Raw genomic sequence first — 57,671 nt, forward strand, 5'->3', positions numbered from 1 at the left:
AAGCTGGGCCTAATGGAGGTCCAGGAGTAGCGCTTCCACCTTCGATAAGAACTTCGACTGTATCTTTAGCCATCAGTCAGCCTCCTTTTGAATTATTCTAATTTGATCAGCTTTAACAGTAACTGGAATAGGTACTGCTGCCTCTATTAACTCAAGGACGACTTCTTCACGTGATTCATCAATACGAACCACTTTCGCCCTTTCACCTTTGAACGGACCAGAAATAAGCTCAACAATACTTCCTTTTTGAATTGAGGAAATAATTGGCTCTGGTTTTAAGAATCTTTTTGCTTCTTCGAAGGTAATTCCGACACTACCTTCTACAACCCCTCTTAAATGTTGTACTTTTAAATCAGGGTTTCTCAGATCTATTTTTGTTGAAGATTCAACCAAAATATATCCTTTTAAAGATTCTGGGACAAGAATTGAGGAAATACCTATGCCATCAATAGTTCTGGCTTTACGAGCCAGAAGTCTAGCTACATTCCTTTCTTGACCTGCAGAGGTCTTAAGAGCATATATGGAACTATTAGATTCTTCCATGAAAAATTCACCTATTTTAATATTTGACTAAGTTAATGAAGTTCCACAAATGTGGTTCTTAGGTAATTCACAGATGTGAAAATTTACTAAGCTATCCCCCCACTTCAAGGGTTAATAAATCTATTTTGATTAATTCAGCTAAAAACTCAAATAAATCTTTAGTTTTTTTAATCCAAAAAGATAAATTCATACATTAAGTTAAAAGTTATTATAAAAGCCATAATTATTCAAGAAGATAAAAATTCTTGAAAATTAGAATTCTATAATATGAATATCTATAACTTTAATAGTATATAAATGTTATCGAAAAAATAGACTTTTGAAATAAAATAAAGTATTACAAAAAATTTTATTATAAAAATGGGATCAAAAAAATGAAAAATTGGTTTTTAGATACCAATCAAGGAACCTAATAATACAATAACAAAACCAATAACACCTATTATGAGAACCCCAATAGATACTACCTTAGCTAATTCTCTGTATTCCTTTGCGTCAGGTTTTCTAGATACTTTTAATACTCTTTTACTGTCTTTTATAAATTTATCAAAACTTTCTTGTACATTCATTTTAAATACCCAAAATAAAAAAATTATGAAGAATCATAATTTAATGAATTATAATAAAATAATAGTAATATAATAATTTATAATTTGAACATTAATAAATGTTTGCATTTATTAAAAAAAATAAGTAAATGGAATTAGAAAATTCCATCAATGAAATCATCTAATTGGTCATTTGCAGATTCTGTTTCAGCAGATTCCTCAGAGTAATCAACATCTGGTTCATTACCAGGTTCAGAATTAGCATCGATACCTGAAACAACCACAGTAGTCCTAACCATATTTTGGAGACTTTCATCAATTTGAGTACCCCAAATAATATTAGCTTCAGGATCTAATTTATCAGCAACAACTTGAACTATTTTTTCAGCTTCATGTAATGTTAAATCTGAACTACCAGATATGTTAACTAAAGCTCCAGTTGCATTTGATATATCAATATCTAATAATGGACTGCTTAATGCTTCATGTACGGACTCTAAAGCTCTGTCGCCAGAATCAGATTCACCCATACCAATCATAGCCATTCCGGAACCACTCATGATACTTCTAATATCTGCAAAGTCTAAACTTACAAGACCTTTCTTGGTAATCAGTTCTGTAATTCCTTTAACTGCTCTTCCTAAGATTTCGTCAGAAACCATGAATGCTTTATTTAAAGGCAAGTTTGGAGCAACTTCCAATAATTTATCATTAGGAATTACAATAACAGTGTCAGCAGCTTCTTGGAGTTTTTCTAAACCTTGTTCTGCATTTTCTCTTCTTTTAATTCCTTCAGCAGAAAATGGCATGGTAGCAACAGCAACAGTTAAAGCTCCTAATTTTTTAGCGATTTTTGCAATGATCGGAGCTGAACCAGTACCGGTTCCACCACCAAGACCGCAGGTGACAAATACCATGTCTGCGCCTTCTAATTCGTCTCTAATCTCATCTTCACTTTCTTCAGCGCATTCTTCACCAACGGATGGTTCTCCACCAGCACCTAATCCTTTAGAAGTTTGTCTTCCTAAAAGAATCTTTTTACTGGATTGACTGTAGAATAAATCTTGAGCATCAGTATTGACGGCAATGGTGGTTGCTCCTTCAATACCCATCTCGTTTAATCTTGAAATAGTGTTGTTTCCTGCTCCTCCAGCACCAACAACAAATATATTAGTTTTTACGCCTTGAATAATATTAATTAAATCTTCATCGATATCAGAAGAGATTTTTTCTGGTTGTTTCTCTTCCATTCTTTGTTCAGATTCTTTTATTGCATCATCTATAATTTTCACAACTTAACACCACAATTCTGCTATTAAAAATTAATTGTTAAATATTTATATAGTAAGTAATATTTAAATGCACCTACTATTTAAATTATTGGGAAAAGATACCAAAAAATTAAAAAAAATTTAATCTCTTGGCATTGCAATAATTTCATGGATTTTCATGTTAAACAGATTTTTAGAGTTGACCGGAGTTAAAATAACTGCAGTGTCCACTCCATGAGCTCTGCCCCCGATGGCCATTATTTCTTCACCTACAGGAACGAGACCTGCATCTGCAGCCATAAGAGAAATTTCTGCAGAAACTTTGACACCATGTGAAAACATTCTTAAAGTATCTGCCACAACATCCAATGGGGAAAATCCTCCGTATTTATTGGTAACGCCTCTTGCAGCACCGCTGAATGCATGCAAACCCTGATATGTTTTTATTCCAACATTTTCTAATTTTGCAATCATTTCATTGGAAATATCTGATTCATTATCTCCGCTGAATCCGACATTGTGGGAAACATTGATAATAGTAATATCGTCATTGTCAATTGCATTGTGCAGTTTCAATGCGGATTCGCCAGTAGTTGATGCTATCAAAATATATTTAATATTTTTAGCAACATCCAGTTTATCTTTAACAGCCAAAATCAATTCATCAGTGTAGTCTTCTCCTTGCTTATCAAAATATGTTATGAACCTTCTTGCCATAATCCCACATCCCAATAGATAATTATTATAATCCCTATTGTGTTATATACTATATAATTAATTTTTATTAAAGATTTTTATGAAAGATTTAGAAGATATCAAACATGTAATAAATGGAGACTACATTGTCATTCCAATCGAAACAGGCTACATCAAGCCCAATGAAGATTTAAATTCAATAATAAATCCTGCACGCGAGCTGATGGAAGATAATGATTATTTAGTTATAGCTGAAACCCCTATTTCAGTTTCACAAAACAGATTAGTTGATGAGTCCAAATACACCCCGTCACTGACTGCCAAATTTTTAACAACAGTCTGGAGCAAATACATATGGGGATATGTTTTAGGACCGCTTCTCGGAATTAAAAAAAGAACAATCAAAAATTTAAGAAGACTTCCTGAAGAAACTAAAGCTCACAAAGAAGTAGTTCTTCAGCTATATGGCCTTAAACATGCACTTAAACCGGCTTCCGAAGCGGGAATTGATTTAAGCAATGCTCCCGGAACATATGTGTCACTTCTTCCGGAAAATCCCGAAGGCGTTGCAAAAGAAATTAAAGATGAAATCGGAAAAGACGTCTGTGTAATGATCATTGATACTGATGCAACATATATGAAAAACGGGAAATACTTTACAGGCCTCCCTATTGCCATTGACGGAATTGAAGCAGACAAAGGATTTTTTGGCTACTTCAAAGGACAGCTTTCAGAGAATATGGGATCAACACCTCTTGGATGCAGCGAAAGCATTGATGTTGAAACTGCTTTAAAGATAGCAAACATTGCTGAAGACTATCAGAGGTCACTGTCAACTGAAATGAAAACCATTCACAGCGTAAAAGCAGTACTTGGCAGTGAAATTGATGAAGTTACTGTGGAAGCACTTGACTCAATAACCCACACCCCTGCAGTCATCATTCGTAAACAATAAATATTATAAAAAACAGAACTTAACATTAATATATTGTTTATTTTTCAAAAATAGGATATATAAACATAAGCACTTAGGGGAAATTAAATGATAGATGATCCATTAGTAAAGACATTATTAACAAACGTTGTTGAAGATGAAAGCAATTTACCTATTGTTGAAGCACTGGAAAGCGGTGTGGAAACTGATGAAGAAATAGCCAAAAAAACTGGAATCAAATTAAATATTGTTAGAAAAGTGCTTTACAAGCTTTACGATTTAGGATTAGCTAGTTATAAAAGAAGTAAAGACCCTGAAACTCAATGGTTTACATATTCATGGAAATTTGAAAAAGAAGAAGTTATCAATCATATCAAAAAAGATTCAGAACAGTATTTGAAAATGCTAAATGATGAACTTGAACATGAAGAAAACAACATGTTTTTCGTCTGCCCTCAGGGCCATGTCAGATTTGATTTTGATGCTGCTTCAGATTATGAATTCTTATGTCCTGTCTGTATGGAAGAGCTGGAATTTCAGGACAATAATGATCACATTAAACAACTCAAAGAAGACATAAAAATGGTAGAAAGTAATTTTAATTCATTTAATAAACAAAATAGTTAATCAGATAAAATGGAGATAGAATTACTTAAAAAAGAAAATACCCCTAAAAATGTTATCGAACATTGTATAGCAGTTTGCAGAAAAGCTATGAAAATAGCTTCTAATTTTGATAATGCGGATTTGGATTTAATCCGCAAAGGCGCTTTACTCCATGACATAGGAAGGTCCAGAACTCATGATTTAACCCATGCAATTGTTGGAGTTGAAATTGCACGTTCCCACGGATACGACGAAGATGTCCTCAACATTATTGAAAGACATATCGGCGCAGGAATTACCGCAAAAGAAGCTGAAGAGTTAGGACTTCCAGTTAAATCATATGTTCCGCAGACTTTAGAGGAAAAAATTGTAGCCCATGCTGACAATTTAGTAAGCGGAGATAAGGAAGTGGACGTGGATTATGTTATTGCGAAATGGAATCGCAGAATGGAAAATCCTGAAGATAACATTAAAAGACTTATTGAACTTGATAAAGAATTAATTAAAGCTTTTGAGGAATAACATGAAAGTAATATGCTCTAGTGAAGAATCTTTGTACCGTCCCGAAGCAGTCAGATGGAGACAGAGGATGGAAATGATGGAACCTCTCGGAGATACAGTTGTCCTATTGCCGTGCAGTATGAAAAAACCTTATTCAAATTCCAAATCACATCAGAAATTCAGAAAACTTACAAGGTCATTTCAGGAACTGATTGTAACTTCCCCATTTGGAATCTGTCCAAGGGAACTTGAAAACACATTTCCTATCCAGTCCTATGATGTAAGTACAACAGGCAAATGGTCTGAAGATGAAATTGAAGAGAGCGGAAGATTAATAGAAAAATACACAAAAGGAAAACGTATTGTTGCAAATCTTGCAGGAGGTTATCTCCAGTCACTTGAAGCTTACTGTGATGATTTTGTAAATGTCTGCGTTGACGAACGACCTACTTCCCCTGAATCCCTTTACAATTTAAGGATGGAGCTTAAAAATCACGAAAAGATTTCAAGAAGGCAAAAGACTCTGCATGAGCTTAGATCTATAGCAAAATATCAGTTCGGTGAAAATGGAGATAAATTTATACCGGACAACGTGAAAACCAAAGGAATGTATCACAAAAGAATATTATCAAACGGCAATCAGCTGGCATTGCTCAATAAAGATCACGGCCTTTACAGATTAAACCTTCCAGGAGGAGAAATCCTTAAGGATTTGGGCATCAATATAGTAAGCATTGATTTTAATCTTGAAACCAATACCGTTTTCGCTCCGGGAATTGAAAAGGCAGACCACAACATCATTCCGAACGATGAAGTGGTTGTTGTTCGCGATGATTCTGTTGTCGGAGTAGGTAAAGCTGTCATGACCGGTCGTGAGATGGAAGAATGTGACAATGGTATTGGCGTGAAAATCAAACATAGATTTAAATAACATTTTGTTAATATAACAACATATATAAATACTAGAAATATTTATACTAATAAATACAAAAAATAGGAGACTACTTATGTCAGAAGATTTAGTAAATGATATTAAAGACGCAGTTTCTGTAATTAATGACCCTCACATGGGCATAAGCATTGTAGAAATGGGCATTGTACAAAATATTACCGTAGACGGAGACCAAGCAGAAATTACCCTTAAACCAACAAATCCTGGTTGTATGAGTATCACACGTATTGCAGCTGATGCTAAGGTAAGAGCTGAACACGTCGAAGGTATTGAAAATGCAAAAATTATCGTTGAAGGACATGCTATGGCAGACTCCATTAACGAAATGATTAACAGATAAAATTTTAAAATTTAACTAAAATCTACAAATAACCGAAAGAGTTATATATAGTAACAAATATAAGTATAAGTGTTGACAGTTAACTGTCACACTAATTACATAGGCTAGTGGCACAGCTTGGTTAGCGCGCTCGGCTGATAACCGGGAGGTCATGGGTTCGAATCCCATCTAGCCTACTTCTAACTATTTTTAAGACATTTTTCAAAAAAGTGACAATTTTATCGAATTTTTTTAGAGCAATTTATTTATACCACTTCGAACATATTTTAACTTGAATGTACAAAAAGTTGGAATGATGATTAAAATGTGGGAAAAGATAAATGAAAAATTCAAAAAATACCCTGCAAGAATAAGAGTTGCAGAAAAAATGATTGAACTTGGACTGTCAATTAATGACGATGGAAAAATCTACTGCGGAAATTTAAAAATCAGCGATAAAGCATTGGCTACTGCTGCTGAAGTAGACAGAAGAGCAATAAAATCAACAATCGAAGTCATCAAAGAAGATGAAGAACTGAACAACTTATTTTCAAACATAATTCCTGCAGGAACACTGCTTAAAAACATTGCAAAAAATCTTGATTTAGGAGTAATTGAAATAGAAGTGGGATCTGAAAGCGAAGGAATACTCGCAGCTACAACAAATCTGATAACAAAAAAAGGAATGGGTATTAGACAAGCCTATGCCGAAGACACAGAGCTTCAAAAAACACCAATATTAACAATAATTACAGAAGAGCCTGTGAAAGGCGATCTGATAAATGAATTTTTAAAAATAAAAGGAGTAACAAGAGTGTCAATCTACTGATTGATTTGTTCCATTCTTGCTTTTTCCATTTCTCTATCCTCTTCTTCGAGGATATCCAATAACTCTTCCCAAGCTTCTAAAGATTCTTTAGCAGCTTCTTCAGTTAATTTTTCAATTGCAAAACCAGCATGGATTAAAACATAATCGCCAACTTCCACTTCAGGTAAAAGGTCTAATTTTGCTTGTTGTCTTGCTCCACCAAAGTCAGCAACCAACAAATTTTCTTCTCTATCTATCTCAATAACATGAGCGGGTGCTGCAATACACATATTTCCATCTCCAAAATTTTAATATATACATTATATAATAAATGATATTATATAAAATTATCTAATAAGGAGTTTAATAATGAATATTGTTATCGGTTCAGGCCCTGCGGGAAGATTAGGTTCCCTTGAGCTTGGAAAATTAGGAAAAGATGTTACTTTAATTGAAAAAAATCATATAGCTGGAACTTGTTTAAATGAAGGATGCATGGTTGTCTGTGCATTAACTGACATTACAAAATACATTGATTTGACTAACAGATTCAATGAACACGGATTTATTAAAAGCCAATTAGACATTTCCTACGATAAAATTGTAGAAAAAATCGTTGAAACCCAAGAAAAACTAAGACACCTGAACCAGCTGGAAAATGAAAGCTATGGAAATAAAATCATATATGGAGAAGCAAGCATTGACGGCGAGACCGTTAAAGTAAACGGTGAAAGCTTTGAATATGACAATCTCCTGATAGCTACCGGCGCACGTCCGTTTATTCCAGACATTAAAGGCAGCGAATACGGACTTACCAACAAGGACATTTTAAAGCTTGATGACGTTCCGGAAAAGTTAAACATTATCGGAGGAGGAATTATAGCCTGCGAAATAGCTAATATCTATTCCACACTCGGAAGTGAAGTCAACATTATTGCAAGAAGCAGAATCCTTAAAGAGATAAGCGAGACTTCAAAAAAATATGTTCTTGAAAACATCATGGGCGACATTAACGTGTTTGAAAACACAAACGTTGCAGAAGCATTTAAAGACAAAGTCATAACCGACAACGGCGATGAGCTGGAAGGAGTTCCTTTTTTTGCAACAGGAAGAGTTCCTAACAGTGAAATAGCTGAAGGCACGGTTGAGCTTGACAGTGACAGAAGCATTAAAGTTAATGAAATGATGAAAACTAATGTTGAAAATATATATGCTGCAGGAGATGTTACCGGAGGATATCAGCTGACACCAGTAGCTAGAAGAGAGGGTATCACCGCTGCAAGAAATATTGCAGGATACTCAAATAAAGTAAGCTACCATTGCATTCCTCAAACATTAAGTCTGAACACTGAAGTGAGTTTTGTTGAAAATGAAAAATCCGAGTGCAGTGAAGAGGACAAACAAATCATTGGAATTCCGGGAATTGCAGGACCTCATTCATTCTGGAACATTCTAAACGGTGATACAGGTTATACTGAAGTTGAATTTGACAAGAAAAACAATAAAATCAATAGAATCAATTCAATATCTCCATCATCTGTAAGTGATGTTGCATATCAGGCATATTTAATGAGAATGGATTATGACCTGGACAATTTCGATGAATTTTTGGAAATCCATCCGTCTACAGATTCAAACTATAAAATTATAAAAACAATGTGGTTGTAATTACCACTATTCTAATTTTTTTAACATTTTGTCTATAAGCTCATCACCGGCATTGAGACACTTATCTGCATAAATCAGATTGCATTTCTTCATTGAATCATAATTGGCGAATGCCTCTTCAATGCTTTTGCATACATCACCTATTTCAGATTCAATCATTGCTCCTTTATATACGCCGGCCATGTTCTGGTATCTTCCCCATTTTACTTTTGTCAGTGTGATGATAGGGATTTTGGACGCTACCGCCTCCTCAAGAGACACTCCGTCATCAGTCAGCACCGCTAAATCTGCATATTTAAACAGATGACTTATCCAGTCAATGTATCCTGCATAGATAATCTTTTCTTCATCAATCATGTCCATATATTCATCATGGAGAGGCAGACCGAGCAGAACAAGATTGTATTTGTCGCTGCATTTACAAGCAAGGTTTATCGCATCTATCATGCCCTTGAATATTGATGAGCCTGATGAAAACATGATTGTCTTTTTATTTTCATCAAAATTAGGAAATTCCTTAAGTTTTTGAAGTGCAATGTCAGCGTCACCTTTGCCGATATTGTCTGCTAAAGGATAAAAAGTCTTTTCGATATTTTTCGGCAGATTTTGCCATCTGAACTTATCGATTTCAGGGAATAAAAAGGAAGGGTTCATTTTAGGACAGACCTTTGAATCGAGAGGTGTTGATATTAAAGAAAAAACAGGTTTTCTGGCAAGTTTAGCACCTAATGAAGCAACAATAGCTCCACCTCCTAAAACACCAACTACAAAATCATAATTTTCTTTTCTTATTAATGATCTTGCCTTAAATGATGCAGGAATAAGTTTCAGAGCACCTTTCAATGCGGATGCTTTAGTGGCTACGTGACCTCCTGCCTGAGGAATTGATATTTTATGCCAGGAATATCCGTTCTTTTCAAACAATATTCCAGGTGCGGACTCATCCAGAGCTATTTCACATTCAACATTTCTCTTTTCCAATGCCTTTACAACATTGAGTGCAATAGATGCGTCTCCGCCTAATCCTCTTCCGGTAACTACCAACAAAGCTTTCATTATAACTGCCTACCTAACCTTACTTTTTGATTTTTCGGAACATATCTTTGAGGATGGTCTGCATGAGGATTATATAATAATCTTCTGAATCCTAAACTGATCAGTAACGGATTAGTGACATCGTACTGCTTGTCTTTAAGAATCCATTTTCTAAGTAAATCGCCTAAGCCCCCTCCGGTTAAGACATCCATGAAGTAATCCCCGAAGGTAGGGTCAAGAAGTCTGAGATTTTGTCTGAAGAATACTTTAAGAGTATTTCTTCTAACAAATGCAATCAGTGCTGTAGTAACTATAAACAGGAAAATAAGACTCCATAAACCTCCGACCATATAGAATGAAACTCCTAATGCAATTGCAAAAACATGGTTTCCGACTTCTCCCAGCATGATTTTTCCTGAAAAATCAAGCGGACAGTAACCTAAAACTACAATAAGAAGCAGTACAGGAGTATAGAATGCAGGAAGCTCAGCAACGTCAGGAGATGCAAACAGTACCATCATTATCATTGTTACAACAGACATTATCATTGTTACAATACATGCTGAACCCGGCTGCATATCCGAAATATTTAGCGGCTGTACGAGAAGCGCAATAAATAATGAAGATACACCAAGTCCCATAAGGTAACCTGCAACCACTACAAGAATCATTCCGATTCCTCTTGACAGCTGACCCCATTCGACTCCGAACGGAGATTTTTTTCTCCCTAAAATATCGTCAATTAATGCGAAAACACCGATAATCAATATTAGACTGTTATATCCGGGCAGGAAATAAAATGCCAAAATGACAAATGGAACTATACCAACTGCTCTTGGAATTCCACCACGGACATTTGGGAATAAATTGCCCAAATAGCCTCTTTTACCCAGAAATCGGAAAATGATATTTACAATACCAGTTCCGATTAAAGATAAAAGGAAAACAAAAATTAATGCTATAATTATCGATGTATACATAACAAATCACGATTCAATTTAACTATTAATAATTTATTGATTAAAATATATAAAATTAAGTTATTTGATATCTTAAAATAGCCGCCATACCACCAAGGCTTTCGAGCTGTTTTCCGCCTTCATGCTCGCTGCTTATAACCATCACATTACCTTTCATGTTTTCGACCATATCCATCAAATCGCCCATATTATCATCAGCAACCTTCACATCCAGGATTAAAAGTTCGCCGACAGCACCCATATTTATTGCATCTTTAACTTCTTTCATTCCGTATGCAATCTTTGATGAATTCCTGCCGATTTCTTCAAGAAGTCTGTTGATGGCACCCATTTCAATAGCCACCCTGTTTTCGGCTGTAAGTTTTTCAACAGTGCCTTTTTTTAGAACTTCAATGATTCCTACACGGCCCCCGGAACCTGTCGGTTCAATGACTGACATTTTTGCCAAGTCTTTATGTTTTTCCTTCAAATAATCATAGAAATCGCTTTTGACAAAACCGGGACCAGCAAGGACAATGTTTTGTATTGAATCAAATTTGACAACGGCCTCCACTACCTTTTCATAAAACTGGATAATGTTTTTCTGCCTGTTTTTATCGACTATTCTTTTTCCTGAAACGTTTCCCTTAATCGGACCGTAGTACTCTATTCCGAACTGCCTCATGAGTCCAAGTGTTGCGGTGTCATCTTCAAGAACGACAATTATCGCAGATAATTTTTTGGAAGCGTCAATTGCCTGGTTGAGGCGATTGATAGCCCATTTCGGCCACCTTTCCTTTTTGATGGTGATTGGAGTGTTAAGTTTAACTTCAAGAGTGTGGTGGGAACCAAGAGGTATCAAATCTTCAGGTCCTCTTGTAATTACCCCTGTCAGCCTCAGTTTACCAGTGAAAAGCTGAAAGCTTATGCTTTCTATATCCAGACCCAGGTAAAATGTTTTTTTAACTCCACGGTCACTTCTTAACTTATCTCCAGTGTTGTCCTGAATACGGCGTGTTGTCTTTGATGAGGCATTGTCTCCGACTTCCACAATGTGAGATAAATGCCATAAATCGTCCAGTGTTTCAGGAACTATTTCAATTAGTCCTTCCTTTGTATTTTGATTAATGATTTTCATACTTTCAAAAATAATATATTGTTACTCGTTAATGAAATTTACTCAACATATTAAAAATGTCCGAGACAATATTGCAATGATTCTTGAAAATTATACTCACTTAAAAATATTGTTTTCTTTTATAAAAATTGTATTCATCTCCAAATCAATTAAAACATTTTTAATGAAATTTAAATTTATAATTAAGTATTTATAGAAGGTTAAATATATATTCAAATGCGATTAGGGCATTTGAATTTTATGAAAAAATTCCATAAAATAAAGCCGTTACCATCAAAAAAAGTGATTTGAATGAGAATTTTAAAATACAATAAAAATTACAGACACAACAGCCGCCACAATATAAAAAAGATTAAAAATATAATTGAAAAAATCATGGCCGAAGATGCAGATCCGCAAACTCTCGATTTTCTGTTCAGATTCAATACAAGAAATTATCCGATAAGTGTTCATAAGGTATTGGAACTGCCGGGTGAGTTCAAAAATATAGAAGATACTGCCGTATTCATTTTTGACGAACCTGCCAAACAGGCAGATCATGTGGAAAAGATAATGCCTGATGGAAAGATGGTTAAAAGAGAATCCGTGTCTACAGTAGAGCAGCAGACCGGTAAGCTGTCCCCTTCTAAAGTCAATGACATTTACATATACTGCCTGTACTATACAATTCATCACAAAAGACCATGTTATGCAATAGTTGTAACTGATTATGACTATGGCAAAGATTATGAAGATTATGAAGTAGATGGATTTTCCTTTAGAATCTACTTTAGAACATTTAACCGAGAAAAAATATACGAAATGTTAAATAGATTAAAAAGAAAAGATTATAATAACGAGGAGTTATCTAATGAGGATTATTTTCGCTTAATATGCTGTTTAATTTTTGCAAAAAAAGAATTTGCGAAAGACATAATTGAGGAAATAGTCAAATTATTCGCAACAATTGAAAAAATAAGTTACAATCACCAAATCAATTTGCATCTGGCATTGAAAATGATGATTAAATTTAGGTTTGGTGATGATTTAAACAAAAAAGAGGAGTTGTTAATAATGATAACTAAAAGTGTACATGAGTCCCAGTACGAAAAAATCAATGGATACGAAGTTGAACAAAAAAGTTTAGAAGAACTAAAAAAAGATTTCGCACAACAGAAAATAGAACTGGAAACCAAATTAGAAAACATTAAAAATAAAAACATACAACAAGAAAACGAACTAAAAAACATTAAAAATAAAAACATACAACAAGAAAACGAAATTAAAAAATTAAAAAAAACACTAAAAAATAACGGCATTAAAATCTAAAACACACACCAACTAAACATAACCACATTAGAAAAAAAGACAATACAAAATCAAAGCATACAAAATCACAAAAGATGCGAAATCAAACATATAAAATGAATAAAATTTAAAGAACAACTTATAGAATCTTTTAAACTAACCCTTTCTCACCAATTGAATATCATTAACCAAAACCCTTGAAATTTAACCTATTGCCAAAAAAGATTGAATTAAATGTAACAATGCCTTGCTTAAATTAATCATTTCAATATATTTATACCTAAAAAAACAAATGTTATTCCATGAATGTTGGAATTATTGGAGGTAGTGACGGTTTAGGTAAAACCCTCATTTACTATTTTAGAGACGAATTTACAGTTTACATAAGTGGAAGAGATCATAAAAAGGGCAGATCAGTAGCTGACGAGTTAGGCGTCAATTATATTGAATCCAATGCAGGTCTGGCCAACATTAGCGACATATTGATAATATCAGTTCCAATCCAGCATACAAGCGATGTTATCCGTGAAGTTGCTCCTTTTATGAAAGACGGATCAGTGATGATTGATGTAACTTCCATCAAGGAGGAACCTTCCCGCACAATGAGAGAAGTTTTGCCTGAAACAATTGAATACATTCCAACACACCCTGTTTTCGGCCCAAGAACCACCGAACTTGACAATCAGGTTATTGTCATTACTGCAGATAAAAAAGGCAAATGGTATGACAGAGTTTACAAGTATCTGGCAAGCAAAAACATGAGGATTATTGAAACCACACCTGAAAAGCATGATTTCATGATGAGTATTGTCCAGGTTCTTACCCATTTCTCATTTATTTCTACAGCATATGCATTTGAAAAGCTGAAGGTAGACATCAGTGAAACCGAAGATTATGAAAGTCCAATTTATAATCTGATGATTGATGTGATTGCACGTATTGTTGCGCAGAATCCTTATCTGACATACAACATCCAGTCCATGAACAGCAATGGTCCGAATATAAGAAACACCTTTGCAGATGCAGTTCTGGAACTTAGGGACGTCATCAATAATGCGGATGAAGACGAATTTGTTAAAATAGCCATTAAAGCTACAAAGAATATGGGCGACATTAAAAATGCATTGGGTAGAAGTGACAAGGCAATTTCCGCTTTAAGTCATGAGTACAGCCTATTACATAAATCTGTCGGCAAGGAAGTTGGTTTAAAACATATTTACTCCGGAAGGATTCATGTCGGCATTCTTGAAAGTGTTGACGGCAAAACTGCAGTTTTAAAATCCGGAAACAAAACCAAAAACCTGCGCATTGCAAATATTGATGTTTTAAGTGAAGATGAACTGCATGAGTGGAAACTCAATAATGTTAAACATGAAATCCAATCAATCAGCTGCGTATTTTCTAAAAACGTGAATGTCAATGTTATTGAAAATACAGTATTGAATATGAGCAATATCATTGATATCCACCTGATTGACGCTTATAACGGTCCACAGATTGATGAAAATTCAATCAGTCTGACTTTTGAAGTTGAAGCATTGTCAAAAAGTGACATTGAAAATGTGAAAAAACTATTCACAGGTTTTGGCGGAAATATAAGATAAGTTGTTTCAATCAAAGCGAACAAATATTAAACTGTCTAAAAGTAACTAAATTTTCAATTGAGTTATAGCAGTTTAATTTTTACTTTTTTTAAAAATAGATAAATTTAATTCAAATTCAAAGTCATAATATAATTTATATTATTTTATAAGTAAAATAAATAATTCTAAACTTGTTTTTAAAAATCTTCCAAACCGAAACATTTATATAGTAAGACCTACACAGATATCTTTGTCAATAAAGTTACAAAAAGTAACAAAAAGATTTTGACGCATTACATTTATTTACATTACAGCCAAATTAAGGAGATGATAATATGGCAGAAAATGAAATCACACTAAAAGTTGCAGAAGCAATTTCGCAAAAAGACGTTGGTCAGGGAGTAGCCAGACTTGATCCAAACGTTATGGATGATTTAAACATCCGTGAAAGAGAATTGATCGAAATTGTTGGAGACAAGAAAACTGCAGCTATCGCTCTTCCTTCCCAAACCGATATCGGCCTTGGAGTAATAAGAATTGACGGATTAGTACGTAAAAATTCAGGAGCAACTATCGGTGGAGAAGTCACAATCAAAAAAACTAAAGCAACTGAAGCTAAAAAAGTTGTTTTAGCACCAATTGAACATAACATCCGTGTACAGGGAGATGTGCGCGGTTTATTTGCCGGAAAAGTAATGGTTCAGGGAGACATCATCGGATCACAGATTAGAGCACCAAGACCAAGAATGGGCTTTAACAGCATTTTCGATGACCTGATGGACTATACCCCGGCCATGAAAGAAATCAAATTTGCAGTAATATCAACAAATCCAAAAGACATTGTAATTGTCGGTCCGAATACTGAAGTGCAGCTGCATGAAGCTCCGGTGGACGTAAGCAAAGTCGAAGGTGTCGGAAACCTTGTTGATGTAAGCTATGAAGACATCGGCGGTTTAAAAGAAGAAGTTAAAAAAGTAAGGGAAATGATTGAAATTCCTTTAAAAAGACCTGAACTCTTCGAGAAATTAGGAATTGCACCACCAAAAGGAGTATTGATGCACGGACCTCCAGGTACCGGAAAAACATTACTTGCTAAAGCTGTAGCAAGTGAAAGTGATGCCCATTTCATTGCAATAAACGGGCCTGAAATCATGAGCAAATATGTCGGCGGATCTGAAGAGAACCTGAGAGAATACTTCGAAGAAGCTGAGGAAAACTCACCTTCAATCATATTTATCGATGAACTGGATGCAATTGCACCTAAAAGGGAAGAAACCAATGGTGAAGTTGAAAGAAGAACCGTTGCTCAACTTTTAACTTTAATGGATGGTTTAAAATCCCGTGGCCAAGTTGTAGTAATCGGTGCAACCAACAGACCGGATTCACTTGATCCCGCACTTAGAAGACCTGGAAGATTCGACCGTGAAATAGAAATCGGAGTTCCAGACACTGACGAGAGAAAAGAAGTGCTTGAAATTCACACAAGAAACATGCCTCTTGCAGATGACGTTGATTTGGATAAAATCGCAAATACCACCCACGGTTTTGTAGGAGCAGATCTTGAGTCATTATGTAAAGAAGCGGCAATGAGAGTAGTAAGAAGAATACTGCCTGAAATCCAAAACGACGAAGAGATTCCAAAAGAAGTAATGGAAAAAATCGTTGTAACAGGCGATGACTTTAAAAATGCACAAAAAGAAATTCAGCCTTCCGCACTAAGGGAAGTACTGGTACAGATTCCGGACATCAAATGGGATGACATCGGCGGTCTTGAAGACGTTAAACAGGAACTTAAAGAAGCTGTTGAATGGCCTTTAAAACATCCTGAAACCTTCCAACACATGGGAATCAGACCTCCAAAAGGAACCCTCCTTTACGGAATTCCAGGAACAGGTAAAACCCTTCTTGCAAAAGCAGTGGCAAGCGAAAGTGAAGCAAACTTCATTTCAGTAAAAGGTCCAGAACTTCTATCCAAATGGGTAGGAGAATCCGAAAAAGGTGTTCGTGAAGTATTCAGAAAAGCAAAACAGGCTGCACCTACAGTGATCTTTTTCGATGAAATAGATGCGATTGCCGGTGCCCGTAGCGGAAATGACACTGACAGTGGCGTTACAAAAAGAGTCGTTAACCAATTATTAACCGAAATGGACGGTCTTGAAGAACTTCAGGATGTTGCAATCATTGCAGCAACCAACAGACCTGACATTTTAGATGCAGGCCTTATGAGACCTGGAAGATTCGACAGACACATACAGGTTAAAGAACCTGATGAAGAAGCAAGACTTGCAATCTTTAAAGTACATACAAAAGACATGCCTTTAAAAGACGATGTAGACCTCGAAAAATTAGCTAAAAATACAGAGGGATATGTCGGAGCAGACATTGAATCAGTATGCAGAGAAGCCGCCATGTTAACTTTAAGAAATGATCTTGAAGCAAAAGAAATCCCATATAAATACTTTAAAGAAGCAATCGAAAAAGTGAAGCCAGGGCACAAAGGCGAAGATGAACAGCTAGTTCAATATATGTAAAGGGAAGATTAAAAACTTCCCTTCCCTCCCATTTATTGATTTCTAACCATATTTATTCGGGAAAGATACAGAAATCTTTCCCAAACCTCCATTATATTTACTAATTCTCTACCAATTGGGAAGATATGGAAATCTTCCCAAACCTCTTATTGATATCATTACCATAGAATTTAACGAAGCAAATATTGTCATGATTACATATAATTGTTCTAAGCGTGTAAAATTGTATTGTTTTGAATAAATTATCATTTTAACTAAAATGAAAAACTATATAAGCTTAGATTAATAATATGTATAATGTGGCAGGCTGAATGGATTTTTAATAGAAAATCCTAAAAGATTTTATACGAACTTAGTACATTATTGGTGAGAATATGATTGAATGTCTCCTAAATGGACCCATAATGCCTTCATCTGAAAGTGAAATTGTAAAAAATGATGAATTTCTATCAAAACTAGAAAAAAAACTTATTTCATTGAGTGAAAAATACGGTTTAGGTGAAGTGTTATTTATGGAAAAAAATCCTTTAAATATTGATTCATCAAGCTCTTTCTATATCCGGGCTCCTAAAGAATGGTCCAATAGAAAAATATTCGATATTTGGGATTTAATTTCAGACGAAGTGGATGATTTCGCAAGAAAAGAAGGTGTTGAAATATTAGATGAAATCTGCGGAGTCATTGTTACAGATCTATGCTGAGGTGGAAAAATGGTTCATGCATTTGTACCCCAGCATTTACTAGATTTCGCTGAATATCTTGAAAAATTGGAACTTTCAGATGAAAACTATGATTTGCAATGCAAACACAGAACAATTGTGAACCGTGCATATCTTTCAACATTTCTACATGCAAATGAATGGATAATTAACAATGGAAAATGCAATGATGTTCGGGATTATTCTAAAAACTCCGTCGGATATCATACTGCCATCCATATAGCATTAACAAAATTAAATAAAAGAAAAATTGCTAGGAAATACAAAGAATTCATTAATTTAAGAGTTAATGCAGATTACAATATTGTAACCATTATCACTCTCCAAGATGCTCAAAAAGCAATAGATTTAGCGAAAGAAATTTGCAGCGCATTGCAATGAAAACTATTTTTTTTAAAACACCGTTTCAAACTAAATACAATAATTATCACAACTAATTATTTTGCTATCTTCTCGGCAAAATCCTGCTTTCATGAACCATGAACTTGGTGAAATTTTGAGACTTATAGTCAATAAAGTCAAACCGATATCCGCTAACGCCCCATTTAGGATTATATCCAAAGACATTAATGTATTCGGCCAGATCATTTCTCTCATTTTTTAATGCCCTAGTTACCTGATACAGTGCTTTGGTATCATCAATAGCTCTGTGGAAATTTACCTTTTCAATACCGTAATGTTCTACAGCATCAATCAGCTTGTGAGGATATTCCTTTCTGTCCTTAACAACTGTCAGTGTATCAAGCCAGTCCATATTTTTTACAATACTGTCAGCTTCATCGGGAAAATGCCTTTTAAGCAGATAATAGATAAAAGACAAATCAAACTGACAGTTATGAGCAATCATCAGTGTTCCGGGAGTCAGATTATCCTTCAAATCCTGAGCAATAATGCCTTCATCATAACCGTATTGGGCCAAATCATCATCTGTAATGCCGGTTATTTCAGTTATCTTTTTGTCCAAAGGCTCGCCGATATCGACAAATTTATCGTACTCATCAATGAGATTGCCGTCTTCAAATATAAGCATTGCCAACTCAATTATCCTGCAGCTGGAACATTGTAAACCGGTTGTTTCTGTATCAAAATATATTACTTTAATCTTATCACCTTACAATAGTTTATTTGGAGCGTCATCCTTGTTTCTTGGATACTCATTAGTTGTTAAAGGCTTATTAATTTTTTTTAAACGATTGTCCAGAAATCTCCTTCCGTCTTCACTGGCGCAGAATATCGGCACTTTAAGTCCATAATAATAAGGCTTGTGCTCATCTGCATAATCGCTTACTTCTTTTGATGCGCATGCTGTAACGATATCTCCGTTTTCAAACATCATCTGAGCCTCTTGGGCTGTTGCGCCGGTAGTGTGCGCAATGAATATGTAGACGTTAACGTCATCATCTACAGGATACTGGCGAAGTTCTTCTATCATAGGTGAAGGTATGACTGTTATTGCAATGTTTTTATATCCTTTTTCAATTGCGATTTTAAGTCCTTCAAGCTGGTTGAGCTCAGCAGTTTGAGGATCTAATACAATGCTGTCTTTTTCTTCAAGTTTTTCAATGACTTCCCGAATCGGTGTTGTGCTTACAAGACCGGATACTCTTCCGCCAACTCCCTGCACTACACGGGGATTTGTCATGATTACGGTTCCGGCACCGTCGCATGCTCCGACAACACAGTCAATACTTCCGTTTTCCATGTTTGTTTTAAGGATTTCTGAAATTCCCACAGTCACCAGATCATCCATTTCAATAACCCTTTCAGGTGTGCACATTCCAAAATCCTTGATTCTGAAATTGATGTTTTTGCGGATGAATTCCTCGTTGAGCTCATCTACCTTATGCATTGCATGAAACATCGGACAGTATTTCATCTCAGATGATCCCACTTCTGTAATTTCTCCGTTTTCAATAACTACCCTAACTTTTCCTAAAGTTTCAATTACATGTTTATCTTCGACCATATAACCACCAGTATGTAATTGTATTGACCTGAAAATATAAAAAAATATTCACCTGATTGAATTTAAACAAATTCTATATATCAAGAAGATTAAAGTTATTAATGATTACATTATAATGAGGGATAAATTTGACTCAGAAAAGTGAAGCGCAAAAGGGCAACATCACTCCTGAAATGGAATATGTTGCAGAATATGAAAATATTGATGTTAATAAGCTGGTCAGACTGATTGACAAGGGACTGGTTGTAATACCTAAAAACGTTAACGGTCATTCAAAACCTTGCGGTATCGGAGAAGGCCTTAAGACCAAAATCAATGCAAACATAGGTTCATCCTCTAAAATCGATGATATCGACCTTGAAATCAACAAGGCGAAACTTGCACAGGAATACGGTGCAGATGCACTTATGGACCTTTCAACAGGTTCTGATTTGAAACTTTTCAGAAAGAAAATCATGGAAGCGGTGGACATATGCATAGGTACCGTACCTATTTATGAAGCGGGAGTCGTTACTCTTTCCAAAAACAAAGAAATTATTGATATGGACCCTGACGATATCTTTAAGGCCATAGAAAATCAGGCAAAAGAAGGAGTGGACTTCATGACACTTCACTGCGGAATTACCAAAGATCTTGTTCAAAAGCTTAAAAACGCAAACAGGATGATGGGAATTGTAAGCCGTGGAGGAACATTCATGGCCTCATGGATTAACCACAACGACATGGAAAACCCGTTGTATGAAAATTATGATTATCTTCTGGAATTATCCTACGAATACGACATTACCTTATCACTGGGTGATGGTTTAAGACCGGGATGCCTGGCAGATGCAAGCGATATCCCTCAAATTCAAGAACTTGTAAATCTGGGAACTCTGGTTAAAAGAGCCCAGGACGCTAATGTCCAGGTAATGGTTGAAGGTCCGGGACACATGCCGTTAAACCAGATTAAGGCAAATATGGAAATTCAAAAGACAATTTGTCACGGCGCTCCGTTTTATGTTTTAGGACCTCTCGTAACAGATATCGCACCGGGATATGACCACATTACAGGAGCTATCGGAGGAGCGATTGCAGCATCATCCGGAGCAAACTTCTTATGTTACGTAACACCTGCCGAACACCTGTCACTTCCAAGCCTTGAAGACGTCAAGGAAGGAGTAATTGCATCAAAGATTGCTGCTGAAGCGGCTGATGTTGCAAAAGGACTCGATTCAGCATGGGACCGTGAACGTGCAATGGCAAAAGCCAGAAAGGAATTTAACTGGGAAGAACAGTTCGACCTTGCACTAGACAAATCAAAGCCTAGAACCTACCGTGACAAATGCGAACTTGACGATGATGAAATGTGTGCAATGTGCGGAGAATACTGTGCAGTTAAAATAGCTAAAGGAGACTTCTAATGAAATATCAGGAACTGGTTGACGTCTACTCCGCACTTGAAGCCACTACAAAAAGACTTGAAAAAACCGACATTATTGCAGAGTATCTCAAAAAACTGGATTCAGACACTATAGAAAAGGTAGGCCTTCTGATTTTGGGAGTTGTCTTTCCTGCATGGAGCTCAGAAGAAATCGGAATAGGTGGAAAACTGGTTGAAAGGGCAGTTGCTGAAGCTGTCGGGACAACACAGGCCGCTGTGGAAGATGCAGTTCGTGATGAAGGAGACATAGGTCTTGCATGCATAAAATTATATGCCAAAAAATCCCAGATGACATTCTTTTCACAGCCTTTAACAATCGATTTTGTTTTCAACAGCCTCAGAAAACTCTCACAAATTAGCGGTTCAAGGTCAACCAACCGTAAAATTGCAGTTATTTTAGAATTGCTGAGCCAGGCTAGTGCTACTGAGGCCAAATACCTGACCCGTACAATTACAGAAGAGCTGAGAATCGGTGTGGGCGACGGTGTTGTTCGTGACGCAATAGCTCAGGCTTTCGATATTGACAAGGCAGTTGTTGAAAGAGCCCAGATGCTTACAAATGATTTTTCAGTTGTTGCACGTACCGCAAAAGAGGAAGGTGCAGCAGGACTTGAAAAACTTAACCTTACACCTGGAACACCTGTCAAACCTATGCTTGCCCAGCTTGCACCGCCACTGGATGAAATCATCCCGGAAATGGGCTGTGCAATTTGTGAGACAAAATATGACGGAATCAGGCTCCAGGTTCACAGAAACGGTGATGAAATCAAAATATTCACACGCAGGCTTGAAAACATTACCCATGCACTTCCCGAAATTGTTGAGCTTTTCAACGAGCACATGCCTCATGAAGACTTTATCGTGGAAGGAGAAGTGATAGCTACCCGCAACGGCAAGCCTCTGCCTTTCCAGAATGTTCTGCACCGTGTGAGAAGAAAGCACAATGTAGAGGAAGCTATGGAAAATGTGCCTCTTAAAGTCTTTTTGTTTGACGTGCTCTACTATAAGGTTCCGATGATTGACGAAGAGTTATTTAACAGAAGACAAACCCTTGAAGAGATTGTTGATACATCAGTTGATGAGATGAACCTCTCTACAATGAAAGTCGGAAAGCCTGACAATATCGAGGAGCTTCAGGAACTCTTTGAAAGTTCAATCGACGGTGGCCATGAAGGAATCATGATTAAGGACTGCAGTGCACCATACATTCCGGGTTTGAGAGGTAAAAAAATGCTCAAGTACAAGGCAGAACCTGAAACACTAGACATGGTTGTAATTGGTGGAACCTACGGAATCGGTAAAAGAGGAGATTTTGTCGGATCTTATCTTGTTGCACTCAGAGATGAAAATGATGACTTTAAAAGCGTTGCATATGCTGCAACAGGCCTTGACGATGCAACCCTGGAGTATCTCACCGGAAAAATGAAAGAGCTTGAAATTTCAACAAAAGGCCGTGAAATTAAAGTTGAACCGAAAATCGTTCTTGAAATTGCATTTTCAGAAATTGTTGAGTCTCCGGAATATGAAACTGGTTATTCCCTGAGATTCCCGGTCGTTAAAAATATCAGAAAAGATAAAAGTCCGATGGACGCTGACACAGTTGAAAGACTTCTTTCAATGTATAACACCGGAAACTAAATTTCAGGAAGGCCTTTAACTTTAACTATAACAAAACGGGTTAGAGGATAGACAATAATCTCGTAAACTGTCTTAAACAGTGCCTGTGCTATAATCATCACTATCAATGCTTCGCCAGGCATTGTTCCTAAAAACCCTATTGTAATGAATATAATAGCATCCAGCCCTTCACCGAATAGTGTTGAGACAATGCATCTTAAAAAGAGCTTATCATCATCCCATTTCTTTAATATAACCATTACTTTTGCATTTACAAGTGAACCTACAAGATATGCTGCAAAACTGGCTAAAAGAAGTCTTGGAGTATTTCCCAGAACTGCATTGAAAGCCTCGGAGTTTTCAAAAAATACAGGTGCAGGAAGCATTATTGTTACAGTATAACATATTACTGCAACAAGATTCATTAAAAAACCTAAAAGTATGACGTTTCTTGCCTTTTTATAGCCGTAGACTTCAGCCAGCACGTCATTTACAATATAAATTACCGGAAATATAATTACTCCACAGGGCAGCGTCAGAGAGAAAAAGTCAAAAGTTTTGCCTGCAATGATATTTGACACTATAAGTGATGCAGTAAAAACACCGGTTAAAAGCGCATACAATTCTGTTTTAGTAAGGTTAAGTTCCATAGTTATATTATATTGCTAAACATAGATAAATTTTACAAGTTGAAATCCTATCAGCTATTTTTAATATGAAAAACAATGAAAATGTATGGAAATTACGGACGACAAATTATTAAGAATAGCTTTGATAACTTCTCTTATCGGAATAATAGGCATGCTCATCTTTACTCCGAGCATTGAAGTTAAAAAAGTTAAAATAGAAGACATAAACCGTGGAATGATAGATGAAGAGGTAAGCATCGACTGCGTCGTTACAGATATCGGCCAGTCGGCTTCAAAAAGCAGTTACTTTCTAACAATCAATGACGGGACAGGGCAGATGCAGCTGATTATTTTTGAAAGTCAGGCATCAGAGCTTCAAACGAAAAGTCTCAGCATTGAGGACTTTAAAAATAAGAAGGTAACGGTTACAGGAAAAATTACAGAGTATAAGTCCAATCTGGAGCTGATTTTATCCAGCGGAGACAGTCTGAGAATAATTGCCTAACAATTACATATTTATTTATTAAAAACAAAAAAGTAATCATTAATAAAATGTATAGGAATTAAATAACATGTCTGATAAAAAACGATTATTTGGTACTTTTGGAGTTAGAAGAACTGCAAATGACGTATTAACTCCTGAATTTGCATCAAGGCTTGCAGCCTGTTACGGTACACAAATCAAAGGAACCGTAGCTGTTGGAGGAGACCCAAGAACATCAACTCCAATGCTTAAAGAAGCTGTAAAAGCCGGACTCTTGTCAAGCGGATGTGATGTCGTGGATTTAGGAATATTACCGACACCAGGAGTCCAGTATGCTGTGCGCAAATATTATGATGGTGGAGTAATGATTACCGCTTCACACAACCCTCCGCAATATAACGGTCTTAAATTTTTGGATGAATTCGGTATCGGAATACCTGACGAAATGGACATTGCAATCGAAAAGTTATACTTCGATGAAGAACCTGACAGAGTTCCATTCAACGAAATCGGACAAATCTACCACAATGACAAAATCATTGACGAATATGTGGATGAAGCAATTTCCAAAGTGGACGCTGAAGCCATCAGAAACGCCAAGCTGAAAGTTGTTGTGGACTGCGGATCCGGAGCAGGATGTCTGACTGCACCTTACCTGATTAGAAAACTCGGATGTGAAGTTACAACATTGAACGCACAGGTGGACGGATTTTTCCCTGGCCGTGATCCTGAACCAATTGAGGAAAACCTTCAGGAATTAATCAGCGTTGTAAAAGAGCTGGGTGCAGATATCGGTCTTGCACACGACGGAGATGCTGACAGGACAATCTGTATTGACGAGAAAGGTAATTTCGTTTTAGGAGACAAAACATTCAGCCTTGTTGAAAAACAGATGCTTAAGGAAAACAACGGAGGAACAATCGTAACTACAGTTGCAACTTCCCAGGCAATTTATGACATTGCAGATGAATATAACGGTAAAGTAATAGCTACTGCTGTTGGAGATTTGCTTGTTGCACGTAAACTCAAGGATGAAGATGGTTTATTCGGTGGAGAAGAAAACGGAGGTTTGATTTTCCCTGATTTCGTATACGGAAGAGATGCAGTAATGACTGTTGCCAAAATCCTTGAAACCGTTGCAAAAGAGAAAAAACCATTATCTGAGTTAGTAGCTGAACTTCCTGTTTATTATGCAAGCAAAATGAAAATCGAATGTCCGGACGATGAAAAAGAGTTTGTAATGAACAGTATTGCTGAAGAAATTAAAACCACTACAGATTTCGAACTGGACTTAACAGACGGTGTTAAAATTCTAAAAGAAGATGGTTGGGTAATTATCAGACCATCCGGAACAGAACCAATATTCAGATGCTTTGCCGAGTCCGACTCACAGGATAAAGCTGATGAAATGACTGACTGGGGAATCGGCCTTATCAAAAAATACAAAAAATAGAAATCTCCCCGCATTTTAGTTTTGATTATATTGATTTCAGATATAATTAAAACTAATCTTAACCTTAAAACTATCACTTAAATTAATACTATTTTTAAAATAAAAAAAGTTAATAAAAAAATAATTGGAATTGATGTGTGGCATCTACATGAACTTGACTAAAAGTTTTCCAAACACTCTTCTTTCAGGAAAAATGCATCCTCATTGTCAGGATTTCTTAAAAGCACCTTATTGAAACTGTCGACAGCCTCTTCGAATTTGCCAAGTTCCATTAAAACAACACCTTTGTTCAGCAAAAAGTCAATATTGTACTGTTCCAAAGATATTGCTTTATTAAAACATTCCAATGCTTCATCAAATTTACCTAAATCAATATATGCATTGCCCATCCTGTTTATTGCACTTGCATCCATTTCAGTATCATCCAGACAGACCTCAACTGCCTTGTCAAAAGACTGGATAGCTTCCTCCAGTTTGCCCATATCAGTCAGGAGGTTTCCTCTTGCATTCCACACTTCAGGATTTTCACCGTCAATGACAATCAGCTTGTCGTAAATTCTAAGGGCTGCATCATATCTTCCAAGCATTTCAAGTATAAATCCTCTCCAGTACAGGACAATAGGGCTGCTTGGACGGTAATTATAAGCAATTGTGCTTGCCTTGTATGCTTCTTCAATTCTGCCGGCATTTAAAAGTGCAATAGCTTTGTTGTTGAGGATGTATTCGTTGTCAGGCTCGAATTCCAATGCCTTATCATAACAGTTTATAGCTTCATCGAATTTGCCCAGCCTTGAAAGGTTATCCCCCTGTTTGTTTAAAAGATAAACATCATCAGGGTCCAGGCGCAGAGCAGCCTCATAACACATTGTAGACTTGTCGAACTTACCGCTGTCAAAAAGAATATCAGCCCTTTTGGTAATCATTGCCTTTTCATCTATCTTGTCACCCTTCCATTCATTTATGTCGAGTTTTTTAAAATAGATTATCTGGAACTTATCGGAATCGTCAATCTGGCCGCCATACATTTTCTTGAATTCCCTCAGCATGTCATAAGAGTCTTCAAAACCTTCTTTTCGGGCCAGCTCATCATTGTCTTTAATGTCTTCAAAAGAGATATCCTCAACATCAGTAACAAGAGCTTCAAATATCTTCATTTTTTCTTTTGAAACAAGATTCCAATAACAGTAAAGCCTGTCACCAACCTTAAGCGGAGTTTTCCATGCTTTACGAATAGTTCTGGTTTTCTTACCAGTGATTACATCAATATCATTACTTGAAAATGATAAAATAGGCATATAAACTCCTCCTTAAATTATTCAATGACCTGTTCTCCGAATTCTGCAGACTTGACTTTTACCTGACCTTTAAAATAGGGTTTGATTTCACGGGCCAAATCAGCCAGATCATGGGGATTTGGAACTTCAACTTTTTCCAAAGCAGGGTCAAGTACATTCTTATTTCTAAATTGCTGTATTGTATAAATATCCGCTTCGAGTTCATCAACTAAATTTATAATATCTTTTTTTGTATGTAATGTCGGGACATATGTTGTTCTAGCTTCAAGATGAACGTTTTTATCGGCATTGATAAGTTCCATTGATTTTTTAACCTGAAAACCAATATTCGAACCTGTAATTTTTCTATATTTTGAAAATGTAGTTTTTACGTCTAGTGAAACAAAATCCAAAAGATTTAAATCCAGAAGTTTTTTGATTTTTTCCGGATAGATGCCGCTTGTATCCAGTTTGGTTTTAAGACCAATTTTGCGGACATATGTGAAAATTTCTATAAGGGCATCAAGCTGAAGCAGCGGTTCGCCACCGGAGATGACAACAGCATCCAAAAAATCGGCTGAAGAATCAATTTCCTGTTTTACTTCTTCAAATGTTTTTTCAGTTGTATCCTCCAAAAGTTCCACATTGTGGCAGTATCTGCATGTTAAAGGGCATCCGGACATGAAAATAACCAGGGACATATTTCCATGAAACTCTACAGAAGATATTACAGATCCTCCTACATACATTAGTTTAAAACCTCTTTCATTATTTTTATGAATTTTTCATCCTCATCCAAAGTACAGATGCTTATTCTAATCCAATATTCGTCAAGACCCTTAAAGGAAGTGCAGTCCCTTACGATTATTCCTCTTTTCATAAGTTCCCTTGCCAGTTCGGCTGCTGTAAAGCCTGTGTCTTTTATGCCTATCAGCATGAAATTGGATTTGGATGGGAAAACATTAAGTGAATCTATTTTTGAAAGCTCATCATAGAGATATTGTCTGGATTCGATTCCCTTTTCAATTGAATCTTTAATGTAGTCCTTATCTCTGAAGGTATTTAGAGCTGCAACAAAGGAAAGTCTTGTAAGTGAAAATACAGGTTTTATCCTGTGCATATACTCTATAATTTCAGCGCATGCAAGACCGTAACCGATTCTCATTCCTGCAAGACCCAGCACTTTAGACATTGTACGGATAATGAATATGTTGTCAAATTCATTGATTAAATCCTTGTTTGTGGTCCCGGAGTATTCAAAGTAAGCCTCATCAACTACAATCAGTATTTCAGAATTTTTGGAAGCGATTTTTCTTAAAACTTCAGTAGGAATCAGTGTTCCTGTAGGATTGTTGGGGCTGCATAAAAAAATCATTTTTGTCTTTTCTGTTATGCAGTCAAATATTGAGTCAACGTCAAGTTCGTTTTTATCCAAATCCCACTTTGCATATACAGGATGTGCCCCGTACTGCTGAAGCAGGTATTCATAGTACATGTAAGACGGCAGAGGCACAATAAACTCGTCGCCTTCATCGATGAATGTCTTTGCCAAAACATCAATGATTTCATCAGCACCGTCCCCTCCTATGATGACCTGATTGTCTTCAACACCGCTGTAAAGAGCCATTTCATGAACAAGCTCCTTAAGCTGGGATTCAGGGTATCTGTTGATTGATTTTATTTCGTTTCTGATAGCTTCCATAGCTTTCGGGGAAGGACCCCACGGATTTTCATTGGAACCCAATTTAATAATTTCATCCTTATTCAGTCCGAATTCCTCAGCAATCTCATCCTGAGACCTTCCTGGAACATATGAATCCATTTCATCTACGATTTTTCTTGCTTTCATTAATAATCTTCCTTATATTGTTTGGAAAGTTTTACATAATTGTCAGCGTTGTTTTGAATTGATTGTATCTGCTCGTCTGAGAGCTCTTTAACCGCTCTTGCGGGAACCCCTAAAATCAGGGACCCCTCAGGAAATTCCTTTCCTTCACTTACAACCGCACCGGCGCCGACAATAGAATTTTTTGAAATGTGTGCACCGTTTAAAACTGTTGCGTTCATTCCAATCAGCACGTTATCATCCAGTTTGCATCCGTGTACAACTGCACCGTGGCCGACAGAAACATTTTCGCCAATTTCCACCGGAAATCCTTTAGTACAGTGAATAACACAGTTGTCCTGAACATTGGACCTGCTGCCGATTGTTATTGAATCGGTGTCTCCTCTTAAAACGGCTCCATGCCATATTGAGACATCACTACCTAATTCAACATCACCAATTACCTGTGCACCGGGGCATATTACAATAGAGTCTTTATTATTTTCCATAATATCGCCAATTTATTCTTTTTTCTTATTTTTGTCTTGAATTATATGATTTTGTTTTACCAATACTCTTGTATCGGAGGGTACATCATCATACAGCAAAACCCCAGAACCGATAGTGGAATTGTGGCCCACTTTAACACCCGGTGAAAAACTGGAGTTGATTCCTGTCTTTACGGAATCTCCAATAATTGATCCGAGCTTACGCCTTCCGCTATCAATCATAGCATCTTTGATTTTGGTTTTGACAGGTTTGTTGTCAAAACGAAGGTTTGCAATGTTAGTTCCTGCAGCTATATTGCAGTTTGAACCTATAACGGAGTCTCCAACATAACTTAGGTGACTGACATTAGTATTTTCCATGACAATTGAATTTTTGATTTCAACTGCATTTCCAACGTGAACGTGATCGCCGAAGTAGGAATTGCCCCTGATATAGGAATTAGGCCCTATATCACAGTTTTTACCAATATAAACGTTTCCTTCAATGTAAACTCCGGCCCTGATAATACTTCCTTCATCCAAAAAGACTTCTCCGTGAATATGGGCGCCTTCTTCAATTGTTCCTTTTATTTCTGTTTTAAGATTGCCAATGAGCTCTTCATTGACTTCAATAAGCTCCCATGGACGACCCACATCAATCCAGTCCTTGTTGGTTTTATGTCCGATTACCTTTTTGCCGTCTTCAATCTGGAGAGTTACTGAATCTGTGATTTCATATTCTCCACGTTCTGAAATTTCTGTTTTTGCGATTTTTTCGAAAATGTCCTTGTTGAATATGTAAATTCCCGCATTGACAAGATTGCTTGGAGCTTCCTCTTTTTTAGGCTTTTCCACAATTTTTTTGATGTTTCCTTCTTCGATTTCGACAACACCAAATGCTGAAGGGTCTTCCACTTCAGTTAAAACCATCAGAGTATCAGGTTTCATGTAATTGTATTTTTTTATAATCTCGTTTATGATTTCATTATCAAGAATAATATCTCCGTTGAGAACTACCAGACTGTCTTCAATGAAATTTTCACCATATGAAATAGCGTTTGCAGTTCCAAGGAAATCCTTTTGAGTTTCGTAAGTAATATTAACTCCGAATTCACTGCCGTCACCGAAATAATCCCTGACCATTTCCTCCTTATAACGTACAATTAACAGTATATCTTTAATTCCATTGTCCCTTAAGGATTCTATGTTATATTGAATAATCGGTTTTCCGGCAACAGGCAACATGGTTTTAGGCTTTGTCAGTGTTAGCGGCCTCATTCTGGAACCTTCGCCTGCACTTAATATAATCGCTTTCATTTTCTATCCCCATAAAAATTATATAATAATATTATATGTTTAACTCTTTACCTATAAATTAATTTTTCTAAATTAAATAACTAATTTTAAATAATAGTTGGTATATAGTAGAATTATATTAGCTATGCTAATAGCAAAACACAAAAAGGAGATAATAAAATGACTGTATATGTTTGTTTACACTGTGAATACAGATTTGATACTGAAAAAGGCGACCCTGCATACAACATTCCTGCTGGAAAAACTCCTGCAGACATGCCAGATGACTGGGTTTGCCCAGAATGCGCAGCTTTAGGTATTGACGCATTTATCGCAGAAGAAGAATAAAATCTCTTCTTCTAATTACTTTTTTTATTTTTAAATAATTATTTTGTTTATTTTTTCCTGTTTTCATTGAATTTCTAAACTCAGTTGATTCTTTCATATAGAAAAATTCAAATTTCATACATGAATATTAAATAAAATTAAACTAAATTTTGTAAAGTAAATATAATCTTCATATTTTTTATATAACAATTGACAAAAATATAATCATCAAAGATAGGAGATTATTATGAAATTTTATAAAAAAAGTATAATCCTTCTATGTTTATTGATGATTACAATGGGGGTTGTCTGTGCACAGGACATCACTGATACAGCACAGAACACTCTTGAAATAGATGACTCCCAGGCAGTACTTGCCAATTCAACATCTGCCACATACGATGATCTCTCAGAATTGGTTGAAAAGTCCGGCGATTCAATAAGCCTGGAAAGCGATTATAAGTACAATCAAGGAACAGATAAGGTAAAAAATATTTCAATTTACAAAAAGAACTTAACCATCAACGGTAATAACCATGCCATTGACGGGGACGGGAAAACAACTCTTTTTAAAATAGAAAAAGGTAATCTAGTTATAAAAAATACTGTTTTGAGAAACTTCAATGATACTGCAATCATACTTATAGACAGTACACTGACAACATTAAACGTTACTTTTGAAAACATTCAAGCTGCCGATTACGGTGCTGCAGTATACTGTACAGACGACAGTATGGTTACAAGTACCAATGACAGGTACATAGAAACCTACGCTCCAAACGGAGGTTCTGCAATATTCGGGTATGATTCCGTAATCAACATCAACAACGGAACTTTCCAAAACAAAAAGCCTATTTACTGGAGTCTGATTTATGGAGAAGACAGTGAAATAAATGTTTTTGAAACAGTATTTGCAAATATAAACTCAAAATATGCAACTACGATTTACAACACATACAATACCACAATCAAAAAGTCAAAATTCATAAATTTACATGCTGATGCAACTGCAGGTGCTATTGCCATTAAAAGTAACAATGCCCAGAACAAGACTTATATGAGAGTCTATGACTGTGAATTCGTAAACGTCAGCGCCGCCAAAAACGGTGGAGCAATATATTCCGACCTCAACGGAAACGGACTCAAACAATATATCGGTCTTTTGGACGTTATTAACTCCACATTCACCCAGTGCCGTGCTGATTTTGGAGGAGCAATTCTTCACCTTGGAAGAGCTGTAGAAATAATCAACTCCACTTTTACACAAAACATGGCAACTGAAGCTGGCGGAGCATTTTACAGTTCAAATGCAAATGTACTTATCAACGGAACCACATTTAAAGAAAATAAAGTCGACATCTACAACGGACTCGGCGGAGCATCATATTTTGACGCTGAAAAGATAGTCATCGACAAAACAACATTTGAAGACAATGTTGCAAGCAAAGGCGGAGGTATTTACAGCTTTTATACAGGACATACAATTGTCAATTCCGCATTTAAAAACAATGGAGAAGACATTCATACTTACTATGAGGACAATGGTTCCATAATAGAAGACTGCGGAGAGTTAAATTCCATTCTTAACGACAAAATGAACATTACAATAAGATACAACGGACTGCCAATCACATTGAATCCGCAACCAATCAAAGGATCTGCAAGCGATTCCTACTTCAATTTAAAAGACCAGGGATTAGTTACTCCAGTAAAAGATCAGGGTTCCATGGGTGCATGCTGGGCATTCGGTGCAGCAGGAGCATTTGAATCCGCATTTTTAATTGCAACCGGAAAAACCATTGATATTTCAGAAAATAATATTCAGGACTTAGGTTTAGTCTATTCACCTTACGGATGGATGGGCAATTATGAAGGTGGAAACTACCTCACTGCAACATCATACTTCGTAAGCTGGCTCGGTGCAGTAAACAGCGTTGACGACAGCTATGATGAACTTGGTAAAATCTCTTCAGTAAGCTACAGCGGAGATGCATATCGTGCAGTAGATGCTGTTTTTGTAAATATTAAAGATAGAGCTGCAGTTAAAGAAGCATTAACCAAATACGGAGCTTTAAACCTGTATGTATATGGTGCAAATTCAAAAGATAAATCATATAATCCTCAAACACATGCAGTCTACAATTCCAAATATAGCGGAAACCATTACGTGACACTGGTAGGATGGAACGATACATACTCAAAATATAATTTCGCAAATACCGCACCTGGCAACGGAGCATGGATTTGTAAAAACAGCTGGGGAACCAACTGGGGAGATGAAGGATACTTCTATATTTCCTATTATGACAAATCCCTGAATGCAGATGCAGTAGGATTCAAATTTGAAAATGTGAACTACTATGAAAAACTTTACCAAAACGAATTAGGCGGATACGACTCATTCAATAAAAAATTTGACACTTACGGACATGTCTTTACAAGCGAAGGAGGAGACATCCTTGCAGCTGTCGGAACATACTTCGAAAAGGCAAATACCCCATACAAAATATCAATTTACGTAAATGGTTTTATTAGCTACACCCAGGACGGCATTTCAAAACATGCCGGATATGAATGTATCAAACTGGATGATTATATTGCTGTAAACGACAATTCCACATTTGAAATTAGAATAAAATCCAGTTCAGCACCTATATTCCAATATTCAAGACTGCCTGCAGTCGAAGGTAAAAATTATGTAATAGACAGTGCTGGAAATTTCATTGACCCTGCAAAAGAAAATATAACCGTGCCTGTTAAAGCGTACACATTCAAAAACCCTCAAATCAGTGAAAACATCGTGAAATATTACACTACAAAAGAAACAATATTTACTGTGAACAATGTTTTAGAAACTGGCACTTTACCAATCAGTTTTGACGGTAAAAATATGACAATGGAAATTGTAAACAGCAGCGGAAGTGTTAACTTAGGTGTTTTAGATATAGGTCCGAATAAAGTGTATATAACATACAGAAACCAAACCTTTGCTAGCATAATCTATATCAAACCGACCATAGACTGTGAAGACATATACACCATAACAATTGCATACAATACCAAACTGACTCTGGATAACGTCAAATTCTATGACAGCAACGGAACTCCTCTTGAAAATGCAAGTGTTGTTGTCAAATTCAACAATGAGGTTATCCCGGATACCGTTACCGGCGTCAACGGAACAATGCCTATTGTTGTTAAAGCAGGAAACAAAATCGGAACCCACTATGTGGACTATCTTAACCCTACAAACAATGAGACTGCAAGAATAACCGTTAAAATCCTTTCAAGATTCAGCGGAAATTCCAATGTCAACATGTACTACTATGACGGACACAGTTATAAAGTCCGCATAAGAGGGGACAACGGTAACTTTGTTGGTAAAAATCAGCTTATAACCATCAAAATCGGCAGCAAGAAATTTAATGTCAAAACCGATGCAAACGGTTATGCGACTTTAAAAATACCTAAAACAATTACTCCTGGAAAATACACAGTTTCCGTTACAGTCATGAAACAGACCATTAAAAACACACTGACTGTAAAACAGGTCCTTAAAACCACAAAAACAGTTAAGGTTAAAAAATCAGCTAAAAAACTGACTTTAAAAGCAACTCTTAAAAAGGGCAGCACCGCTCTGAAATACAAAGTTGTAAAATTCAAAGTCAACGGTAAGACATACTCTGCAAAAACCAACAAAAAAGGTATTGCAACAGTTACCCTTAAAAAAGCTGCAATAAACAAGCTGAAAGTCAAAAAATACACCGTTAAAGTAAGTTACTTAAACGATGTTGTAAAATCAACACTTCAGGTTAGACGTTAGAGGATTAAATTCTCTAACAACCTTATTTTTTTTAAAAAAAAAGAGTTTTGAAGATAATTAATATCTTCATAAGTTTTCATTGATTATTTTTACGCACACATCCTTAATCTCTTCAGCCCTTTTACTGTCACGGGATTCCAGTGTGATTCTGATGTAGTCTTCTGTTCCGGAAGGTCTTACAAGCACCCAGCTGTCATCTTCAAATGTCATTCTTACCCCGTCGATTGAATTGATTTCTTTAATGTCATTGAATGCGTCTTTTAAAAGGTCTTCCATGTTTTCCATGACTTTAATTTTAGCTTCTTTTGAGCATGTTATCTTTTCACGGATGTTAGGATAAGATGGGATTTCTGAGAGAAGCTGTGAGAGTTTGCCTTTGTTTGATACAAGTTCAGCCATTCTAAGACCAGACAGTATTCCATCGGGACACATGCAAAAGTCAGGGTGCAGCCATGTTCCTGAAGGCTCTCCTCCGAATGCTGCGTTTTTCTCGATGATTACCTCAGCAACGTTAACATCTCCGACAGGAGTTCTGAATACTTCACCGTTAACTGATTCATCCATGCATAAACCTGCATCAACTGTTGTTACAACGTCACCGTCAAATTCTTTTGATATAAGTGCTAAAAGTGAGTCAAATGGAGATATATTACCATTTTCATCAACAGTAATCATTCTATCTGCGTCACCGTCATGAGCTATTCCGAGGTCTGCTCCAATAGCTACGACTGTTTTCATGAGTTTTTGAAGGTTGTCTGCATTCGGTTCAGGGTTTCTTCCCGGGAAAAATCCGTCAGGCTGTGAGTTTAGTGTGGTGACTTCACATCCTGCTTTTCTAAATACTAAAGGTGATATTTCACTTCCCGCTCCTGATGCGCAGTCGATTACAACTTTAAGGCCTTCTTTAATATCGACCATGTTTACCAGATCATCAATATACTGGCCTTTTATTTCCTCATTGACGCTTAGGGAACCTACTTTGTCCCAGGATACTGAAATGTATGATTTTTCAGCATATATTTTTTCTATTTCAGCTTCCTGAGCTGATGTATATGCCATTCCGTTCTTGTTCCATATTTTTATTCCGTTGTATGGGGACGGATTGTGTGAAGCGGTAAGCATTATTCCCGCATCGGCATCAAGTTTTTCGCAAGCGTAACCTACCAATGGTGTTGGAACCATTCCTATTTTAACTACATTGATTCCACTTTCCAAAAGTCCTGCGCAGATTGCCTGGTCAAGCATTTTGTTTGTAGTACGTGTATCATAACCTATTACGACAGTACCTTCATTTCCCAAATAAAATGCAAGGGATTTGCCTACGTTCAGTGCCAGTTCGCATGTTACTTCTGAGCCTACAAGTCCTCTGATTCCTGATGTACCGAATAGTTTTTTTGCTACCATAGCATCACCATTATGCCCCGAATTTGTGCGCATAATTCATTAAGTCCATCATGATGTTCATTACGTCTGATCCTCTGATTCTGTTAAGCCCTCCTTTTGCGCATGCTCTTTCTGAGAATTCTGTAACGTCATCAGTTCTTACTTCAGGACCTCTGATTAATACAGGCACAGGGTCTCCGGAGTGGTTTTTAACTGAAATAGGAGTTGAGTGGTCAGCTGTAAGGTAAATGTAAACGTCTTCAAGTTTGATAAGTTCACTCATGACAACTTCATCGACTTTTTCTATGAATTCCTTTTTCTCCATTGTCTGGCCGTCGTGGCCTGCTTCATCGGCTCCATCGATGTTTATAAGGAAAAAGTCATGGTCTGAGTTTTTGACCTGGTCGATGATTGTATCACGGATGTTGTCAAGGTTTGTGTCGATTCCGCCTGTAACGTCTTCCATTTCAATAATGTCCATTCCTGCGAATCTTCCGATACCCATAATAAGACCAGTTTCTGCAATACATGCTGAGTTGACTTCATATTTGTCGTTGAGTGATTCAACAACAGGCACTTCACCTGCTCCACGAGGAATGACAATGTTTGCAGGAGGAAGTCCTTCTTCAATTCTTTTCAAGTTGACAGGATGGTCTTTGGACATTTCATAGGTTTTTACAACAAGTTTGTTTAATATATCAGCAGTTTTTGCGGCTTCAGGTGTGTCGTCCAAAGCTTTGACTTGTTTAGGTTTGTTTCCTTCAACTTTAGGATCTGCATCACTTACTTTTCCTGAAAGGCCTTCGCCTCTTAAAACCAGAACTGCCCTGTGACCGGTGGATTCTTTAAAGATTATTTTAACGTCAGGATAGTCTTCAAGAACCATTGTGTTTAAAACGTCAACAATATCTTTGGTTCCTTCTTTGATTCTTCCAGCACGTCTGTCTGTAACAATTAAATCATCATCAACTGTTGAAAAATTGCATCTGAATGCAATGTCGCCCGGCAGAACCTCAACACCTACACCGTTTGCTTCAAAAGGACCTCTTCCTGTGTATACTTCATAGGGGTTGTAGCCTAAAATTGAGAGGTGTGCTGTGTCACTTCCAGGAATTATTCCAGGAGCGATTGAATCCATAATTCCAGTAATTCCTTCTGCTGCCATCTTATCCATATTTGGAGTGTTTGCAGCTTCAAGAGGAGTTTTATTTCCTAATTCTTTAATAGGACGGTCACCCATACCATCCATAATTAAAATAAGACCTTTCATAAATATCACCTAATAAATTATAATAATATGATTTTTGTTTTTAATAGTTAAAATAATTATTTAAAAAAAGAGTTTTTAGAATACAAATGTCATCAGTAAAATTCCGACAATAGCTCCCACGATAGTGGCTGAGAGATTTACATGCTCATTTGTCATCCACCCATGATTTTCGAAAAGTGCACCTAAAATACTGTCTGCAAAGCATCCCACAGTTCCAGATACAACAGCAACTATAATTGAAGGCAGGAAATCAGGAAGAACGCCTAATATAAATGCGGCTAAACCTATAACAGCTGCTCCGATTATTGATATTGCTGTTCCCAAAGGAGAGATTGCACCGTTTGTGCCGGGATCGACTTTTTGAAAAGTAGTAATAAGACGAGGCTGCTGGTCTAAAACACCGATTTCAGAAGCCAGTGTGTCTGCAGTTGCAGTTGCAATAGCTCCTATAAAACCTCCGACGAATGTGAGGTAATATCCTCCGAATGCTGCCATAAAGCATGCGACAACACCATTGGATATAACATTTTTGGAAGTCCTTCTTCCTTCAAATTCACCCAGTGACATCTTATACTTTTTGGAAAATTTTGTGGCCAGAAGTGACATTATTAAAAAGAGAACAATTAATAAAAGCCAATGAACCCCCGCCGAGAAGATAATTATAATTCCCATTACAATCATAACTGCTGAGCCAAACAAATCCAGAGACTTTCTCCTGTATGTGATAAATCCTAAAACAAATAATAGAATCACATACGCCCAATTAATCATTAACTGTTCAACCATAAATTCACTACTACTCACTTTTTAGATAATATTTGTTTAAAATTATATAAAAAGATTTACATGGGAAGTGATTTTTTAAAATTGAATACGTCACAAATCTCTGAAATTTTTCATCTGAAAAATCAGAGAAAAAATTCTATTGATATAATAGGAATTGCGATTAATTATTTTAAAATAAAAATAGCATGTTATAATTTAATTAAGTATTAATTCAATTAAAATAAATATGTGATTATAAAATATTGAAAAGAAATAGGGATACCTACATCAACTCATAATTTTTTAAAAAAAATAAGAAGTAGTGAGAAAAATCTCACTTATTTAATTGTTATTTTAACTTTTTTGCTTGCAGCTTTGTATGTGTTATCCCCTGCATATTTGAGAGTTGCAGTGAATTTACCTTTTTTAGTTAATTTGGTAATCTTGAATGTTGCTTTACCTTTAGAATTGATTTTAGCAGTGTAAGTTTTACCGTTAACTTTCAAGGTAACTTTTTTGCCCGCTTTCAAGTAAGCCTTACCATTGGAGGATGAACCTTTAATGGATTTAAGGGTAACTGTGTACTTTTTGGTTTTTACAGTTGACTTGAAAGATTTTGCACTGGCTGAAAAGCTGAGAGATTTCTTGTTGACTTTAAGGGTGTATACGGCCATTGATGCATTATAATCCTTATCGCCAAGGAAAACTACTGCAAATGTGTATGAACCTGCATTTGCAAGGTTAATCTGAACGCTAGCTTTACCGTTAGCGTCAGTTGTTCTGTTTAAAGTAATACCGTTGTAACCGATATTGATAGTTTTGTTTGCAACAGGATTGCCGTTTTCGTCTACAAGACTAACAGTGAATTCTTTTCCTCTCTCACCTGCATAATAGTCTATAGCATACTGTGTGTAGTCCTTACCCACGATTTGAGTAGCGAGCTTTGCAGATTTAAAGCTGATTGAAAATGTTGATGCCTGATAGGAATCATCTCCTGCAAAGTTAAGCACAAGAACGCTTCCTCTTGCACCCTGAACATTGAAGTGACCTTCGCCATCAGTAGAAACAGTGCCGTTTACATCATCATAGCTATAGTCAATGCTTTTGTTTGCAACAGGATCGCTTTCAATTGTTTTGAGATATGCAGAAACTGTATAGTTTTCACCTACAACGACATCTTCAAATGAGGTTACTACAGGACTTGAAGAATCTGCATCCTGAAGAACATCACCTTCAAAAGTGGCGTTGTCACCGGCACTGACCATACCTACTGAAAGGACAAACACAAACAGCAATGATAAAAACATCAATTTTTTATTATTAAACATAATTTTAATCTCCTTTTAATAATTAAAAAGGGATAAGAGATTGAATCTCTTAAATTCCCCTTATCTAATAGTTATTTTCACCTTCTTGCTTGCTGGCTTGTATGAGTTGTCACCTGCAAATTTGATTGTAGCAGTGTACTTACCTTTCTTGGTTAATTTGGTAATCTTGAAGGTAGCCTTACCTTTGGCATTAATCTTAGCTGTGTAAGTCTTGCCGTTAACGGTAAGAGTTACTTTCTTACCAGCTTTGAGGTAGGTTTTGCCGTCTACAGATGAACCTCTAATTGTTTTCAGGGAAACTGTGTATTTTTTGGTTTTGACAGATGCCTTGAATTTCTTAGCACTAGCGGAAATTGTAATCGGTTTTTTGTTGATGTATACTGAATATACGGACATGCTTGCCTTGTAGTCTTCATCACCTAAGAACACAACAGCAAATGTGTATCTGCCTGCGTTTGCAAGGTTGATTTGTACAATAGCATTTCCGTTTTCATCAGTAGTTCTAACCAATGTAACACCATTATAACCTATTTTGATAGTCTTGTTGGCAAGTGGATTGCCGTTGACATCTTTAAGTTGTACGGTGAAGTTTCCACCTCTTTCACCAGCATAGTAGTCCATAGAGTATTGTGTGAAGTCACTGCCTGTGATTTGTGTTGCAGTTTCATTAGCTGCAACATTGTTGAAGGTAATTGATTTTTCGGATTCAGCAAGTTCATATAAGCCGTTGAAAGCAAATGTGTACTTGTTGTTGTCTGCACCCTGAGCTGTGAATTTACCTTCACTGTCAGTTACAACAGTAATGTTTTCGCCGTTAGCTGTGTATGTAATTTCCATATTAGCAAGTACATTGCCATTTTCGTCTTTAAGAACACCGGTAATTAGGAAGTTCTCATCGACTGAGATAATGGAAATAACAGTTTTTACAGGAGTAATGCTCATCATATCAATACCGTAAGCAACAGCGTGAGTATCGTCACCGAAGTATTTTACGTTTAAAATATGCAATCCGTAGGTTAACGGATCAACAGTAATTGTAGCTTTACCGTCAACTACTTCAGCAGTGTAGTCTTTACCATCAACTGTGACAGTAATGTTACCTGTGACATTGCCGGATTTGGCAGTTAAATCAACAGTTACATTGAGTCCGTCAACAGAAATACTCATGTCAGTGAATTCCATAATATCAGATTTACCATCCATATTTGTGTTGTTTTCAGCTGTAACATTGTTTGTATCGACAGTAGCATTTTCACCAACAACCATTACACTACCGGATTCAGCAGTGTTATTGGTAAATGTTGTGTCGGATACAGTTGTGTTTTCACCGTTTGCTACAATACCTGCACCAGTAGTAGCGTTGTTGCCTGTGAATGTAGCATTTTCAACAGTAGCTCCATTACCGTTAAGTACAGCACCTGCACCAGTCTCAGCAGTGTTGTTTTCGAAAGTAGTATCAGCAATAGTAGTACCATTACCATTTGATACAACACCTGCACCGGTTTCCGCATGATTGTCTTTGAATGTTGAGTTTTCAACGGTTGCATTGTTACCGTTTAATACAGCACCTGCACCTTCGGAAGCCAGGTTATCTTTAAATTCTGAGTTTTCAACAGTAGCATCGTCACCGTTAAGTACAGCACCTGCACCAGTATTAGCGTTGTTTCCAGTGAATTCGGAATCACTGATTGTGGTTCCTTCACCGTCGGATACAACACCTGCACCAGTCATAGCAGTGTTGTTAGCAAATGTTGAACCAGCAATTGTAGTATCATTACCTGAAGTTACGACACCCGCACCGGTATCAGCAGTGTTGTTTGCAAATACTGAGTCTTCAATGGTTGCGTTATTGCCTTTGATTACAACACCTGCACCGATATCAGCAGTGTTGTTAGCAAATGTTGAACCTTCGATGTTTGCGTTGTCACCTTCAATTACTACACCTGCACCTTCACTAGCGTTGTTGTTTTCAAATGTTGAGTTTACAATGTTTGCATTATCTCCAGTCCAGAGGATTGCACCGCCTTTATCAGCAGTGTTGTTTGCAAGAACTGCATTTTCTAATGTACCGTTGTCACCAGACCAGATGACTGCTCCGCCTTCTTCACCTTTAGCATTAGTCAGAGTAATGTTTTTAAGTACAACATTGTCTCCGGTAATGTTGAATATGGTTGAAGCGTCAGCACCGCTTACAAAGTGTCCTTGACCGTCAATTGTAACTCCGCTTGGAACAACGACAGGAACAGTGTCGTTTCCGATGTCGAATTCGAAGTCATGGTCAAGTACTATTGTAGTATTGCCTGCTGCAACAGCATCGTCGATTAATTTTTGCAGGTCTTGGAAGCTCATGTATTTTACAACAAGGTCTCCTTCTTTATATCCTGGAGCATATTCATCGCCGACTTCAACTCTTAAGAGTTCGGAAGCACCTACAACAGGTTTAGTTGAAGAACCACCATTATAAACTGCTTTGACTTCGTGGACACCTTTTGTAAGGCCTGTTGCCACATATGTTGCAGTATGGTCATCAGCTAAATCTTTGGTTGCGATTTCTTTGCCGTCAATGTATAATGTTACATTACCGTATGCATTTTTTACAGTTACGACAATTGAATATCAATTTTGAAATTTAGATAACTTAATATTCGTTAAAAAAAAGTAAAAAAATTAGGAAAATTATTTCCTAAATCTTCTTCTAATTTCATTTGATCCAATTGCCAATAGGACTAATAACAATATCCATAGAGGATTACCTGTAGGATAATCGGACAAGCTTACACCTTCACCTGCGTCCAGTGCAATTTCGTGTTTACCGCCGTTGTCAGGTGTACCGTTATTATTTCCGTCAACAACTACTTCCACCATAGTGGTAGTTGAGTTGTATTTTGCATCACCGGAGTATACAACTATTGCATTATATTTACCAGCAGGCAGACCGTGGACTTTGATTACTGCTTTTCCGTTAACAACCTCAGTTGTGTATTTTTTACCGTCAATTGTAACAGTTACAGTACCTGTTGCGTCACTTGGAAGGTTAATTGTTATAGTTGAATCCTCACCGACTTTAACTTCATCAGCAGTAGCGGACATTGATGATTTTGCCTTTTCGACTGTGAATTTCACCACATCAGTGAATCCTTCGTATTTGGCGTCACCGACATAGGTTACTTTTGCAGTGTATTTGCCTGCATCAAGTTTTGGTATTACGACTTTTGCCTTACCGTTTACAATATCAGCATAATATCCTACACCGTTGATTTCAACAAGAACCTGTCCGGTTGCATCGGAAGGTACACTTACTGTGATTACTTCATCTTTTCCGACTGTAATGTCTTTTGGAGCTACCTTTTTAGTAGGTTCAACTTTGGTAACTTCGAATTTAACAGCAGTTGAATTTGATTTGAAGTAATCATCACCTTCATATGTGACAATAGCAGTCTTGTTTCCGGCTGTCAGATCAGGGATTGAAATTTGTGCTTTTCCGTCTTTGATTTCACCGGTGTATGTTTTACCGTCGATTTCGACAGTTACAGTTCCGGTGGTTTTTCCAGGAAGGTCGATAGTTATAACTTCATTGTCTCCAACTTCAATGTCTTCGGAGGAGATTGTCATAGGAGCATCTGACTTAGGTATGTCGACTGTGGATTCTGCATTTTTGCTTGCATAATTATTATCACCGGAGTATGAAACATCAATTTTATGGACTCCAGGTTTTGTTTCATCCAACTTGATTACTGCAGTACCGTTTTCAACTTTAACAGTATAGGTGTCGCCATCAACTTTTACTGTTACGTTACCGGTAGCGTCACTTGGAAGCACTACAAGTACGGTTCCGTTGCCCTGATCGATTACATCCATTGTTGTGTCGATTTTTGATACTGTAAAGATTGTTGTGTTTGTTGCAGGCAGGTATTTTTCATCACCGTTGTATCTTACACTTACGTAGTATTCGCCTTTTGGAAGACCTGAAATTACAAGTTCACCGTTTCCTCCGCTGATTGCAACAGTGTATTTGCCTGCGCCTTCAACTGCAGTTAATTTTCCGTCGTCAAGGTTGAAGTTGTATTCTTCACCATCAATGATTACAGTCACATTTCCTGTAGCGTCACTTGGAACTATCAGTTTGATGTTTTCGTTTTCACCGACCATGATGTTTGAAGCTGTTGGAATTACAAATGATTCAACTTTTTCGACATTGAATGTTTTTGTAGTTGAGCTTCCTGCATATTTGTCATCACCGGTGTATGTTACGTTTACGCTGTAGTTTCCGCTGCCTAAGCGTGGGATTTCAGCAACGCCTGTACCGTTTGTAATGTTTACATAGTATCCTACACCATCGATGTCAATTAATACCTGTCCGGTAGCGTCATCCGGAAGTTTTACAGTAACTTTAAGGTTATCTCCAACTTCAATGTCTTCGATTGTTGCCTGTACTTCGGTTGTGACTTTATCCACATTGAACTGTGCAGTAGTTGTATTTGCTTTGTATTTGTCGTCACCGTCGTATTTTACGAATACTGATTTTTTACCTTCTTTAAGGCCGTCAACAGTGAATGTTGCTTTGCCGTTTTCAATTGGAGAGGTGTATTTTTCTCCATCGATTTCGATAGTGATTGAACCTGTTGCTTTTTCAGGAACGTTTACTACAATTACTTCACTGTCGCCGACTTTGATGTTTTCAACAGTAACATCCAGTGGAGTGTCTCCCATCGGACCTGTTACTGTAGTGTTTATTGAAGCAGGATCATGAGTGTCATCACCGGAGTAGATGATTTCAACGTCATGTTCACCTGGTTCTACATTATCATCAAGGTTGATTATAGCTGTACCGTTTTCAACAGGAACAGTGTATTGTTTGTCTCCGACTTTAACAGTTACATTACCTGTTGCATTGTCTCCGACAACAACTGCTATGGTACCGTTTCCGGAGTCAATTATCTTCATGTCAGGAGTCTGTTTAGCTTTCTCGACAGTTAAGTTATCTATAGTATAGTTAGCAGCGTAGTTGTCATCACCAATGTATTCTACAGCAATAGTATGGTCGCCCGGAGTTAAACCGTCAACACTTACTACAGCTTTACCGTCTTTAACTGGTGCTGTGTAGTTTTTACCTCCGACACTTACAACAACATCACCGGTAGCATCGCCAGGAACAGTTACAGTAATTTCAACAGGTTCACCTTCTTTAGCTTCACCAACATCGATTTCTATTGGAGTTTCATACTTAGGACCTGTTATGTTTGTAGTAGTTGAAGTTGCATTGTGAGTATCATCACCAGAGTAAACAATTTCAACTTCATGAGTTCCAGGAGTTACATTATTATCAATAGTTACAACAGCTGTACCGTTAACAACAGTAGCGTTATACTCTTTACCGTCAACTTTAACAGTCACATTACCAGTAGCATTATCACCAACAACAGTAGCATTATCACCAACAACAACCACAACAGTACCATTGCCCTGATCAATGACTTTAACATCCGGTTTGATTGGAGCTTTTTCAACTGTGAAATTGCCAACAGTACTATTGGCAGCGTAGTTGTCATCACCACCATAACCAACAGCAATAGTCTTATCACCATCAGTTAATTCAGGAACAGTGAATGTTGCTTTACCGTCTTTAATTGGAGCAGTGTAATCTTTACCATCAACTGAAATAGTTACATTACCAGTAGCATTTTCAGGAACAGTTACAGTGATTTCAACCGGTTCACCTTCTTTAGCTTCACCGACTTCAATCTCAATTGGAGTTTCATACTTAGGACCAGTTATGTTTGTAGTGGTTGAAGTTGCATTGTGAGTATCATCACCAGAGTAAACGATTTCAACTTCGTGAGTTCCAGGAGTTACATTGCCATCAATAGTTACAACAGCTGTACCGTTAACAACAGTAGCGTTATACTCTTTACCGTCAACTTTAACAGTCACATTACCAGTAGCATTATCACCAACAACCCGTAATCCACAACTTTCATGTCAGGTTCAACAGGAGCTTTTTCAACTGTGAAATTGCCAACAGTATTATTGGCAGCGTAGTTGTCATCACCTTCATATCCAACAGCAATAGTCTTATCACCATCAGTTAATTCAGGAACTGTGAATGTTGCTTTACCATCTTTAATTGGAGCAGTGTAATCTTTACCCTCAACTGAAATAGTTACATTACCAGTAGCATTTTCAGGAACAGTCACAGTAATTTCAACCGGTTCGCCTTCTTTAGCTTCACCGACTTCAATTTCGATTGGAGCGTCACGTTTAGGAGCGGTTACGTTAGCTTTTACGCCAACACCGTCATGGTTATCATCACCGGAATAGATTACTTCAACTTCGTGAGTTCCAGGAGTTGAATTGTCTAAAGTAATTACAGCTGTTCCGTTTACAACTGTAGCATTGTACTCTTTATCTCCGACTTTAACTGTTACGTTACCTGTTGCGTTTTCAGGAACTACCACAACAACAGTGCCGTTACCTTGATCAATCACTTTAACATCTTCAGGAGTTAGAATTTCTTTTGCAACTTCTAAAGCAGTAGAGTAAGTGCTTGATTCATATTTGTCATCACCGTTGTATTTAGCTTCAACTGTGTAGTTGCCTGCATCTAAATCTGGTACGACAAGTACACCTTTACCGCCGGATACCGGAACAGTGTATGTTTTATTGCCGATTGTGACTGTTACATTACCTGTTGCGTCTGTTGGTACAGTGACTTCAACTACTGCTTTATCACCGTAAGTGATGTTGTCCACTTTAACTGAAACAGTTGAAGGAACGCTTTCAACTTCAAATGATTTAGTTGCTTTTTGTGAAGGATTGTATTTATCATCACCGAGATATCTTGCAGTCACAGTATGGTTTCCGCCGGAAATACCCGGAATTACAAGTTGTCCTTTACCATCAGTAATATTTACATAGTAACCGGTTCCGTCAACATCAACAAGTACTGGTCTTGTCACATCACTTGGAGCATTTACATTGATTATGGCAGTGTCACCGTCTAAAGTTACATCAAATGTTACTTCACTGTCATGTTTGGATACTGTAATGTTTGCTGTTGTGTGATTTGAAGCATAGTCACTGTCACCGGCATAGTCAACAGCAATTGTTTTAGTGCCGGCAGTCAGGTTTTCGATTTCAAATCTTGCAACACCGTCAGTTATATTATCAGTAGTGTATTTTACACCGTCAATTTCAACAGTTACATTTCCTGTTGCATTTTCAGGTACAGTTACTACTACAACAGCTTTATCGCCGACTTTGATGTCTTCAACACTTACATCTATCGGTGAAGTGTATGTTGGGATATGTACTGTTGCTTTTTGAGTCTGTCCGTCATGATCATCGTCACCGGAGTATGTTACATTAATTTCGTGAGTTCCAGGAGTTGCGTTGGTCAGTGTGATTACTGCAACACCGTTTTCAATTGTAGCGTTATATGTTTCATCGCCGAGTTTGATTGTTACGTTACCTTTAGCGTCTTCAGGCAGTACTACAACAACAGTCTTGTTGCCTTTGTCAATTACTTCCATTTCAACTGTGTCTTTTGCAACTTCAAATGTTGCTGTGCTGTTGCTTGGCATGTATTTGTCATCACCGTTGTATTTAGCTTCAACAGTGTAGTTTCCTTTATGTAATCCTGAAACAGTAAGGTTGCCTTTTCCGCCGCTTACAGCAACAGTGTAAGTTTTGCCTGCAACTTTAACTGTGATGTTTCCTGTAGCGTCTTCAGGTACATTGAATATAATTACTTCATTGTCACCGTAAGTAATGTTCTGGGCTTCAACAGTTACAGTTGAGTTGTTTCTGTTTACTTTAAATGCAGCTGAATCAGCGGATTTAGCAGTGTAGTTTTCATCACCTAAGTAAGTTGCAACTACAGTGTATGAATCTGAAGGCAAGTTGTTGAGTTCTAATACAGCTTTACCGTCGGTTACATTAGCATAGTAATGCTGATCGTTAATGTCAATCAGTACTTGACCTGTAGCGTTTTGAGGAACTGTTACAGTAATTGTCTGTTTGCCACCGACAGTGCTGTTCTGGATTTCAACTGATACAGGAGCGTCAAGTTTGGTTACTTCAAATGTTTTTGAAGTCCAGTTGCCAGTTAAGTTCTTATCACCATCATAGATTACATTTACACTATGATTTCCTGCAGCAAGTTTTGGAGTTGTGAAGTTAGCTCTGCCGTTTGCAAGCTCAGCAGTGTAGTTGACACCACCAATGTTAATTGTAACATTGCCTGTTGCATTAACGTTGCCTACAGTAATGTTGATTACCTGAGTTTCACCTACTTTAATGGAAGGTTCTACTTCAACGTCAACAGTAGTGTTCTGTTTGCCTACATTGAATACAGCAGTTTCAGTTGCTTTGTTGTAGTTTTCATTTCCGTTGTAAGTTACTTCAACAGGATATGTTCCTGCATCAAGACCTCTTACTTCCAGAGTTGCTTTACCTTCAAAGTCAGGAACGTCCCAGGTGGATGCTCTTAGAAGCACTACAGTCGGACCGTTTATAATAACCAATCTTTCTTCACCGTCGACTTTGATTGTGACGTTACCTTCAGCATTTACATGTACAACAATGTATTCGACACCGCCGTAGACAATGTTTTCAACATCTATTGTAATTTCAGGATCTGCCTTTTCAACTTCAAATTCGGATTCTATTTCTTTTGTAGTTACGTTTGCGTTTCCGTTGTAGGTTGCTTTGACTGTGTAGTTGCCAGCACCGAGTCCACTTACAGGAAGTGTTGCAACACCATTAATAATATCTACAGTCTCAGATGCCATTCCTTCAACTTCAAATGTTACTGTTCCTGTTGCGTTTACATATGCATTGATAGTTGTAACTTCTCCGTAGGTTACATTTGCAATTTCAATGCTTAAATCAGCACTGCCCTGGCTTACTGTGAAGTTGGCTTTGGCAGTTGCAGCTGTGTATTTCTCGGTTTGCGGAACATAAAGTGTAATGTTGTGTTTGCCTGCAGCCAATCCTCTGACTGTGAGGTTTCCTTTACCTTCTGATATGAATGCTGTGTAGTTTACACCGTCAATTTCGACTTTGACCGCTGAAGTTATGTTTTGAGCAGTTTCGAATTTGATCAGTTCATCATCACCGTATGTGATGTTAGTGCCTTTTACACTAGCCTCTGTATCAGTTCTGGTTATTTTAAGAACCGCTGTGGTACTGTTTGCAAGGTACTTGTAGTCACCGAGGTATGTTGCATTGATTTGATATTCACCTGCTTTAAGACCTGTGATATTGAATCTTGCAACATGGCTGCTTACATTTGCATACAGGTGTTTGCCGTCAACATCAAGCAGAATTATACCTGTTGCATCGATTTCATTGAGTGTTACTGTAATATGTTCGATTTCACCTACTTTGGATTCAGGCACTTCAATGACGAATGAAATTGGGTTTTTCTCTACAGTGAAGTGTGAATGTACGGATGATTCATCGTACCAGTGGTTTCCATGGTAGGTTACTTCAAGTTCATATTCTGTTGCGTTAAGGTTAGGAATGTGGACTTCGAGATTGTCAACTGTAGTGTTGTATTCATGTCCGTTTACCAAGAGTGTAATGTTTCCGAATCTTGCATGTTCGTCAAGGTCAATTCCAAGATAGATTATTACATCTCTGCCCACTGTAGAGTTGTCAATTTGAACAATTCTGATTTGTGAAGCGATTTTTGATACAGCAAATGAAGTTGAACCTTCATGATATGTTGTTTTTGTACCATTGACTTCAGCAAATACTGCCTCTACATCATATGTGCCCGCTTCAAGCAATGGAAGAGTAAGGATTGCTCTGCTTACTTCACTACCTGGTATAATAGTTACGTTTTTCCTTACAAGTTCTCCTGTAGCGTTTCTTACAATGATTGTAACTTCGCCTTCATGGTTTCCGACAATTGTTACGGTAACTGTACCGTTTTTATCGACATCAACGTTTTTAGCAGATACTGTGAGTTTTCCACCTGTAGAGTAGACTTCAAATGAAGTTCTGTTTTCGCTTGCAAGATATTTGTCATCGCCGAGGTATCTTGCAGTCACGTTGTATACTCCGACTTCAGGAGTGTATATGTGCAGGATTCCTTCGCCGTCATTTACATATATTGTGTATGTTTTGACGACTTTAGTTCCGTTCAGGAGAGTTAGCTCAACTTTACCTGTTGCATCTACAGGTACTTTGACTGTTATGTTCATGTTGGTTCCGTTAGGAATTATTCCATTTCTAGCTACAGTTAAATTAATAGTTGATGCAACTTTATTGGCTTTAATTACAGCAGTATTGTTAATGCTTGAAAGGTATTGGTCATCTCCAAGGTAAGTTGCAGTTACTTTGTAGGTTGTGTTTTTAAGACCTGCAATTTCAACTGATCCTTCACCATCAGTTAAGTTGACTGTGTAGTTATTGCCGTTTACATTTACAACCACATATCCTGTAGCATTTACAGGAACTTTTACAGTTACTTTAGTGCTGTCTCCAACATTGATTGGTGAGACGACAGTTACGTTTACCTGTGAAGCACGTTTGGTTACTGTGAAGTCTTTTGTAGTTGAGTTGGATTCATATTTAGCATCACCAGCATAACTTGCAACAACAGTTCTGGTACCGTTGGACTTGATTTGCACTTCAAATACAGCTTTACCAGTAGTAGGGTCTACTGATTTATTGTATTTGATACCGTCAATTTCAATAGTCACATTACCGGATACTGCATTAGGAACAGTTACAGTAATGACTGCTTTGTCTCCAACTTTAATAGGATCAACACTAATTGAAATCGGAGTAGCGTGTCTTGTAATGTAGAATACACCGGTTGCAGTCTTATTAGCATATTTGTCATTGCCGAAGTAAGCAGTAATATTATACTTACCAATTCCTAAACCTGTTTCGTTATTGAATACTGCTTTACCCTCTTTAATTGTAGCAGTGTAGTTTACACCATCAATTTCAATAATAACTTTACCTTTAGCATCAGATGGAACGTTTACTGTAATATTGGTTAACTCATCAACTTCAATATCACCGGCAGTAATGTTCAATTCATAATCTGAAGTCTTATTGGCAGTGAATTCTGATGAATTTGTATCAGCTGTGAAGTTCTTATCACCAGCATAACTTGCAACAGCAGTGTAAGTGCCGTTTTCTAAAACATCAGTAGTGAATACTGCAATACCATTTTCATTAGCTTTGATGCTGTAAGGTTTGTTGTTTACAGTTAAAGTCACATTTTCTGTTGTTCTTGGGTCAACTTTCACGATTACAGTTGCGGTTTTACCAGATTCAGAAATCACTTTGATAATTTCAACATCAGGTGAAATCTGTTTGACTTCAAATCCTTTGTTAACTTTATCAGTATTATTTACATTGTATTTACCGTCACCAGAGTAGTTAGCATAAACTGTGTATTTATCAGCAGCTAAACCTTCTACGATCCAGTTGACTTTACCTTTAACAATAGGTAAAGTAATAGATTTTGTTTCATTAATTCTGATTGTGATAAATCCAGTAGCATCAGATGTGATTGTTACAGTAATGTTTGCAGCCTGACCGTAATTAATATCTTTAACATCAATGACCATTGTAGTATTGATTCTATTTACTCCAAATTCTTTTTGAGCGGATACTTTAGAGTTATACTTATCATTACCTGCGAATGTTGCAACGACTTTAATTGTAGCATTGTTAACAGGAATGTATTCATAAGTAGCTTTATCAGCATTTGAAACATGTACAGTGTAGTTTGCACCGTTGATTGTAAATATCACATCACCAGTTACACTTGCATTTAAGTTAGCTGTGAATGTTACAGGGCTGCCTACCACAATGGTTGCAGGATTAGTAGTGTCATTAACGCTAATTGTTAAATTATTTTTAACAACTTTGAATGAAACAGATGTAGTGAAACCAGTGTAATTTTCATCACCATCTAAAACGGCAGTTATAGTGTAGTTGCCTTCACCTAAACTACGTCTAAAGTCATGGATAGTCGGATTAGAATTGTATGTTGTGACATAATTACCGTTAATGTAAATATCAAGTTTTCCAGTAGAGTTAATCACATTAAATTTAATGTCTATGTCTTCACCAACCACATAGATTGCTTTTGCACCATCAATAGAGATAAGTGAATTGTTTGGAAGGACAAGGAATTTAACAAAAGTGGAAGTTACATTATTGTTATAATCATCACCTGTGAAGAATTCGACTGTAGCGTTATGAATGCCTCCAGACAATTTGGATAAATTGACAGTGGCAACACCATTCTCTACGGTTCCAATGAATGTCTTTTTACCGACAGTGATATTTACTGTACCATTTGCATTATTTCCAATGACAATGTTGGCAACGGCATCTTTAGGATAAGTTACATCATCAATAGTTACATTAATGGAAGGAGTAACTCTAGTTACATTGAAGTTTACAGTTACTGATTTAGTGTTATAGTTATTATCACCATAGAATGTTACGTTTGCAGCGTATGTGCCTGTTTTGAATTGACCGATGTTGATTAATGAGATTACAGTATCATTGTATCTGATATCACCAGATACGTTAACTGATACATTACCTGTGAAGTCACCAGGAACAGTTATAACAATGCCAACATTCTCTTTGACAGTTACATTCAATCCAATAGCACTTGCATCCAAATCAGCTGCAACAACATCTAATGAAACAGTATCATTGCTGCTTGGCAAGTATTTATAATCACCAGTATAAGTTACATTTACCAAGTAGTTTCCAACATTTAGGCCAGTAGCATTGAATTTACCTTTACCATTCACAATGGCAACAGTGTAGTTCTTACCTGCAACATTGAGAACAACATAATCATTTATGGAAGGATTCATAGTAACCGTAATAGTTGCAACACCACCATAAGTCACAGGACCAACAACACCTACATCAATTGAAGTAACAATCTTATTGACTTTCAAGGTTACCGGATTGGAGATGCTTTGAACGTATCTTCCATCACCTGCAAATACTGCATTGATAATGTAAGTACCATTTGCCAAACCACTTAAAGTGAAGTTGCCTTTACCGTTGACAAGACCGACAGTATGGTTTGATCCGTTGACTTTAACTGTAACAATGGCATTAATACTCTGATTTAAAATAATTCCGATAGTAGCATTATCACCGACATATATTGAATCATTATCTATAGTAATGGATAATGAAGTAACTATTTTATTCACTAATAATGTTTTATGTTCAGAAGTGTTGGACTCATATTTATCATTACCCTCAAATTTCGCATAAATATCATAAGTAGCATTGGCTAAATTAGTAACGTAGATTTTTCCTTTACCATCAACAATAGCAACCTCATACTTTTTAGTATCGCCAGGAGCACCAACCATTAAGAACACAACTCCATTAATGTCTGACTCCATAGTAACTTCAACATAAACATCATCACCATCAATAATAGGGGACTTAAAGTCAATAGTCACAGGGGTTGTGAGTTTATTTACTTTAATTGTTTGAGTGTCGTTAATGCTTGAAAGGTATTGATCATCACCAATGTAAGTAGCATGGACATAGTAAGTTCCGTTACCAAGACCAGTAATGTTGATTGAACCAGCACCAGTACTGTTTAATTTAATAGTGTAATCTGTACCGTTTACATTAACAGTCACATATCCTGTAGCATTAGCAGGAACTTTTACACTAACAGTAGCATTATCACCAACATTAATTGTTGGAGTAACAGTCACATTAACTTGTGAAGCACGTTTGTTGACTGTGAAGTTAGCAGTTGTAGCATTGTTTACATATTTATTGTTTCCAACATAGATTGCGGTAACTGTTTTATTTCCATAAGTTACAGATGGAACAGTGAATGTAGCAATTCCATCAGCTGCAGTCACTTGTTCATAAGGTTTGCCGTTAATTTCAATAGTTACTTTTTCACCGACAATATCATCAGGTAAGTCTACAGTAATTGTTACAGTGTCTCCAACTTTAATGTTATCCTTATTCACAACAGTTATTGTAATTGGAGTTTCAACTTTGGATACAAGGTATGATGTGAATACAGTCTGATTAGCATATTTATCATCACTTAAGGTTGCGTTAACCACGTATCTGCCAGCAACTGTTTTATTCAATGTTAATGTAGCAACACCGTTAACGATAGTTGAGTTGGTTACTTTAGTACCGTTTACCCAAACTGTTACAGTTCCTGTAGCGTCTTTAGGAACATTTACAGTTATGGTAGTGTTTTGACCAACAACAACATCTACCGCAGTGACATTCATTTCATAATCTTGAACTTTAATTACTTCTAAACCTTGGACAAGAGTTTCAACTCTAGCAGTGTAGTTAGCATCACCAGTGTAGTTAGCAACAATGTCATATTTACCTACAGGTAATTTATCAACAGTAAATACAGCCACTCCACCAATAATAGGAGCAGTGTAATTCTTATTATTGACTGTAATGTTTAAACTACCAGAAGCGTCAACATTGATTGTGACTCTAACACTAGCATTGGTATTAGCATCAACAGTAATTCCTTCAATTGTAATAGTAGGAGTTGCTTTGGTTACATTGAAGTCTTTTTGAGCTTCTTTAATAGCGTATTTATCATCACCTAAGTATTTTACATATACTGTGTAATTTTCGACTCCTAAAATACCTGCATCGAAAGTGACTTTACCGTTGACTAAAGTGAACTCGCCTTTATCTGTTTCATTAATTCTAATAGTTATATTTCCAGTTGCACCAGGAACGGTCACAACAATAATTGTGCTTTCTCCATAAGTTACATTTTCAACATCAATAACAACTTCAGGAGCAACTTTAACCATTTCAAAGGTTTCAGTCACATTAGTGCTTGGCAAGTACTGATCATCACCAAGGTAAGTTGCATGTACATAATAAGTACCGTTTCCTAATCCTTTAATTTCAACTGAACCTTCACCACTAGTTAAATTAATAGTGTAATTAGTACCGTTAACATTGACAATTACATAACCGGTAGCGTTAGCAGGAACTTTAACACTGATAGTAGCATTATTGCCAACACTATCACCGGTAGCAGTCACATTAATTTGTGAGTTGCGTTTATTGACTGTGAAGTTAGCAGTAGTTGAGTTGTAATAGTATTTATCATCACCGACATATGCTGCAACAACTGTCTTATTACCATAAGTTATGGATGGAACATAGAATGTTGCATTGCCGTTTACAGTTACATTAGTTAATCTGATATTATTAATTTCAATAGTTACATTTTCAGTTACATCTTTAGGAACACTTACAACAACTTTTACAGTGTCACCAACATAGATGCTTGCATTGTTGAATATTGTAATGTTCATTGGAACTGAAGTTTTATTTACTGTGAATATTGAAGTGAAGTTCTTATGTTTAAATTCAGTGTCATTTACAGTAGCAGTAACTGTGTAAATTCCTTGTTTAAGGTTAAGATGAGTAATGTTGAATGTAGCTTTGTTGCCTGAGAAGGAAGTATTTCTAAAGCTTTCTCCGTTTACCCAAATAACCACATCATCCACATGGACTGGAACTTCAACAGTGATTATCTCATCATCGCCGACTGTAATGTTCATTCCTGTAACGTTAATTCCATATGTGGTAATTTTAGTAGTATGATATGCTGATTTGAATGTAGCATTAGTGAAGTTTGCATTACCAGCATATTTCACAGTAACATTATAATCTTTAAATTCATTGAGAGCATCAGGAATATTGAATGCCAATTTTCCATCAGCAGGAATCACAATATCTTTGTATTCGAAATCGCCAACAGTAATGTTTAATTTTTCACCAGCAGTTTCATTGTTAATGGAAATTTCTATTTTACCGTTTTCATAAACAACACAGTTGAATGAAACTATGTCTAATTTAGGATCTGCTTTTCTGACTTCAAATGATTCATTTACTTTGTTTGTATTGTTGATAATGTATTTGCCATCACCGGAGTAGTTAGCATAAACTGTGTAATTATCAGCACCTAAACCTTCAACAACCCAGTTGACTTTACCTTCAACAATAGGTAAAGTAATAGATTTAGTTTCATTAATTCTGATTGTAATGTATCCTGTAGCACCAGGAGTAATTGTTACAGTAATATTAGCAGCTTGACCGTAATTAATATCTTTAACATCAATGACCATAGTAGTATTCAATTTAGTCATTTCAAATGTTACAGTGTTATTTATGCTTGCTAAGTACTGATTATCACCAATGTAAGTAGCATGGACATAATAAGTACCGTTTCCAAGACCGGTAATGTTGATTGAACCTGCACCGGTACTGTTTAATTTAATAGTGTAATTTGTACCATTTACATTAACAGTCACATATCCGGTAGCATTACTCTGAACTTGAACAGTAATAGTAGCATTATTACCAACAGCATTACCAGTAGCAGTTACGTTAATTTGTGAGATGCGTTTGTTTACAGTAAATACAGTTGAGTTGAATCCTGCATTATATTTTACAGTTTCAGCAGATTCTACAGTAATTGTGTATTTGCCTTCAAGGTTTGGAGTGAATGCATCACCATTATTGATCACAACATCGTCAACTTTAATTGTTATAGCCCCATCAGTAGTAGGAGTAACAGTAATTATGACTTTGTCTCCAACATATACTATATTAATATCAGAGATGAGTAATGTAGCATTGTTTTTGACAGCTTCAAATACTACAGTCTTATTAGCGCTGTAATGTGTAGCGTTTTCAGTTGTGTTTGCAAATATTGTATGGATTCCGGCGGAAGGAACAGTGTATGTGATATTTCCATTTACAATTGTTTGTTTTACACCGTCAATCCAGACAGTTAAATTGTATCCATTTGATGTAACTGTTATATTTACAACATCGCCAACTTTAAGGTCACTTGGAACAGTTATTGTAATTTCAGGAGTGATTTTATCAATTACTTCGAATGCATTTCCGGTTTTATTTGATGCAGCATGTTCAACATCACCAAGGTAATATGCTTTAGGAGTGTAAGTTCCAACAGGTAAAGCAAGTTCTAATGTAGCAATACCATTACTGTTAATATCAACAGTGTAATTATAATTATTAACTTCAATTAAAACTTTACCTGCAGTTACATTAACCATAGTCACTGTGATTAGTACATTATTTCCAAGTATAATGCTTGTAGGAGTTGCAACAACAGTTAAATCAGTTCCTGTTTTAACTATTTCAAAGGTTGTCATGTTGAATTCTTTAGTGTAATTCTTATCTCCAGGATATGATGCAGTGACATAGTTAAATCCAATGTGCAATACATCTTTAAATGTAGCAACACCATTAACTGTTTTGTTTTCGTATGTTTTTCCGTTAATGAAAACTGAAATGTTTCCTGTAGCATTTTCAGGGATAGTAACAATAACATCTCCATTTACTCTGGTTATGATGAGAGTAGGATCTGCTTGAGGAATGTCAGGGAAGAAATTCTTGTGTTTAGCTGAATAGTTTGCATCTCCAACATAACTTACATTTGCCACATGACGGCCTGCAGAAAGATTATTCAATCTTAATGTAGCAATACCCTCATCACCAATAGTAACATTATGCTTAATGCCATCAATAGTTATAGTTAAATATCTGTGTGTTAAATTATAAGGAGCAGTTTTAACAGTAATTACTGAAGTTTCACCATATGGTTTATACTCACCAATAATAGACATGTCCCAATCATTAGTAGGACTTACTTTGAGTTTTGTTCCGTTTTTATCTTTAGGGGAATATGATGAATCACCATTGTAAGTTACATTTACAACATGTTCACCACCAGATAATTTATCGACTATTAATTCTGCTGAACCTTCTGTAATATTTACAGTTCCTTTAGGAATGCCATCTACATATATTGTTACATTTCCGGTAGCATCAGTAGGTACTTTTACCCTTATTGTAGCATTTTGACCATATGTGATATTGTCAACTTTTACATCCAATACATAATCGGTTGTTGGATCAACTCTGAATGTAATGTTAGTAACATTTCCATTGAAGAACGGTGAATCAGGATAATATGTTACTCTAACATTACTGTAAGTTCCAGGAGCCAATCCTGTAATATTGAATTTTGCAACACCCTGATGGACATATGCAATACCAATATTACCATCAATATTTACTGCTACAAAACCAGTTGCTGTTTCATTGACAGTTACATTAATAAATAAAGTCTCACCATACTTAATTGGTGTTGTTACA

41 protein-coding genes, 1 tRNA gene and 1 pseudogene (1 of these 43 running past the window's edge) are annotated in these 57,671 nt (G+C 36.6%); 19 read left to right on the forward strand and 24 right to left on the reverse strand.

Annotated elements, in window-relative coordinates:
• The 5 genes and pseudogenes from rpl11p to QZN33_RS02235 form a co-directional block, all read right to left on the reverse strand.
• A pseudogene (gene rpl11p, locus QZN33_RS02215) lies at positions 1-73 on the reverse strand (50S ribosomal protein L11); the annotation flags it as partial.
• A complete protein-coding gene (locus QZN33_RS02220) occupies positions 73-543 on the reverse strand; it encodes a transcription elongation factor Spt5 (RefSeq protein WP_292814879.1) in 471 nt (156 codons plus the stop codon). The pseudogene rpl11p and the gene QZN33_RS02220, both read right to left, overlap by 1 nt.
• 389 nt (positions 544-932) lie before the next feature.
• Positions 933-1,112 (reverse strand): protein translocase SEC61 complex subunit gamma, encoded by a 180-nt coding sequence (locus tag QZN33_RS02225; RefSeq protein ID WP_296789109.1) that lies wholly within the window; start codon positions 1,110-1,112, stop codon positions 933-935.
• A 134-nt stretch (positions 1,113-1,246) separates the two neighbouring features.
• A complete protein-coding gene (ftsZ, locus tag QZN33_RS02230) occupies positions 1,247-2,383 on the reverse strand; it encodes a cell division protein FtsZ (RefSeq protein ID WP_296789112.1) in 1,137 nt (378 codons plus the stop codon).
• 120 nt (positions 2,384-2,503) lie between these two features.
• Positions 2,504-3,079, reverse strand: a complete 576-nt coding sequence (locus QZN33_RS02235; protein ID WP_296789114.1) for a pyruvate kinase alpha/beta domain-containing protein — start codon at positions 3,077-3,079, stop codon at positions 2,504-2,506.
• A 79-nt stretch (positions 3,080-3,158) separates the two neighbouring features.
• Between QZN33_RS02235 and QZN33_RS02240 the strand changes: the two genes are divergently transcribed.
• The 7 genes from QZN33_RS02240 to QZN33_RS02270 all read left to right on the forward strand — a co-directional run bounded on the left by QZN33_RS02240 (position 3,159) and on the right by QZN33_RS02270 (position 7,199).
• Positions 3,159-4,013, forward strand: coding sequence for a coenzyme F420-0:L-glutamate ligase (locus QZN33_RS02240; RefSeq protein ID WP_296789121.1), 855 nt, complete (start codon positions 3,159-3,161; stop codon positions 4,011-4,013).
• A gap of 87 nt (positions 4,014-4,100) precedes the next feature.
• Positions 4,101-4,619, forward strand: coding sequence for a transcription factor E (tfe, locus tag QZN33_RS02245; RefSeq protein ID WP_296789129.1), 519 nt, complete (start codon positions 4,101-4,103; stop codon positions 4,617-4,619).
• Between the two features lie 9 nt (positions 4,620-4,628).
• A complete protein-coding gene (locus QZN33_RS02250) occupies positions 4,629-5,120 on the forward strand; it encodes a TIGR00295 family protein (protein WP_296789131.1) in 492 nt (163 codons plus the stop codon).
• Between the two features lies 1 nt (position 5,121).
• Positions 5,122-6,030, forward strand: a complete 909-nt coding sequence (locus tag QZN33_RS02255; RefSeq protein WP_296789133.1) for a DUF5591 domain-containing protein — start codon at positions 5,122-5,124, stop codon at positions 6,028-6,030.
• Between the two features lie 76 nt (positions 6,031-6,106).
• Positions 6,107-6,391: an iron-sulfur cluster assembly protein gene (locus tag QZN33_RS02260; protein ID WP_296789135.1), complete on the forward strand. Its 285-nt coding sequence runs from the start codon at positions 6,107-6,109 to the stop codon at positions 6,389-6,391.
• 101 nt (positions 6,392-6,492) lie between these two features.
• Positions 6,493-6,567, forward strand: a tRNA-Ile gene (locus QZN33_RS02265).
• 116 nt (positions 6,568-6,683) lie between these two features.
• Positions 6,684-7,199 carry an amino acid-binding protein gene (locus QZN33_RS02270; protein WP_296789334.1) on the forward strand — a complete coding sequence of 172 codons (516 nt, stop codon included), beginning with the start codon at positions 6,684-6,686 and terminating at the stop codon, positions 7,197-7,199.
• Here the strand turns inward: QZN33_RS02270 and QZN33_RS02275 are convergent.
• Entirely contained in the window at positions 7,193-7,468 is a 276-nt protein-coding gene (locus tag QZN33_RS02275; protein WP_296789137.1) for a HypC/HybG/HupF family hydrogenase formation chaperone, read from the reverse strand. The genes QZN33_RS02270 and QZN33_RS02275 overlap by 7 nt on opposite strands.
• A 76-nt stretch (positions 7,469-7,544) precedes the next feature.
• Here QZN33_RS02275 and QZN33_RS02280 point away from each other — a divergent pair, with 76 nt between their 5' ends.
• Positions 7,545-8,846 carry an NAD(P)/FAD-dependent oxidoreductase gene (locus tag QZN33_RS02280; protein ID WP_342764133.1) on the forward strand — a complete coding sequence of 434 codons (1,302 nt, stop codon included), beginning with the start codon at positions 7,545-7,547 and terminating at the stop codon, positions 8,844-8,846.
• A 6-nt stretch (positions 8,847-8,852) separates the two neighbouring features.
• Here QZN33_RS02280 and QZN33_RS02285 read toward each other — a convergent pair whose 3' ends face one another.
• From QZN33_RS02285 to QZN33_RS02295, 3 genes are read right to left on the reverse strand one after another with little or no spacing between them, the layout of a single operon-like run.
• The gene (locus tag QZN33_RS02285; protein ID WP_296789140.1) at positions 8,853-9,902 is read right to left on the reverse strand and encodes a glycosyltransferase; all 1,050 of its coding nucleotides are present in this window, start codon (positions 9,900-9,902) and stop codon (positions 8,853-8,855) included.
• On the reverse strand, positions 9,902-10,861 hold the full coding sequence (locus QZN33_RS02290) for a cell wall biosynthesis protein (RefSeq protein WP_296789142.1): 960 nt from the start codon (positions 10,859-10,861) through the stop codon (positions 9,902-9,904). The genes QZN33_RS02285 and QZN33_RS02290 overlap by 1 nt, the downstream gene beginning before the upstream one ends.
• A 55-nt stretch (positions 10,862-10,916) precedes the next feature.
• Positions 10,917-11,978 (reverse strand): mRNA surveillance protein pelota, encoded by a 1,062-nt coding sequence (locus QZN33_RS02295; protein ID WP_296789147.1) that lies wholly within the window; start codon positions 11,976-11,978, stop codon positions 10,917-10,919.
• Between the two features lie 291 nt (positions 11,979-12,269).
• Here QZN33_RS02295 and QZN33_RS02300 point away from each other — a divergent pair, with 291 nt between their 5' ends.
• The 5 genes from QZN33_RS02300 to QZN33_RS02320 all read left to right on the forward strand — a co-directional run bounded on the left by QZN33_RS02300 (position 12,270) and on the right by QZN33_RS02320 (position 18,479).
• Complete coding sequence (locus QZN33_RS02300; RefSeq protein WP_296789152.1) at positions 12,270-13,286, forward strand: hypothetical protein; 1,017 nt, start codon at positions 12,270-12,272, stop codon at positions 13,284-13,286.
• Between the two features lie 281 nt (positions 13,287-13,567).
• Entirely contained in the window at positions 13,568-14,869 is a 1,302-nt protein-coding gene (locus QZN33_RS02305; protein WP_296789154.1) for a prephenate dehydrogenase, read from the forward strand.
• A 314-nt stretch (positions 14,870-15,183) separates the two neighbouring features.
• The gene (locus QZN33_RS02310) at positions 15,184-17,379 is read left to right on the forward strand and encodes a CDC48 family AAA ATPase (protein ID WP_296789157.1); all 2,196 of its coding nucleotides are present in this window, start codon (positions 15,184-15,186) and stop codon (positions 17,377-17,379) included.
• Between the two features lie 374 nt (positions 17,380-17,753).
• Positions 17,754-18,080, forward strand: a complete 327-nt coding sequence (locus QZN33_RS02315; RefSeq protein ID WP_296789159.1) for a hypothetical protein — start codon at positions 17,754-17,756, stop codon at positions 18,078-18,080.
• Between the two features lie 9 nt (positions 18,081-18,089).
• Positions 18,090-18,479 (forward strand): hypothetical protein, encoded by a 390-nt coding sequence (locus QZN33_RS02320; protein ID WP_296789161.1) that lies wholly within the window; start codon positions 18,090-18,092, stop codon positions 18,477-18,479.
• Between the two features lie 64 nt (positions 18,480-18,543).
• On the opposite strand, the gene QZN33_RS02325 is transcribed toward QZN33_RS02320, so the two are convergent.
• Entirely contained in the window at positions 18,544-19,200 is a 657-nt protein-coding gene (locus QZN33_RS02325) for a 3'-5' exonuclease (protein WP_342764134.1), read from the reverse strand.
• A gap of 9 nt (positions 19,201-19,209) precedes the next feature.
• Positions 19,210-20,064, reverse strand: coding sequence for a methanogenesis marker 8 protein (locus QZN33_RS02330; protein ID WP_296789163.1), 855 nt, complete (start codon positions 20,062-20,064; stop codon positions 19,210-19,212).
• A gap of 128 nt (positions 20,065-20,192) precedes the next feature.
• Between QZN33_RS02330 and thiC the strand changes: the two genes are divergently transcribed.
• A complete protein-coding gene (gene thiC / locus QZN33_RS02335; protein ID WP_296789166.1) occupies positions 20,193-21,467 on the forward strand; it encodes a phosphomethylpyrimidine synthase in 1,275 nt (424 codons plus the stop codon).
• On the forward strand, positions 21,467-23,125 hold the full coding sequence (locus QZN33_RS02340) for an ATP-dependent DNA ligase (protein ID WP_296789168.1): 1,659 nt from the start codon (positions 21,467-21,469) through the stop codon (positions 23,123-23,125). Before thiC ends, QZN33_RS02340 begins: the two co-directional genes overlap by 1 nt.
• Here the strand turns inward: QZN33_RS02340 and QZN33_RS02345 are convergent.
• Positions 23,122-23,754 carry a queuosine precursor transporter gene (locus QZN33_RS02345; RefSeq protein WP_296789169.1) on the reverse strand — a complete coding sequence of 211 codons (633 nt, stop codon included), beginning with the start codon at positions 23,752-23,754 and terminating at the stop codon, positions 23,122-23,124. The two genes, QZN33_RS02340 and QZN33_RS02345, sit on opposite strands and share 4 nt — an antisense overlap.
• A gap of 85 nt (positions 23,755-23,839) precedes the next feature.
• Between QZN33_RS02345 and QZN33_RS02350 the strand changes: the two genes are divergently transcribed.
• On the forward strand, positions 23,840-24,238 hold the full coding sequence (locus QZN33_RS02350; RefSeq protein WP_296789171.1) for an OB-fold nucleic acid binding domain-containing protein: 399 nt from the start codon (positions 23,840-23,842) through the stop codon (positions 24,236-24,238).
• Between the two features lie 67 nt (positions 24,239-24,305).
• Positions 24,306-25,670 carry a phosphoglucosamine mutase gene (gene glmM, locus QZN33_RS02355; RefSeq protein ID WP_296789172.1) on the forward strand — a complete coding sequence of 455 codons (1,365 nt, stop codon included), beginning with the start codon at positions 24,306-24,308 and terminating at the stop codon, positions 25,668-25,670.
• A 158-nt stretch (positions 25,671-25,828) separates the two neighbouring features.
• Here the strand turns inward: glmM (QZN33_RS02355) and QZN33_RS02360 are convergent, their stop codons facing one another.
• Genes QZN33_RS02360 through glmU form a run of 5 tightly spaced genes read right to left on the reverse strand, consistent with a single transcriptional unit; the run spans position 25,829 to position 30,574 of the window.
• Positions 25,829-26,965, reverse strand: a complete 1,137-nt coding sequence (locus tag QZN33_RS02360; protein ID WP_296789173.1) for a tetratricopeptide repeat protein — start codon at positions 26,963-26,965, stop codon at positions 25,829-25,831.
• Positions 26,966-26,982: 17 nt separating this feature from the next.
• Positions 26,983-27,693, reverse strand: coding sequence for an anaerobic ribonucleoside-triphosphate reductase activating protein (locus tag QZN33_RS02365; protein ID WP_296789174.1), 711 nt, complete (start codon positions 27,691-27,693; stop codon positions 26,983-26,985).
• Positions 27,693-28,793 (reverse strand): histidinol-phosphate transaminase, encoded by a 1,101-nt coding sequence (hisC, locus tag QZN33_RS02370; protein ID WP_296789176.1) that lies wholly within the window; start codon positions 28,791-28,793, stop codon positions 27,693-27,695. The genes QZN33_RS02365 and hisC overlap by 1 nt, the downstream gene beginning before the upstream one ends.
• A complete protein-coding gene (locus tag QZN33_RS02375; protein ID WP_296789178.1) occupies positions 28,793-29,278 on the reverse strand; it encodes a gamma carbonic anhydrase family protein in 486 nt (161 codons plus the stop codon). Before QZN33_RS02375 ends, hisC begins: the two co-directional genes overlap by 1 nt.
• Before the next feature lie 12 nt (positions 29,279-29,290).
• Entirely contained in the window at positions 29,291-30,574 is a 1,284-nt protein-coding gene (glmU, locus tag QZN33_RS02380; protein WP_296789183.1) for a bifunctional sugar-1-phosphate nucleotidylyltransferase/acetyltransferase, read from the reverse strand.
• 159 nt (positions 30,575-30,733) lie between these two features.
• Here glmU and QZN33_RS02385 point away from each other — a divergent pair, with 159 nt between their 5' ends.
• Positions 30,734-30,901 (forward strand): rubredoxin, encoded by a 168-nt coding sequence (locus QZN33_RS02385; protein WP_292805434.1) that lies wholly within the window; start codon positions 30,734-30,736, stop codon positions 30,899-30,901.
• A 226-nt stretch (positions 30,902-31,127) separates the two neighbouring features.
• Complete coding sequence (locus QZN33_RS02390) at positions 31,128-34,703, forward strand: C1 family peptidase (protein WP_296789200.1); 3,576 nt, start codon at positions 31,128-31,130, stop codon at positions 34,701-34,703.
• A gap of 66 nt (positions 34,704-34,769) precedes the next feature.
• Here the strand turns inward: QZN33_RS02390 and glmM (QZN33_RS02395) are convergent, their stop codons facing one another.
• The 7 genes from glmM (QZN33_RS02395) to QZN33_RS02425 form a co-directional block, all read right to left on the reverse strand.
• Positions 34,770-36,140, reverse strand: coding sequence for a phosphoglucosamine mutase (gene glmM, locus QZN33_RS02395; protein ID WP_296789212.1), 1,371 nt, complete (start codon positions 36,138-36,140; stop codon positions 34,770-34,772).
• Complete coding sequence (locus QZN33_RS02400) at positions 36,118-37,356, reverse strand: 2,3-bisphosphoglycerate-independent phosphoglycerate mutase (protein ID WP_296789214.1); 1,239 nt, start codon at positions 37,354-37,356, stop codon at positions 36,118-36,120. The genes glmM (QZN33_RS02395) and QZN33_RS02400 overlap by 23 nt, the downstream gene beginning before the upstream one ends.
• A gap of 75 nt (positions 37,357-37,431) precedes the next feature.
• Positions 37,432-38,142: a TIGR00297 family protein gene (locus tag QZN33_RS02405; protein WP_296789215.1), complete on the reverse strand. Its 711-nt coding sequence runs from the start codon at positions 38,140-38,142 to the stop codon at positions 37,432-37,434.
• Positions 38,143-38,459: 317 nt separating this feature from the next.
• Complete coding sequence (locus tag QZN33_RS02410) at positions 38,460-39,449, reverse strand: Ig-like domain-containing protein (RefSeq protein ID WP_296789217.1); 990 nt, start codon at positions 39,447-39,449, stop codon at positions 38,460-38,462.
• Positions 39,450-39,509: 60 nt separating this feature from the next.
• Complete coding sequence (locus QZN33_RS02415) at positions 39,510-41,957, reverse strand: Ig-like domain repeat protein (RefSeq protein WP_296789220.1); 2,448 nt, start codon at positions 41,955-41,957, stop codon at positions 39,510-39,512.
• A gap of 168 nt (positions 41,958-42,125) precedes the next feature.
• Entirely contained in the window at positions 42,126-45,380 is a 3,255-nt protein-coding gene (locus QZN33_RS02420; protein ID WP_296789221.1) for an Ig-like domain-containing protein, read from the reverse strand.
• Positions 45,377-57,671 carry the 3' end of an Ig-like domain repeat protein gene (locus QZN33_RS02425; protein WP_296789223.1) on the reverse strand. The gene runs 14,513 nt beyond the window's last position, so the window shows 12,295 of its 26,808 coding nt (coding positions 14,514-26,808); its start codon lies beyond the right edge, outside the window; the stop codon is at positions 45,377-45,379. Before QZN33_RS02425 ends, QZN33_RS02420 begins: the two co-directional genes overlap by 4 nt.

Origin of the sequence: uncultured Methanobrevibacter sp., from assembly GCF_900314615.1 — an archaeon.
Lineage (GTDB): Archaea > Methanobacteriota > Methanobacteria > Methanobacteriales > Methanobacteriaceae > Methanocatella.

Excerpts from the sequence above, each read along its gene's own strand:
- QZN33_RS02220 (WP_292814879.1), bottom strand. The coding sequence starts at position 543 with ATGGAAGAATCTAATAGTTCCATATATGCTCTTAAGACCTCTGCAGGT.
- QZN33_RS02225 (WP_296789109.1), bottom strand. The coding sequence starts at position 1,112 with ATGAATGTACAAGAAAGTTTTGATAAATTTATAAAAGACAGTAAAAGA.
- QZN33_RS02235 (WP_296789114.1), bottom strand. The coding sequence starts at position 3,079 with ATGGCAAGAAGGTTCATAACATATTTTGATAAGCAAGGAGAAGACTAC.
- QZN33_RS02240 (WP_296789121.1), top strand. The coding sequence starts at position 3,159 with ATGAAAGATTTAGAAGATATCAAACATGTAATAAATGGAGACTACATT.
- tfe (WP_296789129.1), top strand. The coding sequence starts at position 4,101 with ATGATAGATGATCCATTAGTAAAGACATTATTAACAAACGTTGTTGAA.
- QZN33_RS02250 (WP_296789131.1), top strand. The coding sequence starts at position 4,629 with ATGGAGATAGAATTACTTAAAAAAGAAAATACCCCTAAAAATGTTATC.
- QZN33_RS02255 (WP_296789133.1), top strand. The coding sequence starts at position 5,122 with ATGAAAGTAATATGCTCTAGTGAAGAATCTTTGTACCGTCCCGAAGCA.
- QZN33_RS02260 (WP_296789135.1), top strand. The coding sequence starts at position 6,107 with ATGTCAGAAGATTTAGTAAATGATATTAAAGACGCAGTTTCTGTAATT.
- QZN33_RS02270 (WP_296789334.1), top strand. The coding sequence starts at position 6,684 with ATGATGATTAAAATGTGGGAAAAGATAAATGAAAAATTCAAAAAATAC.
- QZN33_RS02275 (WP_296789137.1), bottom strand. The coding sequence starts at position 7,468 with ATGTGTATTGCAGCACCCGCTCATGTTATTGAGATAGATAGAGAAGAA.
- QZN33_RS02285 (WP_296789140.1), bottom strand. The coding sequence starts at position 9,902 with ATGAAAGCTTTGTTGGTAGTTACCGGAAGAGGATTAGGCGGAGACGCA.
- QZN33_RS02290 (WP_296789142.1), bottom strand. The coding sequence starts at position 10,861 with ATGTATACATCGATAATTATAGCATTAATTTTTGTTTTCCTTTTATCT.
- QZN33_RS02295 (WP_296789147.1), bottom strand. The coding sequence starts at position 11,978 with ATGAAAATCATTAATCAAAATACAAAGGAAGGACTAATTGAAATAGTT.
- QZN33_RS02300 (WP_296789152.1), top strand. The coding sequence starts at position 12,270 with ATGAGAATTTTAAAATACAATAAAAATTACAGACACAACAGCCGCCAC.
- QZN33_RS02305 (WP_296789154.1), top strand. The coding sequence starts at position 13,568 with ATGAATGTTGGAATTATTGGAGGTAGTGACGGTTTAGGTAAAACCCTC.
- QZN33_RS02310 (WP_296789157.1), top strand. The coding sequence starts at position 15,184 with ATGGCAGAAAATGAAATCACACTAAAAGTTGCAGAAGCAATTTCGCAA.
- QZN33_RS02315 (WP_296789159.1), top strand. The coding sequence starts at position 17,754 with ATGATTGAATGTCTCCTAAATGGACCCATAATGCCTTCATCTGAAAGT.
- QZN33_RS02320 (WP_296789161.1), top strand. The coding sequence starts at position 18,090 with ATGGTTCATGCATTTGTACCCCAGCATTTACTAGATTTCGCTGAATAT.
- QZN33_RS02330 (WP_296789163.1), bottom strand. The coding sequence starts at position 20,064 with ATGGTCGAAGATAAACATGTAATTGAAACTTTAGGAAAAGTTAGGGTA.
- QZN33_RS02340 (WP_296789168.1), top strand. The coding sequence starts at position 21,467 with ATGAAATATCAGGAACTGGTTGACGTCTACTCCGCACTTGAAGCCACT.
- QZN33_RS02345 (WP_296789169.1), bottom strand. The coding sequence starts at position 23,754 with ATGGAACTTAACCTTACTAAAACAGAATTGTATGCGCTTTTAACCGGT.
- QZN33_RS02350 (WP_296789171.1), top strand. The coding sequence starts at position 23,840 with ATGGAAATTACGGACGACAAATTATTAAGAATAGCTTTGATAACTTCT.
- glmM (WP_296789172.1), top strand. The coding sequence starts at position 24,306 with ATGTCTGATAAAAAACGATTATTTGGTACTTTTGGAGTTAGAAGAACT.
- QZN33_RS02360 (WP_296789173.1), bottom strand. The coding sequence starts at position 26,965 with ATGCCTATTTTATCATTTTCAAGTAATGATATTGATGTAATCACTGGT.
- QZN33_RS02365 (WP_296789174.1), bottom strand. The coding sequence starts at position 27,693 with ATGTATGTAGGAGGATCTGTAATATCTTCTGTAGAGTTTCATGGAAAT.
- hisC (WP_296789176.1), bottom strand. The coding sequence starts at position 28,793 with ATGAAAGCAAGAAAAATCGTAGATGAAATGGATTCATATGTTCCAGGA.
- QZN33_RS02375 (WP_296789178.1), bottom strand. The coding sequence starts at position 29,278 with ATGGAAAATAATAAAGACTCTATTGTAATATGCCCCGGTGCACAGGTA.
- glmU (WP_296789183.1), bottom strand. The coding sequence starts at position 30,574 with ATGAAAGCGATTATATTAAGTGCAGGCGAAGGTTCCAGAATGAGGCCG.
- QZN33_RS02385 (WP_292805434.1), top strand. The coding sequence starts at position 30,734 with ATGACTGTATATGTTTGTTTACACTGTGAATACAGATTTGATACTGAA.
- QZN33_RS02390 (WP_296789200.1), top strand. The coding sequence starts at position 31,128 with ATGAAATTTTATAAAAAAAGTATAATCCTTCTATGTTTATTGATGATT.
- glmM (WP_296789212.1), bottom strand. The coding sequence starts at position 36,140 with ATGCGCACAAATTCGGGGCATAATGGTGATGCTATGGTAGCAAAAAAA.
- QZN33_RS02400 (WP_296789214.1), bottom strand. The coding sequence starts at position 37,356 with ATGAAAGGTCTTATTTTAATTATGGATGGTATGGGTGACCGTCCTATT.
- QZN33_RS02405 (WP_296789215.1), bottom strand. The coding sequence starts at position 38,142 with ATGGTTGAACAGTTAATGATTAATTGGGCGTATGTGATTCTATTATTT.
- QZN33_RS02410 (WP_296789217.1), bottom strand. The coding sequence starts at position 39,449 with ATGTTTAATAATAAAAAATTGATGTTTTTATCATTGCTGTTTGTGTTT.